The organism is Microbacterium sp. NPDC055442 (genome assembly GCF_053644215.1).
In genome coordinates this window covers 401,405-456,579 of the sequence record NZ_JBSHLF010000003.1, presented here as the reverse complement: position 1 = coordinate 456,579, position 55,175 = coordinate 401,405, and the positions used below count along the sequence as shown (strand labels likewise).

General features: G+C 70.8%; 56 protein-coding genes and 1 riboswitch (2 of these 57 running past the window's edge). Of the genes, 21 read left to right on the top strand and 35 right to left on the bottom strand.

All coding sequences use genetic code 11. The features are described from left to right. Both ACWIBS_RS09455 and ACWIBS_RS09450 read left to right on the top strand, forming a co-directional pair. Positions 1–74 carry the end of an acyl-CoA dehydrogenase family protein gene (locus ACWIBS_RS09455; RefSeq protein WP_376129129.1) on the top strand. Its footprint begins 1,093 nt before the window's first position, so only the last 74 of its 1,167 coding nucleotides appear in the window; the start codon falls outside the window, past its left edge; it ends in the stop codon at positions 72–74. Between the two features lie 207 nt (positions 75–281). Beyond that, entirely contained in the window at positions 282–1,307 is a 1,026-nt protein-coding gene (locus ACWIBS_RS09450; protein ID WP_376129131.1) for an LLM class flavin-dependent oxidoreductase, read from the top strand. A gap of 69 nt (positions 1,308–1,376) precedes the next feature. Here ACWIBS_RS09450 and ACWIBS_RS09445 read toward each other — a convergent pair whose 3' ends face one another. The 6 genes from ACWIBS_RS09445 to ACWIBS_RS09420 all read right to left on the bottom strand — a co-directional run bounded on the left by ACWIBS_RS09445 (position 1,377) and on the right by ACWIBS_RS09420 (position 8,490). Beyond that, positions 1,377–2,561 carry a thiolase family protein gene (locus ACWIBS_RS09445; protein WP_376129132.1) on the bottom strand — a complete coding sequence of 395 codons (1,185 nt, stop codon included), beginning with the start codon at positions 2,559–2,561 and terminating at the stop codon, positions 1,377–1,379. Further along, positions 2,558–3,742: a bifunctional 2-methylcitrate synthase/citrate synthase gene (locus ACWIBS_RS09440; protein ID WP_376129134.1), complete on the bottom strand. Its 1,185-nt coding sequence runs from the start codon at positions 3,740–3,742 to the stop codon at positions 2,558–2,560. The genes ACWIBS_RS09445 and ACWIBS_RS09440 overlap by 4 nt, the downstream gene beginning before the upstream one ends. Before the next feature lies 1 nt (position 3,743). Next, positions 3,744–4,646 carry a methylisocitrate lyase gene (gene prpB / locus ACWIBS_RS09435; protein WP_376129136.1) on the bottom strand — a complete coding sequence of 301 codons (903 nt, stop codon included), beginning with the start codon at positions 4,644–4,646 and terminating at the stop codon, positions 3,744–3,746. Between the two features lie 142 nt (positions 4,647–4,788). Then, a complete protein-coding gene (locus tag ACWIBS_RS09430) occupies positions 4,789–6,315 on the bottom strand; it encodes an MmgE/PrpD family protein (protein WP_376129138.1) in 1,527 nt (508 codons plus the stop codon). Between the two features lie 25 nt (positions 6,316–6,340). Beyond that, positions 6,341–7,015, bottom strand: a complete 675-nt coding sequence (locus ACWIBS_RS09425; RefSeq protein ID WP_376129139.1) for a GntR family transcriptional regulator — start codon at positions 7,013–7,015, stop codon at positions 6,341–6,343. Positions 7,016–7,104: 89 nt separating this feature from the next. Beyond that, positions 7,105–8,490 (bottom strand): MFS transporter, encoded by a 1,386-nt coding sequence (locus ACWIBS_RS09420; protein ID WP_376129141.1) that lies wholly within the window; start codon positions 8,488–8,490, stop codon positions 7,105–7,107. 83 nt (positions 8,491–8,573) lie between these two features. Here ACWIBS_RS09420 and ACWIBS_RS09415 point away from each other — a divergent pair, with 83 nt between their 5' ends. Next, complete coding sequence (locus ACWIBS_RS09415) at positions 8,574–9,104, top strand: ribonuclease H family protein (protein WP_376129143.1); 531 nt, start codon at positions 8,574–8,576, stop codon at positions 9,102–9,104. A 4-nt stretch (positions 9,105–9,108) separates the two neighbouring features. Here the strand turns inward: ACWIBS_RS09415 and ACWIBS_RS09410 are convergent, their stop codons facing one another. From ACWIBS_RS09410 to ACWIBS_RS09395, 4 genes are all read right to left on the bottom strand, one after another. Beyond that, positions 9,109–9,657 (bottom strand): TlpA family protein disulfide reductase, encoded by a 549-nt coding sequence (locus ACWIBS_RS09410; protein WP_376129144.1) that lies wholly within the window; start codon positions 9,655–9,657, stop codon positions 9,109–9,111. Then, positions 9,654–10,109 (bottom strand): hypothetical protein, encoded by a 456-nt coding sequence (locus ACWIBS_RS09405; RefSeq protein ID WP_376129146.1) that lies wholly within the window; start codon positions 10,107–10,109, stop codon positions 9,654–9,656. The genes ACWIBS_RS09410 and ACWIBS_RS09405 overlap by 4 nt, the downstream gene beginning before the upstream one ends. Before the next feature lie 94 nt (positions 10,110–10,203). Beyond that, positions 10,204–10,806 (bottom strand): hypothetical protein, encoded by a 603-nt coding sequence (locus tag ACWIBS_RS09400; protein WP_376129148.1) that lies wholly within the window; start codon positions 10,804–10,806, stop codon positions 10,204–10,206. A gap of 160 nt (positions 10,807–10,966) precedes the next feature. Beyond that, entirely contained in the window at positions 10,967–13,567 is a 2,601-nt protein-coding gene (locus ACWIBS_RS09395) for a M6 family metalloprotease domain-containing protein (protein ID WP_376131303.1), read from the bottom strand. A 443-nt stretch (positions 13,568–14,010) separates the two neighbouring features. Between ACWIBS_RS09395 and ACWIBS_RS09390 the strand changes: the two genes are divergently transcribed. The 4 genes from ACWIBS_RS09390 (at position 14,011) to ACWIBS_RS09375 (ending at position 19,607) form a co-directional block, all read left to right on the top strand. Further along, complete coding sequence (locus ACWIBS_RS09390) at positions 14,011–15,657, top strand: ABC transporter substrate-binding protein (protein WP_376131300.1); 1,647 nt, start codon at positions 14,011–14,013, stop codon at positions 15,655–15,657. A gap of 95 nt (positions 15,658–15,752) precedes the next feature. Beyond that, positions 15,753–16,850, top strand: coding sequence for an ABC transporter permease (locus ACWIBS_RS09385; RefSeq protein ID WP_376131297.1), 1,098 nt, complete (start codon positions 15,753–15,755; stop codon positions 16,848–16,850). 1 nt (position 16,851) lies between these two features. Next, positions 16,852–17,934: an ABC transporter permease gene (locus tag ACWIBS_RS09380; protein ID WP_376131294.1), complete on the top strand. Its 1,083-nt coding sequence runs from the start codon at positions 16,852–16,854 to the stop codon at positions 17,932–17,934. After that, on the top strand, positions 17,931–19,607 hold the full coding sequence (locus tag ACWIBS_RS09375; RefSeq protein ID WP_376131291.1) for an ABC transporter ATP-binding protein: 1,677 nt from the start codon (positions 17,931–17,933) through the stop codon (positions 19,605–19,607). Before ACWIBS_RS09380 ends, ACWIBS_RS09375 begins: the two co-directional genes overlap by 4 nt. 79 nt (positions 19,608–19,686) lie before the next feature. Here the strand turns inward: ACWIBS_RS09375 and rlmN are convergent, their stop codons facing one another. Then, positions 19,687–20,961: a 23S rRNA (adenine(2503)-C(2))-methyltransferase RlmN gene (gene rlmN / locus ACWIBS_RS09370; protein WP_376131288.1), complete on the bottom strand. Its 1,275-nt coding sequence runs from the start codon at positions 20,959–20,961 to the stop codon at positions 19,687–19,689. A gap of 213 nt (positions 20,962–21,174) precedes the next feature. Here rlmN and ACWIBS_RS09365 point away from each other — a divergent pair, with 213 nt between their 5' ends. Then, complete coding sequence (locus ACWIBS_RS09365) at positions 21,175–22,026, top strand: Cof-type HAD-IIB family hydrolase (RefSeq protein ID WP_376126834.1); 852 nt, start codon at positions 21,175–21,177, stop codon at positions 22,024–22,026. A 96-nt stretch (positions 22,027–22,122) separates the two neighbouring features. Here the strand turns inward: ACWIBS_RS09365 and ACWIBS_RS09360 are convergent, their stop codons facing one another. The 3 genes from ACWIBS_RS09360 to ACWIBS_RS09350 are packed head-to-tail and all read right to left on the bottom strand — an operon-like array spanning position 22,123 to position 24,523. Further along, on the bottom strand, positions 22,123–22,980 hold the full coding sequence (locus ACWIBS_RS09360; RefSeq protein WP_376126836.1) for an SDR family oxidoreductase: 858 nt from the start codon (positions 22,978–22,980) through the stop codon (positions 22,123–22,125). Further along, positions 22,977–23,765, bottom strand: coding sequence for an enoyl-CoA hydratase/isomerase family protein (locus tag ACWIBS_RS09355; protein ID WP_376126838.1), 789 nt, complete (start codon positions 23,763–23,765; stop codon positions 22,977–22,979). Before ACWIBS_RS09355 ends, ACWIBS_RS09360 begins: the two co-directional genes overlap by 4 nt. After that, the gene (locus tag ACWIBS_RS09350) at positions 23,762–24,523 is read right to left on the bottom strand and encodes an SDR family NAD(P)-dependent oxidoreductase (RefSeq protein ID WP_376126840.1); all 762 of its coding nucleotides are present in this window, start codon (positions 24,521–24,523) and stop codon (positions 23,762–23,764) included. Before ACWIBS_RS09350 ends, ACWIBS_RS09355 begins: the two co-directional genes overlap by 4 nt. Positions 24,524–24,622: 99 nt before the next feature. Here ACWIBS_RS09350 and ACWIBS_RS09345 point away from each other — a divergent pair, with 99 nt between their 5' ends. After that, entirely contained in the window at positions 24,623–24,970 is a 348-nt protein-coding gene (locus ACWIBS_RS09345; protein WP_376126842.1) for a DUF488 domain-containing protein, read from the top strand. On the opposite strand, the gene ACWIBS_RS09340 is transcribed toward ACWIBS_RS09345, so the two are convergent. From ACWIBS_RS09340 to ACWIBS_RS09330, 3 genes are all read right to left on the bottom strand, one after another. Next, positions 24,971–25,759 (bottom strand): energy-coupling factor transporter transmembrane component T family protein, encoded by a 789-nt coding sequence (locus ACWIBS_RS09340; protein WP_376126844.1) that lies wholly within the window; start codon positions 25,757–25,759, stop codon positions 24,971–24,973. Beyond that, on the bottom strand, positions 25,756–27,234 hold the full coding sequence (locus tag ACWIBS_RS09335) for an ABC transporter ATP-binding protein (RefSeq protein WP_376126846.1): 1,479 nt from the start codon (positions 27,232–27,234) through the stop codon (positions 25,756–25,758). Before ACWIBS_RS09335 ends, ACWIBS_RS09340 begins: the two co-directional genes overlap by 4 nt. A 5-nt stretch (positions 27,235–27,239) precedes the next feature. Further along, complete coding sequence (locus ACWIBS_RS09330) at positions 27,240–27,866, bottom strand: ECF transporter S component (protein WP_376126848.1); 627 nt, start codon at positions 27,864–27,866, stop codon at positions 27,240–27,242. Next, a riboswitch (TPP riboswitch) is annotated at positions 27,860–27,969 on the bottom strand. (Overlaps the previous gene by 7 nt.) Positions 27,970–28,008: 39 nt before the next feature. Between ACWIBS_RS09330 and ACWIBS_RS09325 the strand changes: the two genes are divergently transcribed. After that, positions 28,009–29,511 (top strand): D-alanyl-D-alanine carboxypeptidase, encoded by a 1,503-nt coding sequence (locus ACWIBS_RS09325; protein ID WP_376126850.1) that lies wholly within the window; start codon positions 28,009–28,011, stop codon positions 29,509–29,511. Positions 29,512–29,515: 4 nt separating this feature from the next. Here ACWIBS_RS09325 and ACWIBS_RS09320 read toward each other — a convergent pair whose 3' ends face one another. From ACWIBS_RS09320 to ACWIBS_RS09305, 4 genes are read right to left on the bottom strand one after another with little or no spacing between them, the layout of a single operon-like run. After that, complete coding sequence (locus ACWIBS_RS09320) at positions 29,516–30,454, bottom strand: DnaJ domain-containing protein (protein ID WP_376126852.1); 939 nt, start codon at positions 30,452–30,454, stop codon at positions 29,516–29,518. Between the two features lie 57 nt (positions 30,455–30,511). Next, on the bottom strand, positions 30,512–31,027 hold the full coding sequence (locus ACWIBS_RS09315; RefSeq protein ID WP_376126853.1) for a hypothetical protein: 516 nt from the start codon (positions 31,025–31,027) through the stop codon (positions 30,512–30,514). Beyond that, the gene (locus ACWIBS_RS09310) at positions 31,024–31,845 is read right to left on the bottom strand and encodes an LssY C-terminal domain-containing protein (RefSeq protein ID WP_376127055.1); all 822 of its coding nucleotides are present in this window, start codon (positions 31,843–31,845) and stop codon (positions 31,024–31,026) included. The genes ACWIBS_RS09315 and ACWIBS_RS09310 overlap by 4 nt, the downstream gene beginning before the upstream one ends. Further along, positions 31,842–32,903 carry an enoyl-CoA hydratase/isomerase family protein gene (locus ACWIBS_RS09305; RefSeq protein WP_376126855.1) on the bottom strand — a complete coding sequence of 354 codons (1,062 nt, stop codon included), beginning with the start codon at positions 32,901–32,903 and terminating at the stop codon, positions 31,842–31,844. Before ACWIBS_RS09305 ends, ACWIBS_RS09310 begins: the two co-directional genes overlap by 4 nt. A gap of 113 nt (positions 32,904–33,016) precedes the next feature. Here ACWIBS_RS09305 and ACWIBS_RS09300 point away from each other — a divergent pair, with 113 nt between their 5' ends. After that, entirely contained in the window at positions 33,017–34,396 is a 1,380-nt protein-coding gene (locus ACWIBS_RS09300; protein WP_376126857.1) for an ABC transporter ATP-binding protein, read from the top strand. Next, a complete protein-coding gene (locus ACWIBS_RS09295; protein ID WP_376126859.1) occupies positions 34,393–35,202 on the top strand; it encodes an ABC-2 transporter permease in 810 nt (269 codons plus the stop codon). The genes ACWIBS_RS09300 and ACWIBS_RS09295 overlap by 4 nt, the downstream gene beginning before the upstream one ends. Here the strand turns inward: ACWIBS_RS09295 and ACWIBS_RS09290 are convergent. After that, complete coding sequence (locus ACWIBS_RS09290) at positions 35,195–35,620, bottom strand: hypothetical protein (protein ID WP_376126861.1); 426 nt, start codon at positions 35,618–35,620, stop codon at positions 35,195–35,197. The genes ACWIBS_RS09295 and ACWIBS_RS09290 overlap by 8 nt on opposite strands. 103 nt (positions 35,621–35,723) lie before the next feature. Between ACWIBS_RS09290 and cofG the strand changes: the two genes are divergently transcribed. From cofG to cofC, 4 genes are read left to right on the top strand one after another with little or no spacing between them, the layout of a single operon-like run. After that, entirely contained in the window at positions 35,724–38,813 is a 3,090-nt protein-coding gene (cofG, locus tag ACWIBS_RS09285; RefSeq protein ID WP_376126863.1) for a 7,8-didemethyl-8-hydroxy-5-deazariboflavin synthase CofG, read from the top strand. After that, positions 38,810–40,273 carry a flavin-containing monooxygenase gene (locus ACWIBS_RS09280; protein ID WP_376126864.1) on the top strand — a complete coding sequence of 488 codons (1,464 nt, stop codon included), beginning with the start codon at positions 38,810–38,812 and terminating at the stop codon, positions 40,271–40,273. Before cofG ends, ACWIBS_RS09280 begins: the two co-directional genes overlap by 4 nt. After that, positions 40,270–41,307 carry a glucose-6-phosphate dehydrogenase (coenzyme-F420) gene (fgd, locus tag ACWIBS_RS09275; RefSeq protein ID WP_376126866.1) on the top strand — a complete coding sequence of 346 codons (1,038 nt, stop codon included), beginning with the start codon at positions 40,270–40,272 and terminating at the stop codon, positions 41,305–41,307. Before ACWIBS_RS09280 ends, fgd begins: the two co-directional genes overlap by 4 nt. Then, positions 41,304–41,915, top strand: a complete 612-nt coding sequence (gene cofC / locus ACWIBS_RS09270) for a 2-phospho-L-lactate guanylyltransferase (protein WP_376126868.1) — start codon at positions 41,304–41,306, stop codon at positions 41,913–41,915. The genes fgd and cofC overlap by 4 nt, the downstream gene beginning before the upstream one ends. A 16-nt stretch (positions 41,916–41,931) precedes the next feature. Here the strand turns inward: cofC and cofD are convergent, their stop codons facing one another. The 6 genes from cofD to ACWIBS_RS09240 form a co-directional block, all read right to left on the bottom strand. Next, entirely contained in the window at positions 41,932–42,903 is a 972-nt protein-coding gene (cofD, locus tag ACWIBS_RS09265; RefSeq protein ID WP_376126870.1) for a 2-phospho-L-lactate transferase, read from the bottom strand. A gap of 10 nt (positions 42,904–42,913) precedes the next feature. Next, the gene (locus ACWIBS_RS09260) at positions 42,914–43,756 is read right to left on the bottom strand and encodes a uroporphyrinogen-III synthase (RefSeq protein ID WP_376126872.1); all 843 of its coding nucleotides are present in this window, start codon (positions 43,754–43,756) and stop codon (positions 42,914–42,916) included. Positions 43,757–43,927: 171 nt separating this feature from the next. Continuing rightward, the gene (locus tag ACWIBS_RS09255) at positions 43,928–44,206 is read right to left on the bottom strand and encodes a hypothetical protein (RefSeq protein WP_376126874.1); all 279 of its coding nucleotides are present in this window, start codon (positions 44,204–44,206) and stop codon (positions 43,928–43,930) included. Further along, entirely contained in the window at positions 44,196–44,597 is a 402-nt protein-coding gene (locus ACWIBS_RS09250; protein WP_376126876.1) for a phage holin family protein, read from the bottom strand. The genes ACWIBS_RS09255 and ACWIBS_RS09250 overlap by 11 nt, the downstream gene beginning before the upstream one ends. Before the next feature lies 1 nt (position 44,598). Next, entirely contained in the window at positions 44,599–44,982 is a 384-nt protein-coding gene (locus tag ACWIBS_RS09245) for a hypothetical protein (RefSeq protein WP_376126878.1), read from the bottom strand. A 100-nt stretch (positions 44,983–45,082) separates the two neighbouring features. Beyond that, positions 45,083–46,498: a protoporphyrinogen/coproporphyrinogen oxidase gene (locus tag ACWIBS_RS09240; protein WP_376126880.1), complete on the bottom strand. Its 1,416-nt coding sequence runs from the start codon at positions 46,496–46,498 to the stop codon at positions 45,083–45,085. Positions 46,499–46,671: 173 nt separating this feature from the next. On the opposite strand from ACWIBS_RS09240, the gene ACWIBS_RS09235 reads away from it, so the two are divergent. The 3 genes from ACWIBS_RS09235 to ACWIBS_RS09225 all read left to right on the top strand — a co-directional run bounded on the left by ACWIBS_RS09235 (position 46,672) and on the right by ACWIBS_RS09225 (position 49,327). After that, positions 46,672–47,238, top strand: a complete 567-nt coding sequence (locus ACWIBS_RS09235; RefSeq protein ID WP_376126882.1) for an HhH-GPD-type base excision DNA repair protein — start codon at positions 46,672–46,674, stop codon at positions 47,236–47,238. A gap of 87 nt (positions 47,239–47,325) precedes the next feature. Continuing rightward, entirely contained in the window at positions 47,326–47,793 is a 468-nt protein-coding gene (locus ACWIBS_RS09230) for an NfeD family protein (protein WP_376126884.1), read from the top strand. Positions 47,794–47,839: 46 nt separating this feature from the next. Then, complete coding sequence (locus ACWIBS_RS09225; RefSeq protein ID WP_376126886.1) at positions 47,840–49,327, top strand: flotillin family protein; 1,488 nt, start codon at positions 47,840–47,842, stop codon at positions 49,325–49,327. Between the two features lie 56 nt (positions 49,328–49,383). On the opposite strand, the gene ACWIBS_RS09220 is transcribed toward ACWIBS_RS09225, so the two are convergent. The 3 genes from ACWIBS_RS09220 to ACWIBS_RS09210 form a co-directional block, all read right to left on the bottom strand. Further along, positions 49,384–50,772, bottom strand: coding sequence for a glycine--tRNA ligase (locus ACWIBS_RS09220; protein WP_376126887.1), 1,389 nt, complete (start codon positions 50,770–50,772; stop codon positions 49,384–49,386). Positions 50,773–50,869: 97 nt separating this feature from the next. Next, entirely contained in the window at positions 50,870–51,250 is a 381-nt protein-coding gene (locus ACWIBS_RS09215) for a DUF4870 domain-containing protein (RefSeq protein ID WP_376126889.1), read from the bottom strand. 10 nt (positions 51,251–51,260) lie between these two features. After that, the gene (locus ACWIBS_RS09210; RefSeq protein WP_376126891.1) at positions 51,261–52,580 is read right to left on the bottom strand and encodes an alpha-hydroxy-acid oxidizing protein; all 1,320 of its coding nucleotides are present in this window, start codon (positions 52,578–52,580) and stop codon (positions 51,261–51,263) included. A 33-nt stretch (positions 52,581–52,613) separates the two neighbouring features. Here ACWIBS_RS09210 and ACWIBS_RS09205 point away from each other — a divergent pair, with 33 nt between their 5' ends. After that, positions 52,614–52,937 carry a cupin domain-containing protein gene (locus ACWIBS_RS09205; protein ID WP_376126893.1) on the top strand — a complete coding sequence of 108 codons (324 nt, stop codon included), beginning with the start codon at positions 52,614–52,616 and terminating at the stop codon, positions 52,935–52,937. On the opposite strand, the gene ACWIBS_RS09200 is transcribed toward ACWIBS_RS09205, so the two are convergent. The 3 genes from ACWIBS_RS09200 to ACWIBS_RS09190 form a co-directional block, all read right to left on the bottom strand. After that, on the bottom strand, positions 52,915–53,748 hold the full coding sequence (locus ACWIBS_RS09200; protein WP_376126895.1) for a hypothetical protein: 834 nt from the start codon (positions 53,746–53,748) through the stop codon (positions 52,915–52,917). The genes ACWIBS_RS09205 and ACWIBS_RS09200 overlap by 23 nt on opposite strands. A 31-nt stretch (positions 53,749–53,779) precedes the next feature. Then, positions 53,780–53,941 (bottom strand): hypothetical protein, encoded by a 162-nt coding sequence (locus ACWIBS_RS09195; protein WP_376126897.1) that lies wholly within the window; start codon positions 53,939–53,941, stop codon positions 53,780–53,782. A gap of 115 nt (positions 53,942–54,056) precedes the next feature. Continuing rightward, the gene (locus ACWIBS_RS09190) at positions 54,057–54,458 is read right to left on the bottom strand and encodes a hypothetical protein (protein WP_376126899.1); all 402 of its coding nucleotides are present in this window, start codon (positions 54,456–54,458) and stop codon (positions 54,057–54,059) included. Between the two features lie 107 nt (positions 54,459–54,565). On the opposite strand from ACWIBS_RS09190, the gene ACWIBS_RS09185 reads away from it, so the two are divergent. Beyond that, positions 54,566–54,775, top strand: a complete 210-nt coding sequence (locus tag ACWIBS_RS09185; protein ID WP_376126901.1) for a hypothetical protein — start codon at positions 54,566–54,568, stop codon at positions 54,773–54,775. Here the strand turns inward: ACWIBS_RS09185 and ACWIBS_RS09180 are convergent. After that, on the bottom strand, positions 54,736–55,175 hold the 3' portion of the coding sequence (locus ACWIBS_RS09180; protein WP_376126903.1) for a GNAT family N-acetyltransferase. 274 nt of this gene lie beyond the right edge of the window; only the last 440 of its 714 coding nucleotides appear in the window; the start codon falls outside the window, past its right edge; it ends in the stop codon at positions 54,736–54,738. The two genes, ACWIBS_RS09185 and ACWIBS_RS09180, sit on opposite strands and share 40 nt — an antisense overlap.

Below are 55,175 nucleotides of genomic sequence, written 5' to 3'. Positions count from 1 at the left end.
TCGCTCCGATCAGCAACGAGCTGATCCTCGCCTTCCTTGGCGAGAAGGTGCTGGGTCTCCCCCGCTCCTATTGAACGAATGCATGCGTCCCTCGTCAGCGGCCTGTCCGGCTCCGACGGGAGCGTCGCATTTTCTGGCTGCCCGCGTCGTCGGGCGCTCATTGCTGCGGCGAAGCCCACACACATGAGGATGGCTCTTCATGTGAGCCACATGATTACCATTATTATCATTACCTACTGCTGGCATCGGTGCCGCAGTTGCTCCTGGAAGGACGCAATCCTATGCGCGCTGGCATCACCCTCTCCGATGTGCCGAAGTCACGGCCCCCCGCAGAGCAGTTCTCGGACGTGCAGCGCATCGTGGCCGCCGCGCAAGAAGCGGGTTTCCGCGACATCGCCCTCGGACAGCACTTCCTCTACGGGCAGATGCGCTGGCTGCAGCCCGTGCCACTCCTCGCCCGGCTGGCCGCCGAGGTCGACAGCGACGTCCGCCTCATCACGAACGTGATGATCGGCCCCATGTACCACCCCGTCCTGCTCGCCGAGGAGCTCGCAACCCTGGACATCGTCACGGAAGGCCGCTTCGTCTTCGGCGTGGGGATCGGCTACCGCCCCGAGGAGTTCGACGCCTTCGACGTCCCGTTCAAGGAGCGCGGTGCACGCCTGGACGAGATGCTCCAGCTCATGAAGATGCTGTGGACGCAGGATGTCGTCGACTTCGAGGGGCGCTTCTGGTCTCTTAGCGGAGCGACACCGCACATCCACCCCGTGCAGGACCCCCACCCGCCCATCTGGGTCGGCGGTACGGCGCCGGCGGGCGCCCGACGGGCGGGTCGCCTCGGCGACGGCTACATTCCCAACCCTGAAGCCACCGCCGATGAAGTCGAAGCACGCTATCGCCTCGTGCGCGAGCATCGTCTCGCGCGCGGACTGGAGATGCGCGCGATGCCGCTGCGCCGCAACATCATGCTCGGCTCGAGCATCGAGGACGCCACCTCGAAGTACGTCGCCCTCTCGCAGGAGCGCTACCTCGCCTATGCCTCCAGGGGCCTGGACCTGTACGACAACGCCGATCTCGAGGCTCAGTTCGCCGAAACGGTCCGCGCCCATGCCATCCTCGGGACCGCACAGGAGTGCGTCTCCCAGATCGCCGACCTCGCCGGGCGCATGCCGATCGAGACGCTCATGTTCCGTTCCCAGTGGACGGACGAGCCGACCCAGGGCGCACTGGACCTCGTGACCGAGCTGGGCGACGAGGTCGTCCCCGGGATCTCGGCCCTGCCGGTCCTCAGCGACTTCCCCGACTGAGTGCGGGAAGCGCCCGCACACGAAGGATGCCCCCGGACCGGGCGGTCCGGGGGCATCCTTCGTGTCAAATCAGTTCTCCCACCTCTTGATCAGCGCCGCGAGCGCCTGCCCGCCGCCGATGCACATCGTGACGACGGCGTACTCCAGATCGCGGCGGTGCAGATCCAGCGCCGCGCGCACCGTGAGGATCGCGCCGGTCGCACCCACGGGGTGCCCGAGCGCGATCGCGCCGCCATACGGATTCACCCGAGACGTATCCAGACCGCCGTCGCGGATCACCGCGACCGCCTGCGAGGCGAACGCCTCGTTGAGCTCGAACACGTCGACATCCGAAGGCGACAGGCCCGTCTGCTCCCACAAGCGAGCAAGCGCGAACACGGGCGCGTAGCCCATCAGCTCGGGCTCGTTCCCGGCCGTGACGACCGCCTCGATCGTCGCGAGACCCGACAGGCCCCGGGCACTGACGTCCGACGAACGCATCAGCACCGTCGCCGCGGCGCCGTCGTTGATGCCCGACGCGTTGCCGGCCGTGACCGACCCGCCCTCCTGGAACACGGGCTTGAGCCCCGCGAGCGTCTCGAGAGTCGTCTCCGGACGCGGGTGCTCGTCGACCGACACCTCGACCGGCCGCCGACCGCCGGAAGACACGGCGACGATCTCTTCCGCGAAGGCCGCGCGCGCAGCATCCGTCGATGCCCGTCGCTGGGATTCGAGCGCGAACTCGTCCTGCTCGGCCCGCGAGACGCCGTACTTGTCGGCGACGTTCTCGGCCGTGACGCCCATGTGCTTCTTACTGAACGGGTCGGTCAGGATCGCGATCGTGCCGTCGAGCAGCTTGCGGTCGCCCAAACGCGCGTTGCCGCGGGCGTTGAAGTCGAGGAACGGCGTGCGCGACATCGACTCGTCGCCACCGGCGACGACGACGTCGACCCCGCCCCACAACAGCTCCTGCGCGCCCGACCAGATCGCCTGCAGGCCCGAGCCGCACAGCCGATTGACGTTGAAGGCCGGCACCCGAGACGACAGCCCCGCCGCGAGCGCGACCCGGCGCGCGTTGTACGCGTCGGGCCCCACCTGCGAGATGTTGCCCATCACGACCTCGCCGACCTCGGACCCGTCGACGCCGGAGCGCGACAGCGCCTCGGTGACGGCGGCCGCACCGAGCTCGTACGCGTCGACGTCCTTCAGCGCACCGCCGAACGACCCGACGGGTGTTCGCGCGCCGCCGAGGATGACGACCTTGTCGCGCGTCATCCCGCGGACTCCTCGGCACGCTCGGCGGCAGCGAGCATCGCGTCATCCGGAACGTAGCCCTCGATGTGACGCTCCTCCGGGCCGTTGTACTCCGACAGCGGGCGGATGAGCGCGTTGGAGGCGAGCTGCTCGAGGACGTGCGCCGTCCAGCCCGTGACGCGCGCCGCGACGAACAGCGGCGTGAAGGTCAGCGTGTCGAAGCCCATCAGGTTGTAGGCCGGCCCCGACGGGTAGTCGAGGTTGGGGTAGATGCCCTTGCGCGAGACGAACTCGGATTCGAGCTCGTCGTAGAGCGCCTCGACGTCGGGGCGGTCGTAGTGCTCGACGAGCGTGTCCAGCGCCGCCTTCATCGTCGGCACGCGCGAGTCGCCGCGCTTGTAGACGCGGTGCCCGAAGCCCATGATCTTGCGCTTCTCGGCGAGTGCCGCATCGAGCCACGCGCCGACGTTGCCGGCCTCGCCGATCTCGTCGAAGATGTGCAGCACGGCCTCGTTCGCCCCGCCGTGCAGCGGTCCCTTGAGCGCGCCGATCGCACCGACGACGGCCGAATAGAGGTCGGACAGCGTCGAGGCGATGACGCGGCTCGTGAACGTCGAGGCGTTGAACGAGTGCTCGGCATACAGGATCATCGAGCGGTTGAACGCGTCGATCACGACGTCGTCGACGTCTTCGCCGAACGTCATCCACAGGAAGTTGGCGGCGTAATCCAGGTCATCGCGCGGGGGCACGGGCTCCTGCCCGCGCCGGCGGCGCTGACCGTAGGCCACGATGGCCGGAAGAGCCGCGAACAGACGGATGCTGCGGGCCAGGTTCTCGTCGGGATTGCCCGACGCGTCCAGCACCGATCCCGTGCCGGCGAGGTCGCGCGCACCGATCAGCGAGACCGCCGTGCGCAGCTCGTCCATGGGGTGGGCATCCAGCGGCACGCGGTCGATGACGGCACGCACGTCGGGGTGCAGCGCCCGGTACTCGCGCTCGACGGCCCGCAGCTGTGCCAGCTCGACGTCGGACGGCAGTTCGCCGTGCCACAGCAGGTACGCGACCGCCTCGAAGGGCTGCGTCGCGGCGAGCTCCTGGACGGGATACCCGCGGTACAGCAGGGAGTTCGTCTCGGGGTTGACCTTCGAGACCGCCGTGTAGTCGACGACGACTCCGGCAAGGCCCTTCTTGATGTCGGTCATTTCAGTCCTTACTGATCTGGAAGTTGAAGACGTTCGTGTCGAAATGGTTGTACTGCTCGTAGTCGATCAGCTCGTAGAGGTCGGCGCGGTGCTGCATCTCGCCGAGCTTCGACGTGAGATGCCCCTCGTCCGTGAGCGTATCGAGAGCACGGGATGCCGCACCCATCGCGATGCGCAGGAGTGACACGGGCCAGATCACGATGTTCACCCCGACATCGCGCAGCTGGTCGACCGAGAACAGGTCGCTCTTGCCGAACTCCGTCATGTTCGCGAGGATCGGCACGTCGACGGCGCCGCGGATCGCCGCGAACTCCTCGAGCGAGCGCATCGCCTCGGGGAAGATCGCATCGGCCCCCGCGTCGACGAGCGCCTTCGCGCGGTCGATCGCGGCATCCACCCCGTCGACCGCGGCGATGTCGGTGCGCGCCATGATGAGGAAGTTCGGGTCGCGCCGCGCGTCGGCGGCCGCGCGGATGCGCTTGATCGCGGTGTCCTCGTCGACGACGGACTTGCCGTCGAGGTGGCCGCACCGCTTGGGGTTGATCTGGTCTTCGATGTGCGTGCCCGCCAGGCCCGCGTCCTCGAGCGTCTGGATCGTGCGCGCGACGTTCATCGGCTCGCCGAAGCCCGTGTCGGCGTCGATGATCGCGGGCAGGTCGGTCATGCGCGCGATCTGCTGTCCGCGCGCGGCGACCTCGGTGAGCGTCGTCAGCCCGATGTCGGGCAGGCCGAGGTCGGCCGAGAGCACGGCGCCCGAGATGTAGACACCCTCGAAGCCCTTGCGCTCGATGAGCCGGGCGCTGAGCGGGTTGAACGCGCCGGGGAACCGCAGCAGCTCCCCCGTCGCGAGCCGCTCGCGGAACGCCCGCCGCTTCTCGGCGGCGTTCACGGTCGAGTACAGCATCAGCGCCCCCCTCCCGCCCGTTGACTTGCGCCCAATGCCGACGACACGCCGCGCGCGCCGGGCACAAGGCGCAAGTCAACAGACGGGGCGCGGTGCGCAGCGCGCGAGCCGGCGAGCGAGCCGGCGAGCGGGAGGACGCGCATCAGAAGAGGCCCTTGGGAGCGGGCGCCGAAGCCAGGATGCCGGGCTTCGCGACGATCGTGAGCTGCTGCACCTCGGCCGGCGTCAGCTCGGGCAGGCGCTCGGCGAGGTCGAGGAAGCGCTCGATCTCGGCCGCGTCGAGCACGGGCTCGGCGAGGATCCGGAACTTGCGCACGTAGTCGGCACGGGCGAACGGCCGGGCGCCGAGCGGGTGCGCGTCGGCGACGGCGATCTCGTCCTCGATCACGGTGCCGTCGGTCAGGGTGATGACGACGCGGCCGCCGAAGGCCTTCTCGTTCGGGTCGTCCGAGTGGTAGCGGCGCGTCCACTCGGCGTCCTCGGCCGTCGTGACCTTGTGCCACAGCGCCACGGTGTCCTCGCGGCCCGCGCGCTCGGGAGCGTACGAGTCGACGTGGTGCCAGCCGCCGTCCTGCAGTGCGACGGCGAAGATGTACGGGATCGAGTGGTCGAGCGTCTCGCGCGACGCCGTCGGGTCGTACTTCTGCGGGTCGTTCGCGCCCGAGCCGATGACGTAGTGCGTGTGGTGCGACGTGTGCAGCACGATCGACTCGACGTTCGCCGGGTCGGTCGCCTCGGGGTGCTCGCCGTTCAGCTTGCGCGCGAGGTCGATCCACGCCTGCGCCTGGTATTCGGCCGAGTGCTCCTTCGTGTACGAATCGAGGATGCCGCGCTTGGCCTCGCCCGCAGCGGGCAGCGGCACGTCGTATGACGCGTCGGGTCCGTCGAGCATCCACGCGACGACACCGTCTTCGCCTTCGTAGATGGGCGACGGCGAGGTCTCGCCGCGCATCGCGCGGTCGACCGCCTCGACGGCGAGCTTGCCGGCGAACGCGGGGGCGTGGGCCTTCCACGTCGAGATCTCGCCCTTGCGCGACTGGCGGGTCGCCGTCGTCGTGTGGAGCGCCTGGCCGACGGCCTGGTAGATCGTCTCGACGTCGAGGCCGAGGAGCGTGCCGATGCCGGCGGCGGCCGACGGGCCGAGGTGGGCGACATGGTCGATCTTGTGCTTGTGCAGGCAGATGGCGCGCACGAGGTCGATCTGGATCTCGTAGCCGGTCGCGAGGCCGCGCACGAGCGCGGCGCCGTCGGAGCCGACGTGCTGGGCGACGGCGACGATCGGCGGGATGTTGTCGCCGGGGTGCGAGTAGTCGGCCGCGAGGAAGGTGTCGTGGTAGTCGAGTTCGCGCACGGCCACGCCGTTGGCCCACGCCGCCCACTCGGGCGACGTGCGACGCTCGAGCGAGCAGCCGAAGATGGTCGCCCCGTCGCCCGAGACCGACACGGCGTGGTCGAGCGCCTGCTGGCGGGCCGCGCTCACGGGGCGGCGCGTGAGCGACGCGGCGGCGACCGCGGCGTTGTCGATGACGCGGTTGATGATCATGTCGACGACGTCGGCGTCGACCTCGACGGGGTCGGTGGCGACCTCGGCGATGTGCCAGGCCAGCTGGTCTTCGCGCGCGAGGTTCTCTTCGCTGCGGTGGACGCGGAGGTGGTGGGTGACGGTCATGATGTGCCTTTCGGGAACGCGATGCTCAGGCCGATTCGGCGACCGCGATGACGGGTATCCCCGCGGTCGTCGTGCCGATCGAGGCATCGAGGATGGTCGCGAGCGCATTGTGCAGGTGCACGTGCGTCGCATGCGCAGCGAGTTCGGCGTCGCCCGACGCGATGGCCGAGGCGATCAGGCGGTGCTCTTCGACGGATGCCGCGAGCCTCGCCGGGTTGTCCCGCGCAAGCCGTCGGACGCGCACGAGGTGGGTGCGGATCGTCCGGAGCGCGGAGGTCAGATAGTCGTTGGCGACCGAGGCGTCCAGCGTCTCGTCGAAACGGCGGATGAGCGCGTAATACGCGTCGCGGCCGTCCTCTGCGCGCAGGCTCGCGTGCGAGAACTCATCGGCGAGGGCGGCGAAGGCGGCGGCATCCCCCCGTCTCGCGGCGAGACGGGCGGCGGTCTCTTCCAGCGCGCGGCGGACCTCGAAGAGTTCGAGGATGTCGTCGGCGTCGATGTCGGTCACGACCGTGACGCGGGGCGACTGCTGCGCGACGAGCCCGTCGGCGGCGAGGCGCCCCAGCGCTTCGCGCAGCGGCGTGCGGCTGACACCGAGACGTGCAGCCTGATCGACCTCGCCGAGCACGGTGCCGGGGGCGAGCACGCCCGACTGGATCTCGTCGAGAAGGGTTGCGTACGCGCGGTCACTGGCTCGCATCGTCGCCCCCTTTCCTTCCGCCAGTGTATACAAACGGCACCCGGAAGACCAGTTGAGCCCCTCGCGCCGCGCAGAGCGTATACAAAAGCTCAGGATGCCGCGGCGCCGGCGGCCGCGTGGCGGGGGCGCACGAAGAGGTTCACCGCCGCGACACCCACTCCGCACACCGCGAGGAGGATCCACAGTTCCGAGCCGCTGCGCTCGAAGTGCGGTGCGAGGTCTCCCGCGGCCGAGCCCAGCACGATGCCCACGAGGGCGATGCCCAGCAACTGTCCGAACTGCTTTCCCGTCGAGAAGAGGGCCGACGCGAGCCCCGCCTCGGCCTCGGGGAGGGCCGACAGCGCCGAGACGCTCAACGGATCGCCCAGCAGGCCGTAGCCCGCGCCGAACGCGACCGACGCCGCGATGAGCGTCGGAAGCGACCCCGAGCCCAGGGCGATGCCGAGCGCGCCGAGCGCGAGCAGGCACCCGGCCAGCACGAGGTCGAAGCGGCTGCGCCCTCGATCGACGATCCACCCCGACACGATCGCGGCGATGAGCGCGGCGCCGGCCAGCGGCAGCATCGTGAACGCCGCGTCGACCGGCGACAGCCCGCGCACGGACTGCAGGTACAGCGGCAGCGCGAAGAACATCGCCCCCGCCGTGGCGAAGCCGAGGAGCGCGCTGGCCGATGCCGCCACGAAGGGCACGTTGGCGAAGAGGGCGGGCGGGATGATCGGGTTCGCGGCACGTCGCACGTGCAGCACGAGCGCCACGAGGGCGATCATCGCGACAGCGCCCGCGCCGACGACGATCGCGCTCCCCCACCCCTGCCGCGGACCCTCGATGAGCGCGACCGACACGGCGACGAGGAGCGTCGAGACGAGCACCTGTCCGACGACGTCGAAGCGACCCGGGGCGGTCGCGCGCGACTCGGCGAGCGTCGTGACGATGAGCACGGCCGCGACGGCGCACAGTCCGACCGACAGCCAGAAGACGGCACGCCAGCCCGCCGCGCCGACGATGACGCCGCCGAGCGCGGGACCGGCGACGAGGGCGACCGTGCCGACGCCGGCCCACCACGCGACGGCGGCGCCCCGCGCCTTGCGGTCGGTGTAGATCCCCGACGCCGCGGCCAGTCCCGCCGCCGACAGCGCCGCCGCTCCGACCGCCTGCACGACGCGCCCCGCGATGAGCATCAGGGCGTCGCCGCTCAGTGCGCACAGGATCGACCCCGCCGCGAGAACGGCGGCTCCCGCGAGCAGCGTCCGCCGGCGGCCCACCCGATCCGACAGCGATCCGAGTGCCGTGAGCAGCCCGGCGAGCGTCACGATGTAGGCGCTCACAACCCACTGCAGCGTCGTGAGTCCGACCGAGAAGTCGTGCTGGATGGCCGGCAGTGCACTGTTGACGATGGAGCCGTTGAGGTTCAGGACGAACTGCACGAGGCAGCATCCGATCAGCGCGATTCGGGAACGCGTCGCGGATGCCGGCATGTCGGCCGCCTCTCTGTCTCGTCGGCGTTCAGCCTAGAGCCCGCGTGCCGGAGGCGCCGCGAGGGCCGGGTAGCCTTGCCCGAGTGACCGACGCATCCCGCTACATCGTGGCCACCGACGGCGCCTGCAAGGGCAACCCCGGCCCCGCCGGCTGGGCGTGGGTCGGCGAGGACGGCCACTGGGCCGCCGGCTCGTTGCCGGTCGGCACGAACAACATCGGCGAGCTCTTGGGCCTGCTCAAGGCCATCGAGGATCATCGCGACGTCGCGAACCTCGTCGTGCAAGCCGACTCCCGCTACGCGATCGACACCTACTCGACCTGGATGGACGGGCACCGTCGCCGCGGCTGGAAGACGTCTAGCGGGGCTCCGACGAAGAACGTCGACCTGCTCGAGCGGCTCATCGTGGCGCGTGATGCGCGCCGCACGGCGGGCCTGCCCGACGTCGTCCTCGAGCACGTGCGCGGCCACTCCGGTCACGTGCTCAACGCGTGGGCCGACGAGCGCGCCGTGCGCGCGTCGGAGCACGCGGCGAAGGGCGTCACGAGCGAGTGGTCCTCGCTCGGCGCGCAGGAGCGCATCGACGTCTCGGCGGCGCCGAAGAACGGCCGCTGAGCCGCTACTTCAGGAGGGCGTCGAGCTCGTCGTCGAGCTGCTCGGCGGTCGCGCCGCCGGGCCACATGCGCACGATGCCGCCCGTCGAGTCGAGCACGGCCGTCACGGGCGGCTCGACGACGGCGTAGCGGTGGAAGAGCTGACCGTCCGCGTCCATGACGACGGGGACGTCGTCGGCATTGTCGCGCAGGAACTGCTGCAGCGCCTCGTCGTCCTTGTCGGACGACACGAAGACGACGTGCACGTCATCGCCGAGATCCGCGGCCGTCTCGGTGAGCAGCTCCGCCTGGCCGACGCACTGCGTGCACCAGCTCGCCATGAACTGCACGAGGGTGACTCGGCCCGTGAACAGGTCGGCGGAGTCGATTTCGGTGCCGTCGGCGAGGGCGGCCGTGAACGACGGTGCGGGAACCGCCTCGGGGGCCGTCGCCTGCGACGAGCCGGTGCCCGCCGGGAGCGCGTCGGCGCCGCCGAGCGTCGAGGTCGAGGTGCAGCCCGTCAGGGCGAGCGCGAGCGCCGCCCCGGCGGCGAGGAATGTCAGTCGCCGCTTCATGGCGTGCCCTTCGTGGCGGGTTCGGGAATGAGGATCGTGGGGATGCCCTCGGCCTCGGGGCGGTAGGTGAACGAGCCGTGTGCCTTGTCGCCGATCACGACATCGTAGGTCTCATCGCCGGCCAGATCGCCCGCATCGAGCGTGAAGACGCAGATCGTGGGGATGCGGGGAGTCTGCTCGAAGTCGATGTCGCTCGCCTCGCTCGCAGTGCCGGGCGCGAGCGTGGCTCGGAACGCCTCGTTGCCCGCGGCATCCGTCAGCACGACCTCTGCACCCGCGTGGATGTGCCGGTAGGGGGCCGTTCCGGCGCAATCGTCGCCGACGGCCCGCAGCGAGCCGTCGCCGACGGCGACCTGCAGCGGCCGGTCAGGGTCGCCGGAGCCGCCGGAGCATGCTGCCAGCAGCGGGAGCACCATGAGCGCCCCCACGATCGCGGCCGTCGTTCGCCTCATCACCATCGTTCCTTCGTGCCTCGGTCCTTCAGGATGTCATCGGATCCACGCGGAGAGGCCGCACCCGCGGGCACGGCCTCTCGCGTGAAACGGTTTACTCGAAGAGCGACAGCGTCATCACCGAGGTGTAGCTGCCGGTGGCGGCAGCAGACGCGGCGACCTTGAGGGTCAGGTCGGCGGTGGCCGACCATGCGCCCTGGTCGTAGGTCTCGCCCTGGTCGGTGTTGACGTAGAGCAGTTCGGCGTCGACGAGTCCCACGTCACCGTCGAGCACGCCATCGACGTCCCCACCGGGCTGGACGACACCATCGGTGTCACCGGTGACCTGAGGCGACCAGCCGAGGTGCTCCGAGCCGATCGTGTTCGTGCCGGAGGTGAACGCGCTGGCGGTGCCGAGCACGAACCACTCGGCGTCGGGCACGACGGCGCGGGTGTCGGTGACGGTCACGGTGGGCAGGGTGCCGGTGAACGAGCGGACCAGCGGGTCGCCGGAGTCCTGCTCGGTGAGCGAGGTCTCGTTCGCGGCGACGCTCATGGCGAGCACGCCCGAGGGGTAGCGGTCGGTGACCTCGACGTTGATGTTCACCGAGCCGTCATCGACGACCTCGTCAGCGGTGGCCACAGCAGCACCGGCCGAAGCCAGCAGCAGCGTGCCGAAAGCCATCGCGCCCACACGGGTGGCAGTCATCTTCTTCATTGCGGATTGTTTCCTCTTCTTTGAGCGGAATTCCGACCCTCGGGTGAGGGCCGGCTTCTTCGGATAGAGATCTGTTCCCGCGTTCGGCTATCGCGCCGAGCGGGTACCGCTCCGGGGTGGGGTGCGATCGCACCCCACCCCGAAGACGGCTAGCGGGTTATCAGCCCGCCGGGTACGCGGCGTACGGAGCCGTCGCCGTCTTGACGACGATCTGACCATCGAAGTCGAGGGTCGAGGTGACCGTCGCCTCTCCGGCCGGGACCGAGGCCAGGCGCGAGTTCACCGAGACCGACACCGTCTTGCCGGGCGCGACGTTGGTGAACGTCTTGCTGCCGTAAGCAGTGGTGATCTCGATGTCCGCAGGCACCGTCGCGTTGTTCGTCGCCGACACCGACAGGTAGACCTTGCCCGCGAGCGTGCGAGCGGTCGTCTCTGCCGTCACGGCTTCACCGATGGTGAAGGCGTAGTTCTTCGTCTCGGAGATGTTCCCCGCGATGTCGTGCGCGTTGTAACGGAGCGTGTAGGCGCCGTCGGGCAGGCTCACGGTCGACGTGTGCGTCGCCGAGGTGGCGCCGTCCACGTTCGTCTGCGTGCCCTTGACGATCCGACCGTCCTGGTAGACGTTCGCGACGATCGTCTTGAGGCCCGTGTCATCGGTCGCCTCGAGCTCGATGACGAGCTCGTCGTGCGGGCCGACGTACGACGGCGAGACGAGGTTCGTCTCGGGACGCTGCGTGTCAATGACGCACTCGACGGTCGACGTCGCGGCCGAGTTGTTCTCGGACGTGGCCGTGATCGAGATGCGAGCACCCTGCGTGCCTGCACCGTCGCGGTAGGCGTAGACGGGCACATCGACCGTCTCGCCGGCCGTCGCCGTCACGATGGCGCTCGGGGTGTGGACGTTCCAGCCCTCACCCGCGACCGTCGTCGAGATGCGGTAGATGTCGCTGTTGGCAGCGGCATCCTCGACAGCGGAGCCCGTGTTCGTCAGCGGAACGACGCACTGCGCGATCTGACCCTGCTCGACGGCTTCCTTGCCCGCCGTGAGCGCCGGCTGAGCGAGGCTCACGCCGCGCTGCTGCGGACCGGCGTTGCCGATCGAGCGGACGGCCACGTCGTACTCGAGGAGGCCGTCTTCGTCGCGACGCATCTCTTCGATGTAGAAGTGCAGGCCGTTGTACTCGTCGACGTACTCGTACTCCGAACCGGAGTTGACCCCGGCGTGGAAGAGGGCGTCGTTCAGCTGGCGCTGGTCACCGCGCGTGATCGGAATCGGCGTGCCGTCACCACGGATGTAGTCGAGCGTGTCGATGTCCTGCGGGTTGGCGTCGATCGTCCAGAGGAACGGGTTGCGGTCGGCGACCTTGGTCTTCGAGATCATGACGCCGGCGTCGGGCTGGTACGAGTCCGTGCCCATGCGGTCGATGACTTCGAGCGTGTAGTGGTTGAAGCCACCACCGTCGCAGTCCCACTGCGCGCGGCGCGTGCAGGTGCCGTTGGACTTGTCGCCACCGTCGAGCGCGAGGTTGATGCCCGTGAGGCGACCCTCGTGCGTGACGGCACGCGTCAGCAGGTTGGCCGTGATCGAGCCCTTGGCGGCGATCTCGGTCGTCGAGGTCTGCAGCACGTTGTCCTCGCCGATGATGCCGAGGTTCAGACGGTTGCGCAGCGCGACGCCGGCGGGGCCGGATCCACCCTGCACCGAGGGGATGTTCCACCGCGTGTGCGTGCCACCGGGGCCGTTGAACGAACCGCGGGCCATGATGTCGAACGGGCCGGAGGTGTCGCGGAGCGGGCCGCCGTCTGCAGCGTCCGTGCCGTACGGGTTTCCGTAGTTGTCCGAGATCTCGAGGATGTGCGCGAACTCGTGCGCGAACGTTCCCATGCCCGACGACTCAGCCTGCGTCGAGTTGCCGGCGCGCGTCGCGGTCGGGAAGTTGGCGTTCGGCCAGTGGCTGATCGCTGCCTTCCACGACGTCCACGGGATGTAGCGCGTCTTGGCCCAGTTGGCCATGTTGTTGCCGTTCTGGTCCGGCGCGAAGCCGTTCTCGTCACGCGGCGGGCCGAATGCGTCCGGCACGTCCTCGGGAGCGGCGAACATCATCTGACCGAACTCTTCCCACGTCGACGACTCGTCCTGGCCGGCCGTGATGTAGAAGACCTGGTCGAACTGCGTCAGCGGGTCGGCGATCTCGAGGTCGGCAGCCCACAGACGGTTCGCGTCGGTGCGGATGACCTTGTTACACGTGTCGCCCTGCGGGCAGAACGCCGCATTCGGACGGTTGAAGCTGTCGTTCAGACCGTACTCGTGGATCTTGCCGGGCATCTCGTAGGGGCCGAAGGCCTCCATCTGCACGCTCAGACGACCGCCGGACTGCTCCATCCAGTAGTCGTTGAGCGTCTGGCCGTTGTTGAGCTCGCTCGGCGTGTTCAGCAGGTCGAGATAGAACTGCGGCACGTCCTCGCGAGCGACGGGCTCGAAGCCGGCCGTCGGGTTCTTGAACGCGTCGGATTCCGGCTCCTGCGTCACGACGAAGGGCTGGTTCGGGAAGTCGAGCAGGACGATGGCACCGTTGAAGGTCTGCTGGCTGCCTTCGGTGTCGTTCGCCCAGTCGGTGTTGGGCACGGGGACGTAGTCCGCGTGCGTCATGTCGTCCATGTTGACCCAGTTCTGCGGGTCGACCGGCTCGAGCACCGACGGATCGATGATCGGGTCGGCGGGCGCTGCAGTGGCCGCCTGACCGGCGATGGCACCGGTCATGACGACACTCAGGGCAGCCGTGGCGGCAAGCCCTGTGCGCCAGCTGCGCGAACGCATTCGGCGTGGTGATGTCAAGAGATCACTCCTCTGATTCTTGTTGCATGCGCCTCGGCACCCGTGGGCAGCGTTACCCCCAGCAAGGCACACACCTGTGACTTGTAGCATGTCACGCACTCATAGCGCGTGGGGATCGGGAAAAGTGGCCTGTACTCTTCGGAAAGAGTGATGAGTGCGGGCGATGCCCGCGAATTCCGCGTCGTTACGCGGCAGACCGGCATTTACCCCCCCTTGTTCTGAGCGGGTGTCCGGAGAGGGCGATGTTACGGTTCCGCATACGTCCGAAACCGCGAGAAATCGCTGTGATAGGACTGATACGTCACACAGCGCGAGGCTGCTTCTGTGGTCTCGTCATTCAGCGCTGAACCCTTGCAGACAGGAGAAGCATGGCTACCGCTACGACTACTGGTCGTCGCATCGTCATCGGTCTCGGTGGAGCGGCGGCATTCGCCCTCGTTCTCGCCGGATGTGCCGGTGGCTCGACGTCCGACGGCACCGACGAGGGCACCACGGGCGGTGAGGCCATCATCATCGGTACGACCGAGCAGGTGACGGCCCTCGACCCCGCGAACGCCTACGACAACGGGTCCTTCACGGTCATGAACCAGATCTACCCGTTCCTCATGAACTCCGTCCCCGGCGACGCCGAGGTCAAGCCCGACATCGCAGAGTCGGCCGAGTTCACGGCGCCGAACGAGTACACGGTCACCCTCAAGGAGGGCCTGACCTTCGCCAACGGCAACGAGCTGACGTCGTCCGACGTCAAGTTCTCGTTCGACCGCCAGCTGGCGATCGCATCCGAGACCGGACCGTCGTACCTGCTCGGCGCGCTCGAGTCGGTCGAGGCTCCGGACGACCTGACGGTCGTCTTCACGCTGACGTCCGAGAACGACCAGACCTGGCCCCAGGTGCTCTCGAGCCCCGCCGGCCCGATCGTCGACGAAGAGGTCTTCCCGGCCGACGAGGCACTGTCGGACGACGACATCGTCGCGGCGCAGCCCTTCGCCGGTCAGTACGTCATCGAGAGCTACGACTTCAACAACCTGATCTCGTACAAGGCGAACGACAGCTACGACGGCCTCCTGGGCGCACCGCTCACCTCCGAGGTCAACGTCAAGTACTACACCGACGCGTCGAACCTCAAGCTCGACGTCCAGGAAGGCAACATCGACGTCGCGAACCGCACGCTGTCGGCTACCGACATCGATGACCTCCGCGGCAACGACAACGTCAAGGTCGTCGACGGCCCCGGTGGAGAGATCCGCTACCTCGTGTTCAACTTCAACACGATGCCCTACGGCGCCACGACGCCCGAGGCTGACCCGGCGAAGGCTCTCGCCGTCCGTCAGGCCATCGCCGACGTGATCGACCGCGAGGCCATCGCCGAGCAGGTCTACAAGGGCACGGTCGAGCCCCTGTACTCGTACCTGCCCGAGGGTGTTCCCGGCGCCACCGTGTCGCTGCGCGACGCGTACGGCGACGGCAACGGTGGACCCGACGTCGACAAGGCCACGGCAGCCCTCGAGGCCGCCGGTGTCGCGACGCCCGTCGAGCTCAACATCCAGTACGTCGCTGAGCGCTACGGCCCCTCGTCGGGTGACGAGTACGCCGTCATCAAGGACAGCCTGGACTCGAGCGGTCTGTTCACGACGAACATCCAGTCCACCGAGTGGGTCACCTACTCGAAGGACCGCGTCGCGGACGCGTACCCGATCTACCAGCTCGGCTGGTTCCCGGACTACGCCGACTCGGACAACTACCTGACGCCGTTCTTCGCGACGGACAACTTCCTCGCGAACCACTACTCCAACGCCGAGGTCGACGCACTGCTCAAGCAGCAGGGCTCGACGGTCGACACCGACGAGCGCGTCGCGCTCATCGAGGAGATCCAGGGAGTCGTCGCGGGCGACCTGTCCACGCTCCCGTACATCGCGTTCAGCCAGAACGCGGTCACGGGCACGGACGTCTCGGGCGTCGAGAACACGCTCGACCCGACGTTCAAGTTCCGCTACGGCGTCATCACCAAGGGCTGATCGCTCCGCGTTCAGTCTGAGAGGAGGTGGTCCGACCACGTCGGACCACCTCCTCATTTTCTTGCCAGCCCCATCCGACCCGAGGATCCGACCCCATGACCACGACGGCAACCCCGCAAGAGGCGCCGGCGTCTCCACGGAGCACACGCCAGAAGAAGACTCGTTCCTCCGGTGGCAGCCTGTGGCGCTACATCCTGATCCGCTTCCTGCTGATCTTCCCCACGATCTTCATCCTCGTCACCCTCGTCTTCGTGCTCATGCGCACGACCGGTGACCCCATCACGGCAGCTCAGGGCGGACGCCTCCCCCCGGACAAACTCGCTGAACTCATCGCGGCTGCCGGCTACGACCGTCCGCTGTGGCAGCAGTACATCGACTACCTCGCTCAGCTGCTGCGTTTCGATCTCGGAACGACGCTGACCACGAACCGCCCCGTCGCCGAGGTTCTCATCACCTACGGTCCCGCGACGTTCGAACTCGTCTTCTTCTCCGTCATCGTGGCCCTGATCGTCGGCATCCCGCTCGGCGCGGTCGCTGCCTACTACCGTGACCGCGGCCAGGACGCCATCCTGCGAGTATCGGCGATCCTCTTCTACGCCACCCCCGTCTTCTTCTCCGGTCTCCTGCTCAAGCTCGTCTTCGCCGTGTGGCTGAAGTGGCTCCCGGTCGCCGGCCGGGCCTCCACGGGGGCGGAGCTGCAGATGATGCGCCTGGACAACTCCTCGGGCTTCTACACGATCGACGCCTTCCGCACCGGCAACCCCGCCGTCATCATGGACGTGCTCTCGCACGCCGTGCTGCCGGCGATCGCCCTCGGTCTGCTCACGGCCGGCGTCTTCCTCCGGCTCGTGCGCACCAACATGATCGGCACGCTGTCCACCGACTACGTGGATGCTGCCCGCTCGCGCGGCGTGAGCGAGTTCCGCCTCGTGCGCAAACATGCCTTCCGGCCGGCGCTCATCCCGATCATCACCGTCATCGGCATGCAGATCGCGCTCCTGCTGGGTGGCGCCGTCCTCACCGAGACGACGTTCGAGTGGAAGGGGCTCGGGTTCATGCTCGCCCAGTTCCTCCAGTCGCGTGACTTCGTCGCCGTGCAGGGCATCGTCGTGCTGCTCGCGGTGATCGTCGCCCTGACCAACTTCCTCGTCGACATCGTCGCGGCGATCATCGACCCGCGAGTGAGGTACTGACATGACGACCACCACCACCGTCACCCTCCCGCCCATCCAGAAGCAGTCGTGGCTGAGCCGGCTACCCGTCGTGCACCAGCTGCGGCAGTCGGTCGGACTGCAGCGCGGCATGCTCATCGCGGGCCTCGTCATCACGTTCGTCTTCATCCTGACGGCGCTGCTGGCCCCGTACATCTCGCCGTTCAGCTTCAACCAGCGCCGCGGTGAAGACGGCGTCTTCGGTGCGCAGCAGCCGCCGTCCGGCGAACACCTGCTCGGAACGACCGTCGGCGGCTACGACGTGCTGTCGCGCGTCATCTGGGGTGCCCAGACCGCGCTCCTGGTGATCGTCGTCGCCGTCGCACTGTCGATCTTCGTCGGCGTGCTCCTCGGGCTCGTCTCCGGCTACCTCGGCGGCTGGGTCGACCGCGTCCTGGTCGTCGTCTGCGACGCCATCTACGCGTTCCCCTCGCTCCTGCTCGCCATCGTCATGTCGATCGTGATCTCCGGTGGGCAGTCGAGCCTCATCGGCGGCGTGCTGGCGGCGGCGATCTCGATCACGGTCGTCTTCATCCCGCAGTACTTCCGGGTCATCCGCGCAGAAACCGTCCGGATCAAGGCCGAGGCGTACGTCGAGTCGGCCAAGATGCTCGGGGCTTCGAACCGTCGCATCATGTTCCGGCACGTCCTGCGCAACGCGACCCGCACGCTGCCGCTGATCATCACGCTGAACTCGTCCGAGGCGATCCTTACCCTCGCGGGCCTCGGCTTCCTCGGCTTCGGCATCGAGCCGACGGCAGCTTCGGAGTGGGGATACGACCTCAACAAGGCGATGTCCGACGTCACGAGCGGCATCTGGTGGACGGCCCTCTTCCCGGGTCTCGCCATCGTGCTCGTCGTCCTCGGCATCACGCTGGTCGGTGAGAGCCTCAACGACCTGGCCGACCCGCGTCTGCGCGGACGCCGCCGCGTCGCGAAGGCCGCCGGCCTCGTCGCCGAGACCTCGGTCGTCCCCGGTGGCGAGCTCACCGCGGGCCCCGGTGGACTCAAGGGCCTGGAAGACGGCGAATCGTTCGAAAACCACGGAATCGGAGAACGCTCGTGAGCAACAGCGTCGTCGACATCACCAACCTGGGCGTCTCGTTCGCCACGGACTCCGGTGCCGTCAAGGCCGTCAACGACGTCTCGCTGACGGTCGAGCGCGGCGAAGTCGTCGCCATCGTCGGCGAGTCGGGCTCGGGCAAGTCGGTCACGGCCAAGACGATCCTGGGGCTGCTGCCCGAGACGGCGACGGCTCACGGCACCGTCGTGCTCACGAGCAAGGACGGGTCGTCGAACACCGAGATCCTCGGCGCCGACAAGCAGACGCTGCGCAGCGTCCGCGGCACCGATGTGGCGATGGTCTTCCAGGAGCCCTCGACCGCACTCAACCCGGTCTACACGGTGGGATGGCAGATCATCGAGGGCCTGCGCGCGCACACGCGCATGAGCTCGAAGGAAGCGCGCCGTCAGGCGATCGACATCCTGCGCCGCGTCGGCATCCCCGATCCCGACACCCGCGTCGACTACTACCCGCACCAGTTCTCGGGCGGACAGAAGCAGCGCGTCGTGATCGCGATGGCGCTCGTGCTCGACCCCGGCCTCATCGTCGCCGACGAGCCCACGACGGCGCTCGATGTGACCGTGCAGGCGGAGATCCTCGATCTGCTGCGTCGCTGCCGCGACGAGTTCAACACGGGGATCGTGCTCATCACGCACAACATGGGCGTCGTCGCCGACCTCGCCGATCGCGTCGTGGTGATGTACCAGGGCGATGTCGTCGAGCAGGCCACGGTCCACGAGCTGTTCACGGCGCCGAAGGCCGACTACACCAAGAAGCTCCTGGCCGCGGTCCCCCGCATCCGTCCCGCCGAGGTCAGCGAGCGCGAGCGCTTCGTGCCCGACCCTGCCGCCGAACCGGTCGTCGTGGCCGAGGACATGCGGATCGAATTCCCCGGACGCATGGGCAAGCCCCCGTTCGTCGCCGTGGACGGCATCTCGTTCGAGATCCGTCCCGGTGAGGTGCTCGGTCTCGTCGGCGAATCGGGTTCGGGCAAGACGACGACCGGTCGCGCGATCGGCGGGCTCACCAAGATCACGGGCGGCTCGCTCAAGGTGCTCGGCACCGAGATGTACCGTGTCCGCGAGCGGACGTTCAAGCCGCTGCGCAGCCGGATCGGGTTCGTCTTCCAGGACCCGGCGTCCAGCTTCAACCCGCTGCTGACGATCGCCGAGTGCGTCGCCGAGCCGCTCGTCATCCACGGCCGCGCACGCAACCCCGAGGCCGCGCGGGCACGTGTGGACGAACTCCTCGAGGCCGTGCAGCTGCCGCGTTCGTACGGCGACCGCTACCCGCACGAGCTGTCCGGAGGACAGCGTCAGCGTGCGAGCCTGGCCCGCGGACTCGCGCTCGAGCCCGAGCTGCTGATCGCCGACGAGCCGACCTCGGCCCTGGACGTGTCGGTGCAGGCCCGCGTGCTGGACCTGTTCACCGACCTGCAGCGGGAGTACAAGTTCGCGGCGCTGTTCATCAGCCACGACCTCGCCGTCGTCGACCTGCTCGCCGATCGCATCGGGGTGCTCCACCGCGGCAAGCTCGTCGACGTGGGACCGAACGCGCAGATCCTGCACGCACCGAAGGCTGCCTACACGCAGCGACTGCTGGCATCCCTTCCCGTTCCCGACCCCGACGAGCAGCGCGAGCGCCGCGAACTGCTCGCCTCGCTCACGTCGTCCTAGCGCGACGCGAAGCCCCCGGCACCGTGAGGTGGCCGGGGGCTTCGCCGTTGACGGAGCGGATGCCGCGGCATCCGGATCGTCACGCTTCAGCGGGCGTCGCCGCAGCGATCGTCTGGTCCTCCTCGGTCGCGACGAGCTGCCCGCAGGCGCCGTCGATCTCTTTGCCGCGGGTGTCGCGCAGCGTCGTGGGGATGCCCTTCGCCTCGAGACGGCGGACGAACTCCTCTTGCGCGGCGCGGGTCGACGACGTCCACACTGAGCCGGGCGTCGGGTTGAGGGGAATCGGGTTGACGTGCACCCAGCCGCGACCGCGCTCGTTGAGCTTGTCGCCGAGCAGGTCGGCGCGCCAGCCGTGGTCGTTCATGTCCTTGATGAGGGCGTACTCGATCGACACCCGGCGTCCGGTCCGGTCGAAGTAGGCGCGGGCGGCGTCGAGGGCTTCGTCGACCTTCCAGCGCGAGTTCACCGGGATGAGCTCGTCGCGCAGCTCATCGTCGGGGGCGTGCAGCGACAGCGCGAACGTCACGGGGATGTTCTCGTCGGCGAGCTTGCGGATGGCCGGCACGAGGCCGACGGTCGAGATCGTGATGCCGCGCGCGCTCATGCCCAGGCCGTGCTTCTTGTCGACCATGACGCGCACGGCCTGCATGACGCGTGCGTAGTTGGCGAGGGGCTCGCCCATGCCCATGAAGACGATGTTGGTGACCCGCTCGTCGGCATGCTCGCGCGGGCCCAGGCGGCCGTCTCGGATGAGCCGGTTCGCGCGGATGATCTGCTCGATGATCTCGGCGGCGGACATGTTGCGGGTGAGCCCGGCCTGACCCGTCGCGCAGAAGGGGCAGTTCATGCCGCAGCCGGCCTGGCTCGACACGCACAGCGTGATGCGGCCCGGATAGCGCATGAGCACCGACTCGACGAGCGCGCCGTCGTGCAGCTTCCACAGGAACTTGACCGTGTCGCCGCGGTCGGTCTGCAGACGCCGCACTTCGGTGAGCAGCGGGGGCAGCATCCCGTGCACGAGCTCTTCGCGACCGGATGCCGGCAGGTCGGTCATCTCGGCGGGGTCGTGCGTGCCGTGGGTGAAGTAGTGCTTCTCGAGCTGCTTGGCGCGGAAGCCGGGCAGGCCGAGCTCGACGACCTTCTCGACGCGCTGCTCGGGAGTGAGGTCGGCGAGGTGCACGGGCGGCTTGCCGCGCTTCGGAGAGGCGAACTGCAGCAGGGGCCGGCCCGCGGCATCCTTCTTCTGCGTCCACCCCTCGGTGCGCGGTCGCACCTGCGTCGTGTCGCGCGGGGTCGTCGAGCGCACGGGGGTGTCCCGCGGTGTCGTCGAGCGCACGGGGGGCTGAGTCGTCATCCCTCGAGCGTAGGCGACGCACCTGGACGCCCGTCGACCGTCGCCGGTCGCACGGGTCGCCGCCGGTCGCCGCCGGTCCCCCTCGGCCGCCCTCGATTGACCGCGAGACTGCAACGGCGCGCCGAGACTGCGGGTAGACCCCACGGTCTCGGCGCGCCGTTGCAGTCTCGCGGTAAGAGGGGGATGCAGGGTGGGCGGGGGAGAATGGGGGGCGTGACCCCTCACCGCACCGGCCGCATCGTGTTCATCGACGTCGACGGGACGATCATCGACCACGACGAATACGTCGCTCCGTCGACCGTCGCCGCAATCCGCGGGGCCCGCGAGGCCGGACACCTCGTCTACCTGTGCACCGGACGCGCGCGCGGCGACCTGCACCCCGCCGTCCGGGCGATCGGCTTCGACGGCGCGATCACCAACGGCGGCGCGACGGCCCACGTCGCCGACGAGCAGATCGTGTCACGGCTCATGCCCGCGGCATCCGTCTCACGGCTCGTCGGGTCGTTCGAGGCACGCGGCATCCACTACTTCCTGCAGACCGACGACGAGGTGTTCGCGAGCCCCGGCATGCTGGCGCTCGTGCGCGAACGCGTGCGCGCGGCGCGGACCGCCGCCGTCGAGGGGCCCGAGGACTCGCTCGCCGGCATCGGGCACCGCACCTACCGCGACGTGTCCGATGCGCCCCGCGACACCGTCGCCAAGGCCGTGTTCGTGAGCCTCGCCGACGACGCCGTCGAGGTGCTCGACCGCGAGCTGGGCGACGAGTTCCATGTCGTGAACGGCAGCATGCCGCTGCCGGGCGGCACGAGCGGCGAGATCTGCATGCTCGGCACGAACAAGGGATCGGCGATCGAGCTCGTGCTCGAGCACCTCGGACTCGAAGCGAGCGACGCGGTGGGCGTGGGCGACAGCTGGAACGACGTCGAGATGTTCGAGGTGTGCGGCACGGCGGTCGCGATGGGCAACGCCGAACCGACCCTCAAGGCGCTCGCCGACCACATCACGACGACCGTGCGCGACAACGGCGTGTGGAACGCCTTTCGCGCGCTCGACCTGGTCGGCTGAGCGGCCGAACTCACCGAACCCGACCATCCCCGTCAAACCGCACGTCGACGACGTCGGGTTCGACGCGATCGGTACGGTTCGGCGGCGAGCGGGCGGCTACAGGAAGATGTCGGGGAAGAGCGCCGAATCGGGCGTGCCCGGCACCGCGGCGTAGCCCGAGAAGTCCGTCACGCCGGCCGCCTCGAGCACGTCCTCGACGATGAGCGTCTGGCCCGTGTACGCGCGGGCGGGCTGCAGCATGACCTCGAACGCCGCGTCGGCGTAGATCTCGGGCGTGCGGCTGACCCGCATCATCTCGTCGCCGCCGAGCGCGAACTGCACGGCCGCCGTCGCGATCGTCGTGCGCGGCCACAGCGTGTTCGCCGCGATGCCGAACTCGGCGAACTCCGCCGCGATGCCCAGCGTCGCCATCGTCATGCCGTACTTCGCGAGCGTGTAGCCCGTGTGCGCACCGAGCCACTGCGGCGTGAGGTTCAGCGGCGGCGAGAGCGAGATGATGTGCGGGTTCGCGGCCTCCTTCAGGATCGGCACCGCTGCCCGCGAGAGCATGAAGGTGCCGCGCACGTTGACGTCCTGCATGAGGTCGTACTTCTTCGCCGACAGGTCGAGCGATCGCGACAGGTCGATGACGGAGGCGTTGTTGACCACGATGTCGATGCCGCCGAACTCGCCCTGCGTCGTGAACACGGCCTCGGTGACGTCGCCGTCGTTGCGCACGTCGCCGACGATCGGCAGCGCCTGCCCTCCGGCCGCACGGATCGCCTCGGCCGCCGTGTGCACCGTGCCCGCGAGCTTCGGATGCGGCGTGTCGGTCTTCGCCATGAGCGCGATGTTCGCGCCCTCACGCGCCGCACGCAGCGCGATCGCGAGCCCGATGCCGCGGCTGCCGCCCGACATCAGGATCGTCTTTTCGGCGAGTCGTCCGCCCTCGGGGGCGGCGGGCGTGGGGGTCATGGGGTCTCCTTCGACGAGGTCTTGGGCCGTGATCGCGCCGCGAACGCCGCGACACGGGCCTGCGCTTCGGCGGTGTCCAGCGCCGCACCGATCGTGCGGGCCTCTTCGGCGAGCTGCTCGGCGACGGTGCGGCCGGGCTGCGAGCGGATCAGGCGCTTCGCCTCGCCGTACGCGCCCGCGGCGCCCGCGAGCCAGAACCGCGCGATCTCCTCGGCCCGCGCCCCGACGCGTTCGGGGTCGACGACCTCGGCCACGAGGCCCCACTCGAGCGCCTCCTGCGCCGTCAGCAGCCGGTCCTGCAGCACGAGCTGCAGCGCCCGCCGCTCGCCGACAGCGCGCGCGAGCTTCGTCGTGACGGACAGGTCGGGCGTCAGGCCGATGTTGGCATACAGGCTGCCGAGCTTCGAGTCGGCGCCCACGACCGCGTAGTCGCTCGTCAGCAGGATCCCCAGGCCCCCGCCCGCCGTCGTGCCCTGCGCCGCGGCGACGACGGGAACCGAGGATTCGAGAAGAGCCAGGATGCCGCGATTGATGACGCCCGCGAGCTCGACGATGTCTGCGCCGGCGTACGCGTCCTGCGCCATCGCGAGCACGTCGCCGCCCGCGCAGAAGGCGCGTCCGGCCGCGTCGAGCAGGATCGCTCCGACATCGGAGCGCGACGTCGCCTCGGTCGTGGCATCCACCCACGCGTGCGCCATATCGGCGTCGAAGGCGTTCAGCCGGTCGGGGCGGTTCAGGGTGATCCGCGCGAGGCCCTCGTCGACCCGCAGCAGGACGCCGCTCACTTGGGCGCCATCCGGATCGCCCCGTCGAGGCGGATCGTCTCACCGTTGAGGTACTCGTTGTCGACGATCGCCATCACCAGGCGCGCGTACTCGTCGGGGCGGCCGAGTCGCGACGGGTACGGAACCTGCTGGCCGAGGGAGTCCTGTGCGGCCTGGGGCAGGCCCAGCAGCATCGGCGTCTCCATGATGCCGGGCGCGATCGTCACGACGCGGATGCCGTGGCGGGCGAGCTCGCGTGCGATCGGCAGCGTCATGGCGTGCACGCCGCCCTTGGATGCGGCGTATCCCGGCTGACCGATCTGCCCGTCGAACGCCGCGACGGATGCCGTGTTGACGATGACGCCGCGATCGCCCTCTTCGGTCGGCTCGGTGCGAGCGATCGCGGCCGAGGCCTGCGCGATGACGTTGTACGTGCCGACGAGGTTGACGCGCACGATCTTCTCGAAGGCGTCCAGTCCCGTCGGGTTGCCCTCGCGGTCGAGCACCTTCGCCGGCGGCGCGATGCCGGCGCAGTTGACGACGACGCGCAGCGGACCGGCCGCCGACGCGGTCTCGACGGCGGCGGCGACCTGCTCGGGCGAGGTGACGTCGGCGGCCGCGAACGACCCTTCGAGCTCGGCCGCGATGTCGGCTCCGACCGACCCGGGAAGGTCGACGATCGTGACGGCAGCCCCCTCGGCCGCGAGCCGACGGGCCGTGGCCAGACCCAATCCGCTGGCACCGCCGGTCACGAGTGCCGAAGCTCCGGTCAGATTCATGTGCTCTCCTTCGAACCGATTGCGGCCTGCGCCGCGACGTCGCGTCCAGCATATGGGCGACGCCGTGCCCTCTCTCCGCGAAAGGTGTTGGATGGGGGCATGCAGCTGCAGCTCAAGCGGATCTACGACGACGCGGAACCCGGCGACGGCTTCCGCGTGCTCGTGGACCGGCTGTGGCCGCGCGGCGTCTCGAAGGAGCGCGCGGCGCTGGACGAATGGGCGAAGGATGTCGCGCCCTCCGCCGCCCTGCGCGAGGCGTTCCACCACGGCGGCCTGCCGTGGGAGGACTTCGTGTCGGCCTACCGCACCGAGCTCGCCGGAAACCCCGCCGTCCGCGCGCTGCGGGCGGAACTGGCGCAGCATCCCGTGTGCACGCTGCTGTTCGGAGCCCACGACCCGCAGTACAACCAGGCCGTCATCCTGCGCGAGGTTCTCCTCGCCGAGTGATCACGAGGGGCCGAGGATGAAGTTCCACGTGCCCGCCCACAGCGCCGCGCCGATCGCGATGAGGGCGATCGCGAGACCAATGCCCATGAGCGCCCATTCGCGCGCCCCGAAGCGGGATTCGCGCGCCCACGTGCGCCGTGTCGGCGCCCCGAACCCGCGGGCCTCCATCGCCGTCGCGAGCTTCGTCCCTCGGCGGATCGAGAGCACGAGCAGCGCGAAGGCCATGCCGAGGAAGCGCCGGATGCGGCCGCGATCGGCGACGCCACGGGCCCGGCGGGCGAGCTCGAGCGCCCGCCAGTCGTCGAGGAAGAGCCCGACCATCCGCAGGCCCGCGAGCGCTCCGAGCACGAACCGGGCGGGGAGCCGCGCGATCTGCGCGAGCCCGTCGGCGAGATCGGTGGGGTCGACCGTGACGAAGAGCACGACCGACGGCAGCGCGATCGCCAGCACGCGCAGCAGCGTCGCGAGGGCGAGTTCGAGCGAGCCGTCGCTGATCCGCACGACGAACCACTCGACGTAGATCTCACCCGATGTCTCGCCGTAGAGCGCGATCGTGACGGCCGTGAGGGGCGCGGCGAGCCACACGGGCCACGTCCGCATCCAGAACTCCCGCCAGCGCAGCCCCGCGAAGGGCAGCAGCAGGCACTCGAGCAGCAGCGCGACCGCCGCCGAGACGGGGTCGAGCGTCAGCACGAGCGGGATCGCGATGAGCGCGCTCGCGCCGAGCTTCGCGACGGGGTTGATGCGGGCGACGGCGCCCGTGCGCGCGTGCGTGTCGAGCAGGGTCATGGCAGCGACCCTGCGGCATCCGGATCGGGGCGCGGCATCCGGAACTGCTCGGCGCGCAGCGCCTCGACGACATCGAGATCGTGCGTGATCGTGACGATCGCCGAGCCCTCGTCGCGGAGCCGGGCCAGCAACGCCACGAGCTCGGCCCACGTGCGGGCGTCCTGACCGAATGTGGGCTCATCGAGCACGAGCACGCGCGGCGCCGTCGCGAGCGCCGCTGCGACCGTGAGCCGCCGCTTCTCGCCGCCGGACAGCGTGTACGGATTCGCCCCCGCGAGCCGGACCAGGCGCAGCCGCTCGAGCAGCTCGTCGACGCGGCGGGAGATCTCGTCCTCGGGCAGGCGCAGCGCTCGCGGTCCGATCTCGAGCTCGCCGCGCACGGTGCGTCCGAGGAGCTGGTGCTCGGGGTCCTGGAAGACGGTGCCGATGCGGGTCAGCAGCTGCCGCGACGCCCAGCCGATCGGCGAGTCGCCCGCGCCGTCAGCGAGCAGCGGGTGCGCCCGCAGGGATCCGGATGCCGGTGGCAGCAGGCCCGCGAGCGTGAGGCCGAGCGTGGACTTCCCCGCGCCGTTGGGGCCCGTCACGGCGAGGGCCGCGCCGGCGCGCACGTCGACCTCCAGGCCCGTCGCGACGGCGCGTCCGCGCACGCGCTCGACGGCGAGGTCGCGCGCTTCGAGCAGCACGGCACCGGCGGGTCGCGGCGGCGCGGGCGGGTGCGCGGGCGGATGCCCGGGAACCCACACGCCGCCTGCCGCGAGCTCGACGGCGCGACCGCGCAGCACGTCGTCGACGGGTCCGTCGGCCACGACGCCGCCCGCACCCAGCACGATGACGCGGGTCACCAGCGGCAGCCACACCTGGACGCGGTGCTCGACGACGACGAGGGTCGCGTCGTGCGCGTCGAGCATCGCGGCGACGGCGGCGCGCACTTCTCCGACCCCGTCGGGGTCGAGGTTGGCCGTGGGCTCGTCGAGCAGCACGAGCCCGGGGCGCATCGCGAGCGCGCCGGCGAGCGCGAGGCGCTGCTTCTGGCCGCCGGACAGCTGCTTCGTCGGCCGGTCGAGCGGCACATCGAGGCCGACGGCGTCGAGCGAGCTCGCGACGCGCCGCCAGATCTCCTCGCGCGGGATGCCGAAGTTCTCGCAGCCGAACGCGACGTCGTCGCCGACGCGGGCGAGGATCACCTGCGAGTCGGGGTCCTGCAGCACAAGTCCCGCCCGGCCTCGTACTGCCGCGGCCGGCACGCCGTCGATGAGCAGCTCGCCCTCGGACTCGCCCTCCTCCTCGCCGCCGAGCACGCCCGCCAGGCCGTGCAGGAGCGTCGACTTGCCCGATCCCGACGCCCCGAGCAGCAGCACGCGCTCGCCGGGCTCGATGCGGAAGGTCGCCTCGCGCACGGCCCAGGCGTGACGCGACGCGTGGCGCCACCCCCACCCGCGCGCCTCGACGACGGCGGGGCCGGAGACGGTGCTCATCACGGCTAGACGCGCACGCGTGCCGCGCGCCCCGACGCGAACCGGTCGAGCGCCCCCGTCGCGGCGAGCCCGCGGGCGAGCACCCACGACAGCGCGCCCGCGATCACGGCACCCGAGAGGAGCGTGCTGATCATGTAGATGACCGTGAAGGTCACATCTGCTCCGGGGTACCACAGGAGCAGGTTGTTGATCCCGCCGGTCAGCGCCGCACCCGCGCCCGCCAGCACGGCAACGGGGAACGACCAGCGCTTGTAGAGGAAGAGCAGGAAGATCAGCTCGGCGCCGAGGCCCTGCACGAGACCGGCCTCGATCGTGAGGAACCCGCCCCACGTGTTGCCGACGAGCGCCGAGACGACGGCGGCGAGCGTCTCGGTGTAGATCGCGGCGCCGGGCTTTCGGATGATGAGCGCGCCCAGCACGCCGGCGAAGAGCCAGGGGCCGTCGAGCAGACCCTGGATGCCCGGCGCGAGCGGTTCGAGCAGCGTCTTGGGCCCGAGATAGCCGATGTTCCACAGCAGGAAGATGAGTCCCGACGCGACGCCGATGACGCTCGCGACGACGATGTCGACGACTCTCCAGCGCAGCCTGCGGACGTTCGTGGACCGGGTGGATGCGGACGTGACGGTGTGCATCGGATGCTCCTCCCTGCGCCGGCATGATCCGGATCAGGTTCGACGGTCGAAGCGTGGGTCGCTTCCTCTCAGCCCGGCTCACCGGACTCCCGTGGTTGTGCCGATGAGTATAGCCGCCCGCCGCGCGTTGTACCGTAGGCGGGTGGCCCCCGACATCACCCCACCGCCCTCGCGCCGTGCCCTGCGCAATCAGGCGGCCATGCGCGCGGTGACGGCGACCCTCGAGGCCGATGAGGCGCCGACGGCGTCGGCGACGACGACCGACGTGACGCTCCCCTCTCCTGATCTGCCGCGCACGAGCACGGACGCGCCCGCCATCACCGCCGGCGCACTGTCGGGTCGGCGAGCCCTCGCGTGGGTCGACTCCGCTCGGGTGGGGATGTCGCCGGTGCCCGCCGAGCCCGGCCCCGATCTGCTCGGACGGGGTCCGCGCCGGTCGCCGCTGCGCGCGGGTGTGCTCGTCCCCGCCTCGCTCGTCGCGCTCGTCGTGGGGGCGTATGCCGCCACCACGCTGCTGTGGCCCCTGCACGCCGTCGCGCCGACGATCGAGGCGATCGGCGTGCAGCCCGTCGCCGCGGCGGAGGCCGCTCTGCCCTGGCCCGACGTCGGCGCCGCCGCCGTCGCGGTCGACGGCTTCGACACGCAGCTCGCGTCGATGCCCGAACCGCTCAGCATCGCGAGCATCACGAAGGTCGTCACGGCACTCGCGGTGCTCGAGGAGATGCCGCTCGAACTCGGCGAGGCGGGGCCCGAGTACCGGTTCACGGGGTACGACCGAACGCGATACTGGCAGTACCGCGCCAACGGCGAATCGGCGCTCGATGTTCCCGTCGGCGGGGCCCTGACGCAGTACCAGATGCTCGAAGGCATGCTCATCGCCTCGGGCAACAACTACGCCGACCGCCTCGCAACGACGCTCTGGCCGACCGACGAGATCTTCGCGGAGGCGGCGAACGGATGGCTCCGCACGCACGGCGTCGAGGGCATCGAGGTCGTCGAGCCCACGGGACTGGACCCGCGCAACATCGCGACCCCCGCCGCCCTGCTGACCCTCGCGCAGAAGGCCCTCGCCCACCCCGTCATCGCCGAGATCGTCGCCAAGCGCTCCGTCGACCTTCCGGGCGTGGGCGTCATCGAGAACACGAACCGGCTGCTCGAGGATGCCGGCGTCATCGGCGTCAAGACGGGCACCCTGGACACCTGGAACGTGCTGACGGCGAAAGACGTCATGGTGGGCGAGACCCCCGTGCGCGTGTACGCGTCGGTGCTGGGACAGCCCGACGGCGACGCCCGGGTCGCCGTCTCACGCGCCCTCTATGCCCAGATCGAGACCGAGCTGCAGCCGCGGCCCTCGGTCGAAGCGGGCACGACGGTGGGCCGGGCGACGACCGCGTGGGGCGCGAACGTGCCGATCGTCACCGCCGAGGATGCCGCCGTCGTGCTGTGGAACGGCAGCGCCGCCGCCGTGTCGACCGCGTTCGACCTCGGTGACGCACGCGCGAAGGGCGCCACGGTCGGCGAACTCTCGGCCGTCGGCCCGCTCGATCGCGCCGCCGTGCCGCTGCGTCTTTCCGACGACATCGCAGATCCGGATGCCTGGTGGCGACTGACGCACCCGCTCGAACTGTTCGGGCTGACCAGCTGACCGATCAGGCGAAGCGCACGGTCTGCTGAAGGCGGGTGCGCAGGTCGAAGACCTCGGTCCCGCCGATCGACCGCGCGCCGGCCACGCCGCGGCGCAGGATCGTCGACAGGGCGCTGCGCGACACGATCGCGACGGGAGTGCCGCGCACCTTCCCGAGCTCGTCGATGGGGTGCGCGACGTCGTCGTCGGGAAGCACGACGATCGCTCCGCCGAACCGCACCCCCGCGGCGCGCGCGAGGGCGCGTGTGCGGCCGACCAGGGTCGCCAGGGGCGCACCCGTCACCCCCTCGCCGATGAGCTCGCCCCGGCGCACGCGCACGGGGCCGCCCGTGTCGGCCGACTGCACGGCATACAGTCCACTCGGCCCCAGCACGATGTGGTCGATCTTGGCGTCGGGCCCGTCTCCGCGAGCGGCCGCACGCACGTCGTGCCACACGGTGTAGCCCATCCCGAGATCGGCCACGATGCGGGCCGTCGCCTCTTCGGCGAGCGCGTCGGCGAGGAGTCCGCGCAGGTGGTGGGGCGCGGAGCGCACGAGGGCGGGATCGTAGGGGTCGTCGAGGTCGACGCCCCGGCCGACCCATTCCCGCATGAGTCGCAGATAGCGCTCGCGGTTCCAGCCCCCGGGATGACCGTGCGACCGGGCCCGCGGCCGCGTGTCGGCCGCGGGGCGCGGCGGACGCCAGCCCGCGGCATCCTGAGCGAAGCTCGGCGCGGCGTGCGCCCCGAACCCGTGTCCGCGGTCGTAGGCGGCGCGCGCCTGGATCGTGCCGACGAGCTCCCACGCGCGCTGCACCTGCACGAAGACGGCGGCCTCCCCGCCCGTGTCGGGGTGGGTCTGCCGCAGGCGCAGACGATAGGCGCGGCGCAGCGTCTCGTCGTCGACATCGGGGGCGACGCCGAGCACGTCGTAGGCCGACGCCGAGAGCGGACTGTCGAACACGCACCCTCCCGATCGGCGCCGCGGCCGCGGCGGCTTACAGGTTATGCCACGTCGCCCTCAGCGTCGTTCGTGACGCCGCGCGTAGGCGGCGGCGCCGCGGCTGGACAGCGCCAGCAGGATCAGGATGTCCAGGCTCAGCGACACGAAGGTCGTGCGCAGGGTGATGTCCTGCCCCTGCGCCCACCACGCGACGAACGACGACGTGATCGAGACGACCGAGACGAGCATGACGATGACGCGGGCGATGTTGCGGCCGCGGAAGACCAGCACGCCGAACGTCAGATCGAGCAGCAGCGTGATCGAGCCCACGACGACGATGAGCGCGATCGCCACGGGACCGGTCACGGTGTCCTCTCGCAGCGACGCGAGCTCGTCGCCGTCGGGCAGGATGAGCCAGTCCCATCCGAACGCGACACCCAGCAGCATGACCGCGCCGGCGAGCACGCGCAGCATCACGAGCACGAAGCCCGCCACGATGGGGGCGGGCCGGCGCATGCCCGGGTCGTACCCGGTCGGCACGAGCAGCCGCGAGGCCGGCTCGAAGGCGGGGCGCTTGCGCGGCATCCCGGTCATGTCGTCACCTCGGCGATCGCGCGCACGTCGACGATCGGCAGGTCGCCGTCGGTGCGGATGCTGTCGCCTCCGCCGTTTCGCGAGTGATACCCCGTCGAGAAGTCGCGGATGACGTCGACCGTCACGCGGGGATCGGCGCCCGTCACGGTCTTCACGATGTGGTCCCGCTCGACGTCGGTGTCGGCGTCGATGCGGTGCGTGACCTGCAGCGTGAACAGCGACAGCCCCACGCTCGTGTCGAACGTCCCGGCCGCGAGCCAGTCCACGCGACGGCCGCCCGGCAGGAGCCAGCCGTCGGGGCACCGCCAGAACCGCACGTGGTGGCGCTGCGCGGGATTGCCGTCGACCTCCTGCTGGTACGCGAAGTCCTGCTGACGCCCGAACAGGAACAGCGGGCTGACGGGCGCCTCGTGATAGCTGCGCCGCCGCAGCGTCGACGTGACGATGGTCACCGACGACGCGAGCGTGACGGGGTCGGCCTTCGTCCAGCCCGCCGCGCGCATCGCCCGTTCGATCTGGCCTCCCTCGCCGAGGAACGCGAGGTTGAAGGGGTCGCCCAGCAGGCCGTCGCTCGTGCGCGCGCGTCCGATGAAGTAGTCGGGGACGTAGATCGTCGTGAGGATGCGATGCAGCCGAGGCAGCACGAGATAGGCCAGCAGCAGCCAGAACAGCACGGCGAACAGCACGCCCCACCAGCCGACCTGGAAGGTCTCGGTCAGGCTGAGGTAGGCGAGCCACACCGCTGCGAGGCCCGCGAAGACGAAGAAGAACCCGTCGATCGCGATTCCGATCGACGCTGTGCGACGCCGGGGCGTCAGGCCCACAAAGGCGTGCCCGGTTCGAAGCCGAGGGCGTTCTCGGCGAGATCGGGGGCGATCTCGGCCAGGCTCGGCGGGTTCCAGCGCGGCGAGCGGTCCTTGTCGACCAGCTGCGCGCGGATGCCCTCGAGCAGGTCGGGCTGCGTGTGGGCGAACCACATGACCAGGCCGTACTCCTGCGCGAGCACGTCGCGCAGGCCCGCGGCCTCGCGCGCGGCGCGCACCGAGGCGAGGGTCACGGCGAGCCCCGTCGGCGACAGCTCGGCCAGCACGTCGGCGGCCGCGTGCGCGTCGGGCTCTGCGCGGGCGTGCAGACGGTCGACGATCTCGGCGACGGTGTCGGCCGAGAAGGCGTCGTCGATCCATTCGCGGGACGCCTCGAGGCGCGACGGCCCGGGCGTCTCATCGAACAGCATGACGAGCTCGGTCGGGGTCTCGGGATCGGCCCGCGTCTGGAGGGCGTGGCGCACATCATCCAGGCGGTCGCTCGCGACGACATGATCGGCGAAGCCGGCGTACACCGCATCGGCGGCATCCATCGTGGCCCCCGTGAGCGCGAGGTACTCCCCCGTGCGGCCCGGCGCGCGTGCCAGCAGCCACGTGCCGCCGACGTCCGGGGTGAAGCCGATCCGCGTCTCGGGCATGGCCAGCTTCGAGCGTTCGGTCACGATGCGCACCGCCGCGTGACCTGCCAGTCCGATCCCGCCGCCCATCGTGACGCCGTCGGCGAAGACGACGACGGGTTTGGGGTACTCGGCGATGCGCGCGTTGAGGGCGTACTCGTCGCGGAAGAAGACGGCGGCCTCTTCGGCGTCGCCCTGAGAGATCTGCGCCGCGAGACCCCGGACGTCGCCGCCCGCGCACAGGCCGCGCTCGCCCGCGCCGTCGATCAGCACGATGTCGACGTCGTGATCGTCCTGCCAGGCGTCGAGGGCCGCAGCGAGGTCTCGGATCATGCCGAGATCGAGGGCGTTGATGGCGCGCGGCCGGTTGAGCGTGAGGCGGCCGAGGCCCGCTTCGGCGCGGACGAGGACCTGGGATTCGGAGGCATCGGTCACGATCGCAAGGCTACCGCCCGCCGCCGGATGGACCAGGGCGCACGCGGAATGCGGCGATCGGAGCGGATTTCCGCAAGGATAGGGGCACGGTTCACCACGACGAGGGGTTCGGCATGCCCGAAGGACACGTGCTTGAGTTCGACCGTGTCACGAAGCGGTTCGGCGCGATCACGGCGGTCGCCGGGCTGACGGCACAGGTCGAACCCGGGCGGGTCACCGGATTCCTCGGCCCGAACGGCGCCGGCAAGACGACGACGCTGCGGATCCTCCTGGGTCTCGTGCGCGCGACCGACGGCGTCGCCACGATCGGCGGCACCCCGTATGCCAAGCTCGACCACCCGCTGCAGACGGTCGGCGCCGTCCTCGAAGCGTCGAGCTTCCACCCCGGACGCACGGCCGCGAACCACCTTCGCGTGTACGCGCGTGCCGCGGGCCTGGGCGACGCGCGTGTGGACGAAGTGCTGGGACTCGTGGGACTCGCGGATGCCGCGGGGCGCAAGGTCGGCGGATACTCGCTCGGCATGCGCCAGCGCCTGGGACTCGCCACCGCGCTGCTCGGAGACCCGGGCGTGCTCGTGCTCGACGAGCCGACGAACGGCCTCGACCCCGAGGGGATCCGCTGGATCCGCGGGTTCCTGCAGCAGCTCGCCGGCGAAGGACGCACCGTGCTCGTCTCGTCGCACCTGCTCAGCGAAGTGCAGCAGACCGTCGACGCGCTGCTCGTCATCTCGCAGGGTCGCCTCGTGTTCCAAGGCCGACTCGAAGACCTCGCCGACGCGACGGAGTACGCCACGGTCGTCGACGCGCCCGATCGCGCGGGGCTGACGGCCGCCCTCGACGCCGCGGGCGTGGGATACGACGTGCTCCGCTCGGGCCTGACGGTGCGCGGGCTCGAGCCCGCGGGCGTCGGCCGCATCGCTGCCGAGGCGGACATCGCGCTGTCGTCGCTGCAGCGCCGGGGCCCCGCACTCGAAGAGGTCTTCCTCGAGCTCGTGAGCGGGCAGCGCGTGCACGCGAGCGCGACGGATCACGACGTCGCACCGGATCAGCCCGGCGCCGCTCCCGCTGAGCCGGACGTTGTTCCCGCTGAACCGGACGTTGTTCCCGCTGAGCCGGACGTTGTTCCCGCTGAGCCGGCGCCCGCTGAACCGGCCCCCGCTGAGCCGGACGCCGTCGACGAACCGTCCGACGACGTCGCGGCGGGCGCGGCACCGGCCGATGAGCCGGATCCGCTCGCCGTCTTCGAGCCCGTCGCCGCGTCCGTCGCCGCGCCCGTGCCGTCCTCGGCCGCCTTCAGCGTCGCGCAGACCGGTGTCATCGACATCGTGCCGCCCCGAGACGCCGAGATCGACTCCGAAGACACCGACGTCGCCCCCGAAGACGCCGATCCCGACATCGAGGCGATCGGCGAGATCGACGACGAGCTCAGCGCGCCCGACGAGCGGGTCGATGCCGTCGACGCGCCGGCCGACGAGGGAGGTGACCCGCGATGAGCCTCGCCGCCGCGACCCGGTCCGAGACCACGAAGCAGTTCACGACGTCGATGTGGTGGATCCTCGCGATCATCCTCGTCGTGTACGTCGCCTTCACGGCCTCCGTGCTCGGCGGCGTGTTCGCCGGCACCTCGACCGGTGCGCTGGGCGGTGAGGCGATGCTGCCGTCCGAGGGCTTGTCCGCGACGCTCTACAGCACGGCGACGACGGTCGGATACGTCTTCCCGCTCCTCATCGGAACACTCATCGTGACGGCGGAGTTCCGCCACAAGACGCTCACCCCCACCTTCCTCGCCACGCCGCAGCGCGGCACGGTGCTGTCGGCCAAGGTCGTCGCGGGGGTCATCCTGGGCGTGCTGTACGGCGCGCTCGGCATCATCGCCTCCGTCGGCCCCGCGGCGGGATTCCTCGCCGCCTTCGGGCTCGACACCGACCTCGGCAGCTCCGACACCTGGGCGATGCTGGGGCGGATGCTGCTGGCCTATGTGCTCTGGGTGATCATCGGCATCGGGGTCGGCGCGCTCGTGCGCAATCAGGTCGGAGCGATCGTCGGCGTCCTGGTGTTCACCCAGTTCCTCGAGCCCGTCGGCCGGGCTGCGGCATCCTTCGTCGAGGGCTTGTCGGATGTGACGCAGTTCCTGCCCGGCGCCGCGAGCGACATCCTCGTCGGCGCGAGCGTCTTCTCGATCGGCCCGGCCGCCGACGGCGGACTGCCGTGGTGGGGCGGCGGTCTCGTGCTCGTCGGCTACGCCGTCGTGCTGCTCGTGCTGGCGTACGTCACGAGCTGGCGACGCGACGTCAGCTGACCGAGGACTCGGCGATCGGGATCGCGCCGGTCGCGATGTCGACGACGTCGGCGGGCACCGCGGACACGTCGTCGAGCTGCAGAGCCTGCACGAGCGCGAGCCCGTGACGCGTCGTCAGGATGATGCGGGCGAACTCCGGGTGACCCTCGAGATCGATGACGACGCTGGGCCGTCGGCGGCGCACGATGACGAAGTCCGATCCGCCCGCCGACTTCCACGACCCCATCGCGATCACGCCCCGCACGTGCGTGCCGGGCGCCGGAACGCCGCGCAGCCACGTCCACGCGTCGTCGGTGAGCTGCACCTTCGCGATCTCGGTGCGTTCGACGAACACGTTCGTCTTGCGGAACGACAGCGCCCGCTCGGTTCCCGACAGGGCGATTTCGAGCCGCGTCGAGTCGAGCAGAAGCGTCACCATAGGCCCAGTCTGCCAGCGTCGGGCGCTGGAGCCGGGATCGTTTGCTTACGGTGAAGCAACGATCGGCGACGCCGGGCCTCTCGGGCGGTGCCAGACTGGGACGGTGACCCTGCTCGATCCGGCGCCCGCCAGGCGGGCCGACGCGGCCGCGGTTCTCGACCGCGTCGCTGCGGGCGCGCGCGTCGACGCCGACGCCGCCGAGACGCTGCTCGGCGCGACGGGCGACGACTTCGAGCGGCTGCTCGCCCTCGCCGGCGCGATGCGCGACGCGGGAGGCGCCGCAGCCGGGCGCCCCGGGGTCATCACGTACTCGCGCAAGGTCTTCATCCCGCTCACGACCCTGTGCCGCGACCGGTGCCACTACTGCGTCTTCGTCGACACGCCGGGCCAGCTGCTGAAGAAGAACAAGCCCGCCTACATGTCGCCCGAGCAGGTGCTCGCCGTTGCTCGGCAGGGCGCCGCCCTCGGGTGCAAGGAAGCGCTTCTGACCCTCGGCGACCGGCCCGAGGACCGCTGGCCCGAAGCGCGCGCCTGGCTCGATGAGCACGGCTACGCCTCGACGATCGACTACGTCGCCGCCATGGCGCGGCTCGTCACGGCCGAGACGGGACTGCTCGCGCACGCCAACCCGGGCGTCATGACGCACGACGAGCTCGTGACGCTGCGCGCCGTGTCCCCCTCGATGGGCATGATGCTCGAGACGACCTCTCGACGACTGTTCGAAGAGCCCGGCCAGGTGCACTACGGCTCCCCCGACAAGGACCCCGCGCTGCGCCTCACCGTCATCGACGACGCCGGCCGCGCGCGCGTGCCCTTCACGACCGGCATCCTCGTCGGGATCGGCGAGACGCTGCGCGACCGTGCCGAATCGCTCATCGAGCTGCGCGATGCGCACGAGCGGCACGGGCACGTGCAAGAGGTCATCGTGCAGAACTTCCGCGCGAAGCCGCGCACCGCGATGCAGGGGGCCGCGGATGCCGCTCTGCTCGAGTACGTCGCGGCGGTCGCCGTCGCCCGGCTCGTGATGGGCCCCGACATGCGCGTGCAGGTGCCGCCGAACCTGTCCGACAGCCAGGAGTTCGCCCTGCTCGTGCGCGCCGGCGCCGACGATTGGGGCGGCGTGTCGCCGCTCACGGCCGACCACGTGAACCCCGAGCGCCCGTGGCCGCACATCGACGAGCTCGCCGAGCACACGGCGACGCTCGGCTTCGAGCTGCGCGAGCGCCTCACGGCGCATCCCGAGTACGTGCTCGCCCCCGAGACGTGGCTCGCCCCCGAGATGCGGGATGCCGTCGCGGTGCTCGCGGACCCCGAGACGGGCCTCGCGCGCGACGCGAAGGAACGATCGGTGGGCGCGGAGCCCCGGTCGGTGGGCGCGGAGCACCGGTCGCTGGACGCGAACCCCCGGTCGGTGGACGCGCAGCACCGGTCGCAGGCCGCGGACCCCCGGTCGCTGGACGCGAACCCCCGGTCGCTGAGCTTGTCGAAGCGTCGTAACTCGGCAGACGACCCTTCGACAAGCTCAGGGATCGAGGCCAGCGCAGGCGACGACCCCTCGACGGGCTCGGGGACCGAGACCGGAACCGCCGACGACCCTTCGACAAGCTCAGGGGCCGGGGGCAGGGCAGGCGACGACCCCTCGACAGGCTCAGTGACCGAGACGAGGACCGACGACGACCCTTCGACAGGCTCAGGGACCGGGGGCAGCGCAGGCGACGACCCTTCGACAAGCTCAGGGACCGTGGGTAGGACCGGCCACGACCCCTCGACAGGCTCAGGGACCGAGACCAGGACAGGCGACGACCCCTCGACGAGCTCAGGGACCGGGGACAGGACCGACGACGACCCTTCGACAAGCTCAGGGACCGGGGGCAGGGCAGGCGACGACCCCTCGACGGGCTCAGGGACCGGGGACAGGACCGGCGACGGCCCTTCGACGGGCTCAGGGACCGGGGGCAGGGCAGGCGACGACCCTTCGACGGGGTCAGGGAGCGGGGCGGGAGTAGCGCGGCGGCTCGCGGAGGCCGCGGCATCCGATCCCCTCGCACTCGACGACGACGACTGGACCCTGCTGCTCGAGGCCACGGGAGACGGACTCGACGCCCTCGCGGCGACGGCCGACGACGTGCGGCGATACACCGTCGGCGAGGCCGTCACGCTCGTCGCGAACCGCAACCTGACCTCGTCGGGCTTCCGACGCGGCGGCTCGGACGCGCCCGACGAGTTCGACCTCGCCGAGGCCGCCGCGATCGCCGCGGACGCGTGGGACCTCGGCGCGACCGAGATCTGCGTGCAGGGGCTCGTCCCGCCCGGTGAAGACCCCGGCGCCTACCTCGACCTCGCGCGCGCCATCGTCGGCGCCGCCCCCGGCCTGCACCTGCACGCCTATCGGCCGCAGGATGTGCGCGACCTCGCCGATCGCACGGGGCTCGGGCTCGACCGTGCGCTCGCCGCGATGCGCGAGGCGGGCGTCGGCACCGTGCCGGGCACGGGCGTCAAGGTGCTGAGCGAGCGTGTGCGAGACCTCATCGCCCCCGGCGACCTCGAGATCGACGCGTGGACCGAGGCCATCACGGCCGCGCACCGGGCGGGCTTCCGCTCGACGAGCGTGCTCTTCTACGGGCACGTCGAGACGGCCGCCGAGCGCATCGCGCACCTGCGCACGCTGCGCCGCCTGCAGCAGACGGCCGCGACGGCCGGTGCGGGCGGAGGCTTCAGCGAATTCGTGCCGATCCCCCTGCCCGGCCACGCCGGAGGCGTGCCGCTCGTCGCCGATCGCGCCCCCCTCGACGAGCACCGCGCAATGGTCGCCGTGTCGCGGCTTCTCCTGAGCGGCAGCATCCCGCACGTGCAGATCCCCTGGACCCGCGTCGGTCTCGACGTCGCCGCCCAACTGCTGCGCGCCGGCGGCGACGACCTGGGCGGCACACTCTTCGACGGGCGGATCAAGCCGGCCGCGGGGATCGAGTTCGGGCTCGAGCTGCCCGTGGCCGACGCCACGCGCGTCGCGGCGCGGCTGTTCCGGCCGTTCCGGCTGCGCACGACCGAGTACGGAACCCCCACTCCCGTCGCGCTACCGAAAGCTGCATCCGCCATCAAACGTCCGGTAGCGCGTGCAGGTTTCAGTAGCGCCACCGATCAGATCGGTCGGGCTCAGGGACCGGGGAGCGAAGCTCCGGGGGCGGAAGCGTGACGACGCGCGTCGAGGTCGCGATCGTCGGAGCGGGCTTCGCCGGGCTCGCGATGGCGATGGAGCTGCGCCGCAGCGGCATCGATTCGTTCGTCGTGCTCGAGCGGGCGGCATCCCTCGGCGGAACGTGGCGCGACAACACCTACCCCGGCGTCGCGTGCGACGTGCCGAGCCACCTGTACGGCTTCGCGGCGCACCCCAACCCCGGCTGGTCGGGGCTGTATGCGCGCGGCGACGAGATCCGCGAATACCTCGCCCGCGTCGCCGAGATCGAAGGCATCGCGCCGCGTTTCGAGTCGCCGCTGCTGGGCGCGACGTGGCACGCCGACTCCGAGACCTGGCACCTCGAGGTGGGCGGGTCGGATCCCGCCCTGATCGAAGCCGACGCGCTCGTGCTGGCCTGCGGCCGGCTCACCGAGCCGAAGATCCCCGAGATCCCCGGGCTCGAATCGTTCCCCGGCCCCCTCTTCCACTCTTCGCGCTGGGACCACTCGGCCGATCTGGCGGGGCGCCGCGTCGCGGTCGTCGGCACGGGCGCATCCGCCGTACAGGTCGTGCCCGAACTGGCCAGGATCGCCGACGTGACGCTCTTCCAGCGCACCCCCGCGTGGATCGTGCCGCGCGGAGCGCGCCCGTACACCGAAGCCGAGCGCGTCCGCTTCGCGGCGCACCCCGAAGAGCTCGCCCAGCTGCGCGCCGAGCTCGATGCCGAGGGCGAGGCGCGCTTCGCGTCGCGGTCGGGTGATCCGGATGCCGCCACCGCGGCCGTCGCCGTCGCTCTCGCGCACCTCGAGGCGCAGGTGCACGACCCCGCGCTGCGCGACGCGCTCACTCCGCGGTACGCGTTCGGCTGCAAGCGGGTGCTGCTCTCGGACGAGTACTACCCCGCCGTCGCCTCGGACCGCGTCCGTCTCGAGGCGTCGGCGCTCACCTCGGTGCGCGATTCGACGCTCGTCGCGGCGAGCGGCGCGCGCCACGAGGTCGACGCGATCGTGCTCGCGACCGGCTTCGCCTCGACCCGCCAGCCGTACGCCGAGTTCGTACGGGGCGAGACGGGCACCCTCGCCGAGCACTGGTCCGGCGGCATGACCTCGTTCGGGTCGACGGTGGTCAGCGGCTTCCCGAACCTGTTCGTGCTCAACGGGCCCAACGCATCGCTCGGGCACTCGTCATCGGTCCTCATGGTCGAGGAGCAGGCCGCCTACGCGGCGCGCGTCCTGGCATCGCGTGACGGCGTGCTTCGCGTCGATCCCGACGCCGAACGCGCCTACAGCGCCGAGATCGATCGGCGCGCGGCATCCACCCCCTGGATCGCGGGGGGCTGCCGCAACTGGTACGTCGACGAACGCTCCGGCCGGCTCACGCTGCTGTGGCCCGGGACCGTCGCCGCCTTCCGTGAGCGGCTCGCCGCCGCGGACGGCTCGGAGTTCCTTCCCGCCCCCGTCAAGAGAGGCCACATATGACCCTTCGCACCGCCCAGGACGTCCCCCTGCGATTCGGATACAAAGCGTCCGCCGAGCAGTTCGGACCCTCCGAGCTCGTCGATCTCGCCGTCCTCGCCGAAGAGGTCGGCTTCGACTCGGTCTTCGTCTCGGACCACTTCCAGCCGTGGATGCACGAGGGCGGCCACGCCCCCGCCGTTCTTCCCGTGCTGGGGGCGATGGGCGCGAAGACGTCGCGCGTGCTCCTGGGCACGTCGGTGCTGACGCCGACCTTCCGCTATCACCCCGCCGTCATCGCGCAGGCCTTCGCGAGCCTCGGCGTCATGTATCCGGGCCGCATCATCCTCGGCGTCGGCACGGGCGAAGCGCTCAACGAGGTGACGCTGGGCATGGAGTGGCCCGACTCCCCCGAGCGCTTCCAGCGTCTGAAGGAAGCCATCGCGCTCATCGAGGCGCTGTGGGCCGACGAGCGCGTCACGTTCGACGGGACGTACTACTCGGTCAAGGACGCGACCGTCTACGACCGCCCCGCGCCCGACCAGGCCGTGCCGATCTACATCGGCGCTGCCGGCCCCGCCGCCACGCGCCTGGCCGGCCGCATCGCGGACGGGTTCATCACGACGAGCGGCAAGGACCCCGCGCTGTATGCGGACAAGCTCATGCCGGCGCTGCGCGAGGGACTCGAGAAGGAGGGCCGCTCGCCCGACTCGATCGACACGCTCATGGAGGTCAAGGTCTCGTACCACCCCGACCGGCAGACGGCGCTCGAGAAGACCCGGTTCTGGGCGCCCCTCGCGCTGTCACCCGAAGAGAAGATGGGCATCCACGACCCGGTCGAGATGCAGCGGCGCGGCGACGCGCTGCCGATCGAGCGCGCGGCATCCCGGTTCATCGTGTCGACCGATCCCGACGAGCACGTCGAGCAGATCCTGAAGTATCACGACCTGGGCTTCCGTCACCTCGTCTTCCACGACCCGGGCCACGACCAGCAGGAGTTCCTGCGCACGTACGGCGCCGAGATCCTGCCGCGGCTGCGCGCCCGCCTCGGAGCGTGACGACCGGCTGGACCGTCGTCATCCCGGTCAAAGACCCCGCGCGCGGCAAGTCCCGGCTGGCCGTCATGGGGGTCGACCGGGTGGCGCTGGCGCGTGCGATCGCGCTCGACACGATCGCCGCGGCGGCGGCCTGCCCGGCCGTCGCGCGCGTCGTCGTCGTCGGCGACGACGGGGGCCTGGTGCTGGGCGCCCTCGATGTGCCGCACCTGCGGTTCGTGCCCGAGGGCGACCCGCAGGGGCTCGACGCCGCCGTCGCGACGGGCATGGCTTCTTTCGAACGGATGCCGCGGGCAGCTCTCCTGGGCGACCTGCCGGCCCTGCGCCCCGACGACCTCGCGACGGCGCTCGCTCTGGCGGCGTCCGTGGATCGCGGCGTCGTGGCCGATGCCGAGGGAACGGGGTCGACGCTCGTGACCGCGGCGGCGGAGGTGCCGTGGAGCTCGGCCTTCGGCGACGGCTCGTTCGCGCGCCACGTCGCCCTCGGGTGCACCCCGCTCGACGTCGATGGATCGTCGACGCTGCGCCGCGACGTCGACACGGCCGAGCAGCTGCGCGCCGCGCGGACGCTCGGACTCGGACCTCGCACCGCCGCGCTCGTCGGGCCGTGACGCCGCGGACGGCGCGTCAGAGACCGGCGGCGGCGAGGGCTGCGTCGACGATGTCGGCCGAGGCCGCGGCATCCGTCATCCACAGGGGCGCGACGACGGCGGCGATCCCGAGGGCGTCGACCTCCGCCGCGTGCGCGGCGTCCTCTTCGGCGAGGAGCCACGCATCCAGGATGCCGGCGGCCGAACGCGCGCCGTAATGCTCCGCGACGGCGGCGGCCGAGGTCTCGACGCCGATCGCCGTGAGGCAGACGTCGGCCATGCCGCGCACGACGCGTCCGCCGATGATGGGCGAGACGCCGACGACGGGCGCCCGCGCCGCACGCAGGGCCTCGCGGATCCCGGGCACGGCGAGGATCGGGCCGAGCGAGACGACGGGGTTCGAGGGGGCGAGCAGCACGATGTCGGCTTCGTCGATCGCCGCGACGACGCCGGGCGCCGGGCGGGCCTGGTCGATGCCGGGGTTCTCGAAGGCGAGGGGGGTCAGCGCCGCGCGATGGCGGGTCCACCACTCCTGGAAGTGCAGGGTGTCGCCACCGTCCAGCACGACGCGCGTATCGACCTCGGCGTCGGTCATCGGCAGCAGCGTCGCCCCGAGATCCCACCGCGCCGACATCCGCTCGAGCACCTCGGTGGGCGTGAGACCGTCGCGCAGCCATCCCGTCCGAGCGAGGTGCGTGCCGAGATCGAGGTCGCCCAGCGTGAACCACGGCCAGCCGGCGCCCCACTCCTGCAGCTCGCGGTTGACCCGTTCGGTGTCGCCCGCACGGCCCCACCCGCGCACCGTGTCGTTGACGCCCGCGAGCGCGTAGACGATCGAGTCGATGTCGGGTTGCAGCCGCACCCCCGAGAGCCACAGGTCGTCGCCCGTGTTGACGACGACGGTCGCGGGGGACGCTCCGCGACGTTGCAGGGCCGAGCGCACGCCGAGGGCGAAGCGCGCGCCGCCCACGCCGCCGGCGAGGACGACGACGCGCGGGCTTCCGCTCATCTGCGCGGCCTCAGTCGCGTCGTTCGCGGCCGATGGCGGGGAACAGTCCCGTGCGCGGAGCGACCTCATCGGCGGCGTGCGGAAGCGGGAAGCGCGCGACCGCATCGATCAGCGCGTCGACGGTCTGCGTGTCGGCGACGACGTCGACGGCGAGCCCGGCCCGGCGGGCGTCCTTCGCCGTGCGGGGGCCGATCGCGGCGATCACGGTCGTGTCGGGGATGTCGGGGAACTGCTCGTGCACCTGCTCGGCGACCGAGCCGCTCGTCACGAGGATCGCGTTGATGCGCCCGGAATGCACATCGTGCGCGATGCGCTCGGTGACGGGGACCCCCACCGTGCGGTAGGCCACGACGCTGCGCACATCGTGCCCCGCGTCGGTCAGCATGCGCGTGAGCATGGGCTTGGCCAGTTCGCTGCGCAGGGCGAGGATCTTGCGGGGCTCGGGCTCCATCGCGATGAGCTGTTCGGCCAGTCCCGCGGCGGAGTTGTCGTCGTCGGGGACGAGATCCACGCCGTAGCCGACCGCGAGCATCGCCGCAGCGGTGGTCTCGCCGACGGCGGCGACCTTCGTCGTCGACGGGATCGTGGCACGGAACGCGTAGAGCACATCGACGGTCGTCGCACTCGTGACGGTCAGCCAGTCGAACCGGCCGGCCGCGAGGTCGGCGAGCGCCTGATCGAGCCCCTCGGGGTCGTTCGTCGGTGCGAAGTTGATGAGCGGCGCGATGACGGGCGTCGCGCCCTGTCGCCGCAGCGTCGCCGCGACGCCGTCGCCCCACGGACCGCCGCGCGGAACGAGCACGCGCCAGCCCGCGAGGGGCTTGTCCTGGATGGACGATGTGGGTGTGTTCATGGGGTGGGTGGACTCTCGTGGGACTCAGTCGGCCACCCAGTCGTCGAGGCAGCCGACGCGCGATTCAGTCGGGTTCGCGCCGTCGGCAGCATCCGCACCATTGCACTGCCTGACCCTGAGCATACCCCCCGAACCACATGGAGGGCTCCGCGGGGCGCCCGGCAAGCTCGATCAGCGGGTGTACAGACGCACCAGACCCCACACCGCGGCGCCGACCAGTGCGGCTCCCGCCGCGACCGCCGCCGTCGCCGCGCCGGGGCTGCGACGCGCGAACGCGCGGCTCCGAGCGACGGTCCGTTCGGTCGCCTCGCTCACGCGGCGCGGCAGGTTCGCCTTGATCTCGATGGCCGCCAGCGCGGCCTTCAACTCGGCGCGTGCCTTCTCGACCGGGTCGTCGATGCCGATCGGAACGCCGGTGCGCGGCACCGGCACGGGCGAGCTAGAGCTCATCGCGCACCTCCTTGATGTCTTCGCCGATGGACTGCACGGGGTTCTTCGACGCCGAGATCTTCTTGAAGCGCAGGATGCCCAGAAGCGCGAAGAAGATCGCGATCAGGAGCATCGCGCCGAAGACGACGAGGGCCGACAGCCACGCGGGCCACCACGACGACAAGCCGATGATGACGAATGCGGCGAGCGCCGGGATCGTCCAGAACAGGAAGAACAGTGCGGCGGCGAGCCAGCCCGCGCCGATTCCCGCATCCTTCGCGGTGCGCCGCACCCACGCCTTGCCGGCGTCGATCTCGGCGACCACCAGGTTGCGGATGAGCTCGGGGATCTCGCCGAGCAGCGTCAGAAGGCTGTCGTCGGCACGGTCCCGGAATCCTCGGGGTGTCGTCATCTCAGGCCCCGCCGCGCCCCGACGTCTCATCGACGGCGTCATCGGCGGCCTTCTTCGCGGTCTTGGCGGAGGCCTTGACCGTCTTGGCGACGTCCTCGGCGCTTTCCTTTCCGGCGGCGACGGCCTTGTCGGCCTTTTCGCGCGGCGTGCCTTCGGAGGAGGCGGCCTTGGTCACCTTGACGGCGGAATTCCACAGCGTGCTGGGCAGCGCCATGGCGGCTTCCTTCGCGAACGTGGTCACCTTCTCGACCTGCTTCTGCACGGGGTCGGTGTGCCACACCTTGAGCCACTGCGTCTTGATCTGCTCGTATCGCTCGCGACCCGCGCGTGTTCCGAGCACGTAGCCCACGGCGAGTCCGACGACGAGTCCTGCCTTGCCCCTCATGGGGTCTCCTCACGTTCGGTGGTGCGCCAGCTGACGTCACCAGGGTAGTCCCGTATTCCATTCCGGGCATCCACCCTTGACAAGCGGGCTCGGGTCGCGCTCACTGCAGCGGTTCGTTGCCGAAGAGGGCGCGACGGCGCACGCGTTCAGCCTCGGCGACGACATCGGGCACGACCTGGGCGAGGCCGCTGCCCGAGACCCACGCGCCCACGACGGCGAGCCCGTCGACGGCGTGCACGACCGTGCGCACGCGCTGCGTCTGGTCCATCCGGCCCCGCGCCGAACGGGGTGGGGCGGTATCGAACCGCTCGCGTCGCGCGGCACGCACGCGCGGCTCGGTCAGATCGAGCAGAGCGGATGCCGCGTGGACAGCCGCCGCGACGGCGTCGTCGTCGCCCGCGGGCGGGGCGGCCAGGGTGACGCGCACGACGCGCGCATCGGGCCCGACGGCGCCCGCGAGCGACGGCCAGCGGGCGGTGACGTCGACGACCGATGACGCGGCGTGGGAGCCCGGAAGCGGATAGACGGCGGCGCGCGCGGAGTCGGGGACACCGTCGAGCACGAGCGTGACGACGTCCGTGGTCCTTGCTTCGGCCTCGTCGACACCCTCGACGTGCCGCGCCAGCAGGAGACGCGCGGTGTGCTCGGGGGTGGCGACGACGACCGCGTCCGCCGCGATCCGGGTCTCCTCCTCGCCGGCGCACACGACGTCCCAGCCGCCGCCGGATACGCGATCGATCCGCACGACCTCGGCCGCGGTGCGCACGTCGGCGCCGAGCTCGACGAGCCGCTGCGCGAGGGCGTCGACGAGCACACGCATCCCGCCGTCGATCGTCTCGTAGCCGGGTCCTGCCGGCGCCGCACCGCGCAGCTGCGCGACAGCGCCCGAGAGCGAGCCCGTGCGCGTGAGCGCCGTGTTGAGGCCCGGAGCGGCCAGCTCGACGTCGACGTCGGCGGGGGCGAGCCCGTGCCGGCCGACGCTCAGCGGCGCGACGAGCCGCTCGACGACGCGCGGACCCATGCGGCCGCGCACGAGGGTGCCGAGATTGCGCTGCTGGCCGATCGTGAGCGGCGGGCGCAGCCGGTCGAGATAAGCCCGCCATGCGCCGCGCCAGCCGATGATGCGGCGGACGGCGGGATCCCACGCGTTGGCGGGGATGCCGAGCACGTTGTCGGGCGGCAGGGGCGCAGCGCCCGCGGGAAGCCCGGCGACCCACGCTGTCGTCGGCGCCTCGGAGCGCACACGGTCGGCGAGGCCCAGTTCGTCGACGAGTGCGCGCACGTGGCCTCCGGTCGGCGCGTAGCCATCGGCGCCGAGATCGAGCTCGGTCTCGCCCACCGCACCGGAGCGCACAGCGCCGCCGGGCGCCTCACGCGCCTCGAGCACCGTGACGGCGAGGCCGACTTTGGCGCACTCGTAGGCGGCGACGAGCCCCGCGATCCCGCCGCCGATGACGACGACGTGCGTGTCACGCGCGTGCGCGGCGAGGTTCTCGAGGGGCGCGGCGTCGTTCACGCCGTCCATCCTCGCACTCCGGCTCGCCCCGATCCCGGTCGCACCCGACCCCACCCCGTGTCGAACCGTACCGAACCCGTCGAACCCGACGTCGTCGCGGTCGGGTTCGACGGGAGCCGTACGGTTCGACGGCAGGCCACGAGCGGGCGGGGCGGGGTGGGAGACTGAGGGGCATGACGCTGCACATCACCGGAGACGTCGCGGCCGACGAACTCCTCACCGACAACTCGCTCGCTCTTCTGATCGGGATGCTGCTGGACCAGCAGATCGCGATGGAGACGGCGTTCGCGGGTCCGCTCAAGATCCAGGAGCGCGCCGGCACGGTCGAGGCGGGTGCCCTCGCGGCATACGATCCCGAGGCGTTCGTCGAGCTGTTCCGCCAGACTCCGGCCGTGCACCGGTTCCCGGGCTCCATGGCCGCGCGCGTGCAGTCGCTGTGCGCCGCCCTCGAGGCGGACTGGGGCGGGGATGCCGCGGCCATCTGGACGCGCGACGCGCCGGACGGCGCGACGGTCCTGAAGCGTCTCAAGGCCCTCCCGGGCTTCGGCGAGCAGAAGGCGAAGATCTTCCTCGCACTGCTGGGCAAGCAGTACGGGTATACGGGCGACGGCTGGCGCGAGGCGTCGGCCCCCTACGGCGAAGACGGCGCGTTCCGCAGCGTCGCCGATATCGTCTCTCCCGAATCGCTCACGAAGGTCCGCGAGACGAAGCGTGCGGCGAAAGCGGCGGCGAAGAAGTAGCCCGGATCTGTCCACAGGCTCCCCGCGCCGCGACGCGGCGTCGGTAGGGTGGGTCAGGCCACGCACACCGCACCGGGAGAGTCCGCCATGCTGCCCTTCTTGATCGTCGGCGGAGTCGGACTCGTCGTCCTGCTCATCTCGCTCATCCTCGGCGACATCTTCGACCACTTCGACATCGGCGACGGTGCGATCTCGGGCACGGCGCTCGGCGTCGCCGCGGTCGTCTTCGGCGCATCGGGCGTGCTCACGACGACGAGCGGGCTCGAGCAGGTGTGGGCTTACGCGCTCGCGGCGGTGCTCGCGATCGCCGCGTACGCGCTCGCCGTCTTCTCCATCCGCCGACTCACGAAGAGCTCCGACGGCGCGCCCGCATCGGCCATCGGCCTCACGGGCGTCAGCCGGTCGCCCATCTCACCCGCGGGCGGCGAAGTGAGCCTCGACGGTCCGCACGAGATCGAGCGCCGCCTCGCGTACGCCGATCAGCAGATCCCCGAGGGCGTGCGGATCCGCGTCATCGAACACTCCGGCACCCGCGTCAAGGTCGTCGCGGACTAGCCACAGCTTCGCTGCCCGACTGCGGTGCAGCATCAGAAAGGACATCATGCCCGCTGATCTCATCCAGGTCGTCGCGATCATCGCCCTCATCGTGGCGCTGCTCGGGCTTCTCGCCTTCATCGCGCGGCGCATCCGGCGCGTACCCCCCAACGAGGCGCTCGTCATCGTCGGACGAGGTGCCGGCCGACCGGCGCCCGGCGAGAGCGGTGTCGGGCAGCGCGTCGTGATCGGCGGCCGCACGTTCGTGTGGCCGATCCTGCAGCAGGGGTTCTCGATCTCGCTCGAGCAGCGCCAGATCGGCATCACGGTCGAGGGCGTCGACAAGAACCGCATCAAGATCGCGATCAAGGCGTCGATCAATTTCAAGGTGTCCGGCACGGAAGAGGGAGTGCGTCGTGCGGCGCAGCGCTTCCTGTCGCAGCAGGACGCGCTGACCGAGATCATCAAGGAGTCGCTCGAGGGGTCGCTGCGCTCGATCATCGGCGACATGACGATCGAGCAGATCATCTCGGACCGCAAGGGTCTGTCGGACCGCGTCGTGGCCGAGACGAAGGCGGATCTCGTCGAGCAGGGCCTGCAGGTCGACCTGCTCAACATCAGCGACATCTCGACGCCGGGCAGCGACTACCTCGCGAACCTCGGCCGCGCCGAAGCGGCGCGCGCCCGCCAGGTCGCCGAAGTGAGCGAGGCCGAGGCATCGCGCGCGAGCGAGTTCGCCCGCATCGAGGCCGCCGAGCAGATCGCCGAACGCCAGAAGGCCCTGAGCCTGCGCCAGGCCTCGATCAAGGCCGAGACCGACCGCGCCAACGCCGAGGCGCAGGCCTCGGGACAGCTCGCGACCGCCGAGCAGGATCGCCTCGTCGCCGTGCAGGAGCGCGAAGCGCTCACCGAGCAGGCCCTCGTGACGCAGGAGCGCCTGGACATCGAGGTGCGAAAGCCCGCCGAGGCCGAGGCGTACGCCGAAGTGCAGCGCGCGACCGCTCAGCGCGACGCGGCCAACGCCGCGACCGAGGCCGACGCGTACAAGCGCACCAAGATCGCCGAGGCGAACAAGGTCGCCGCCGTGCAGGACGCCGAGGCCTCGGCCACCGCCGTCCGGTTCGCCGGTGAAGCCGAGCGCGACAAGCAGGTCGCGCTCGCGGCGGGTGTCCGCGCCGAGGGCGACGCGCGTGCGTCGGCCATCCAGGCCGAGGGTCTCGCCGAGGCCGCCTCGACCGACGCGAAGGCGCTCGCCCTGCAGAAGTACGGCGAAGCCGCGCTCGCACAGGAGATCATCATGCGCCTGCCCGAGATCGTTCGGGCCGCCGCCGAGCCGATCGCGTCGATCGACAAGCTCACGGTCGTCTCGACCGACGGGGCGTCCGAGCTCACCAAGACGGTCGGCAAGGTGCTCGGCGAGGGCACCGAGGTCGTCAAGGGCCTCACGGGACTCGACCTGAACAGCCTGCTGCAGGCGTTCTCGCTCAAGGCGGCCGGGGTGCCGGTCGAGAACGTCGTCTCGGCAGCGGAGTCCGCCGTCGGCAAGAAGGCCTGACCTACGCGAAAACGCCGGGTGCCTCACGCGAGGCACCCGGCGTTCGTGGTCTCGGGTCAGGCGCCCTTCAGGCGCTCCGCGAGGAACGCTGCGAGCCCGTCGACCGGCAGTCGCTCCTGCGACATCGTGTCGCGGTCGCGCACCGTCACGGCGTTGTCGTCGAGCGAGTCGAAGTCGACCGTGACGCAGAACGGCGTGCCGATCTCGTCCTGACGGCGGTAGCGGCGGCCGATCGCTCCGGCGTCGTCGAAGTCGATGTTCCAGCCGTGCGCGCGCAGTTCGTCGGCGAGGCCGCGGGCCAGCGGCGACAGCTTCTCGTTGCGCGAGAGCGGCAGCACGGCGACCTTGACGGGGGCGAGACGCGGGTCGAGCTTGAGCACGGTGCGGCTGTCGGTGCCGCCCTTAGCGTTCGGCACCTCCTCCTCGTGGTACGCGTCGACGAGGAACGCCATCATGGCGCGAGTGAGGCCGAACGACGGCTCGATGACGTACGGCGTGTACCGCTCGCCCGACGCCTGGTCGAAGTAGGTCAGGCTCTGCCCCGACGCCTCGGTGTGGCTCTTCAGGTCGTAGTCGGTGCGGTTGGCGATGCCCATGAGCTCGCCCCACTCCTTGCCGGTGAACCCGAAGCGGTATTCGACGTCGATCGTGCCGGCCGAGTAGTGCGCGCGGTCCTCATCGGGAACGTCGAAGCGGCGCATGTTGTCGCCGTCGATGCCGAGGTCGATGAACCAGTTCCAGCACGCCTCGACCCAGTGGTCGAACCACTCGCCGGCCTCGGCGGGCGGTGTGAAGAACTCGATCTCCATCTGCTCGAACTCACGCGTGCGGAAGATGAAGTTGCCGGGGGTGATCTCGTTGCGGAAGGCCTTTCCGACCTGGCCGACGCCGAACGGGGGCTTCTTGCGGCTCGCCGTCAGGACATTGCCGAAGTTGACGAAGATGCCCTGGGCGGTCTCGGGGCGCAGGTAGTGCAGGCCCGTCTCATCGTCGACGACGCCGAGGTACGACTTCACCAGGCCCGAGAACGCCTTCGGCTCCGTCCACTGGCCCTTCGTGCCGCAGTGCGGGCACGGCACGTCGGCGAGGCCGTTCTCGGCGGGGCGACCCTTGCGCTCCTCGAAGTCCTCGACGAGGTTGTCGGCGCGGAAGCGCTTGTGGCACTGCAGGCACTCGACGAGCGGGTCGGTGAACGTCGCGACGTGACCCGACGCCTCCCACACGCGCTTGGGGAGGATGATCGAGGAATCCAGGCCCACCATGTCGCCGCGGCCGCGGACGAACGTCTGCCACCACTGGCGGCGCACGTTCTCCTTCAGTTCGGTGCCGAGGGGGCCGTAATCCCATGCCGACCGGGACCCGCCGTAGATCTCACCCGCTTGGAACACGAACCCGCGGTGACGGGCGAGGGCGATGACTTTGTCGAGACGGGACTGCTCGGCCACGGTGGCTCCAATGGTCGGGTGGGGAGAGGGCGCGAAGAGGGCGCGGATGCCGCACCGCGCGGCATCCGTCGAGTCTAGCCGCGCAGCGGCAGGCCTCTCAGCTGACGAAGCGGATCGCGATCGGGTACTGGTACCACTCCCCGCGGCCCGCCTTCACGGCCGCGATGATCGCGAACACGATGTTCACGATGGCCGCGGCGATGAGGATGAAGATCCCGATGATGACGAGGGTGAGGACGGCGCCGGCGATGTAGGCGATGAGCAGCGTGAGCTGGAAGTTGAGCGCCGTCGCGGTCTGCGAGCGCACGAAGGGTCCGCGGTCCTTCAGCACGAGGTAGCCGATGAGCGGCACGAGGATGCTCACGAGCGCGCCGCCGAGGTGCACGAGCACGGCCCACATCTTCTCGTCGGAAGGGTTCATCGGCTGCGGTCCGGCACCGTATGCGGGCGGGGGCGGGGGCTGCGGAGGAAGCGTCACGGGTCCGAGCCTAGCGTCCGGCGGGTCGCAGCGATCCGGGGCCCAGCGCGCCGATCGAGGTGTGGCCTGCCAGGCCCAGGGTGATGTCCAGTTCGGCGATGACGTTGCGCACGACCTCGCGCACGCCCGCTTCGCCGGCCAGCCCCAGTCCGTACGCGTAGGGGCGACCGAGAGCGACGGCGGTCGCCCCGAGGGCGAGCGCGATCACGACGTCGGCCCCCTGCCGCACGCCCGAGTCGAACACGATCGGCACGCGGCCGGCGACGCGCTCGGCGATGTCCGGCAGCACGGCGAGGGTCGGCACGGACTGGTCGATCTGCCGACCGCCGTGGTTCGAGACCCAGACGCCGTCGATGCCCGCGTCGATCGCGCGCTCGGCGTCGTCGGGATGCACGATGCCCTTCAGGATGATCGGCAGCGTCGTCCACTCCCGGGCCTTCGCGAGGTCGTCCCAGGTCAGCGCCGGCGTCGAGAACACCTCGAGGAAGGTCTCGACGGCGGCACGCGGAAGCGGCGAGCGCAGGTTCTCGCGCACCCCCGTCCCCGTGAGCGCCCGCCCCTTCCGGGCGATCGTGAGGCCCGCGGCGACCGCCGTCGGTGTGAGCCTGACCGCCGGCGCGTCCGTCGCGGCGCTCCGCCGGGCACGATCGCGCACGAGCTGCTGGAAGACGGGGTCGCTCGTGTACTGCGCGATGCCCATGGCCCGCGTGAACGGCAGGTAGGCGAGGTCGAGGTCACGCGTGCGCCAGCCGAGCAGGTGGGTGTCCAGCGTCACGACGATCGCTTCGCATCCGGATGCCTCGGCGCGCCGCAGCAGCGACGCGTTGAGTTCGTCCGAGGCCGACCAGTACAGCTGGAACAGCCGGGCGCTCCGGGGTGCGGCATCCCGGATCTGCTCCATCGGGAACGAAGCCTGGTTCGAGACCGTGTACGGCACGTCGATGGATGCCGCCGCCCGCGCGACCGCGAGGTCGGCCTCGTCGTGGGCCAGCTCCATGACGCCCAAGGGTGCGAGCAGGAGCGGTGTCGCGCGGCGGCGGCCGAGGAAGTCGATCGACAGGTCGCGCTCGGACACGTCGCGCAACGGCCGGGGCCAGACCTGCCACCGCTCGAACGCCGCGCGGTTGGCGGACATCGTGCGCTCGGCCCCCGCCGCGCCGGCGATGTAGGCGAAGGCCTCGGGACTCAGCGCCTTGCGCGCGCGACGCTCGAGTTCAGCGGCGTCGACGGGCACGAGCGGGCGGGTTCCGCTGATCCCCGCGCGGTAGATGTCGGACTGGGCCCGGCGGCCCGCGCCGGACGACGAGGGAGCGGCGATGCTCTCGGACATGCGGTCAGCCTAACGAGCGGTCACAATGGCGGCATGGACATGACTGCGATCGACGACCTCGGCGCCCTCGTCACGGTCGAACCCGGAACCCGCGTCTCGCACGCCGCGCTGGCCGCCGACGGTGTGCGCGTCGTCGTCTTCGCGTTCGACGCGGGCACGGAGATGACCGAGCACACCGCCCCCGGGCCCATCCTGCTGCAGGTGCAGAGCGGGCACCTGCGGATCACGACGCGGGACGAGACGGTCGATCTGCGGCCGGGCGGTCTCGTGCACATCGCGGCGCGCGTGCCGCACGCCGTCGTCGCGGTCGAGCCGTCGGTCATGCAACTGACGCTCATCCGCCGCACCACCGGCTGACCCACGTCAGAAGGCGCGCGCGCAGGTCGGCCGGCGCCGCGAGCTCGACCTCGCCCGGCTCGCCGTCGAGCTGCACCTCGAGCGTGAAGACCGTGCCGCGCTTGTCCTCCTGCACCGCGTGCGGGTCGCAGCGCGACGGCACGAGCGGCAGCGGAACGAGGACCGGGCCGGTGCCGACGAGGACGTCGAGGGGCAGGGTGTCGCTGGATGCGCGCGTGCCGTCGAACCGCAGCAGGTTCGTCGGCTGGATGCCGACGATGACCGCACGGGCGCGGCCGGTCGGCACGATCTCGAGGCCGAGCACGGCGGGAGCCGGGTGCGCCGAAGGCTGGAACGACGCGAACGAGACGTCGGCCGAGTCCGCGAGGCGCTCGGCACGGCACTCGCGCTCGTGCAGGGGCGTGATGACGTCGAGCGGATCGGCGGCGGGCGTCTCGACCAGGGGCCCGGATGCCGCGAGCTCGAGCCGCACGCGCGGTTCCCCGTCGGACGACGCGCAGTCCACGGCGGGCAGCGCGACGCGGATGTCGACCGTCGCTCCGGGCCGGACCGATGTGATGCGCTCCGGATCGGTGCGCTCGGCGGGCGCCGCGAAGCGGGCGTCGACGACCTCGACGGCGCCGATCTCGACCGTCGCGCCGGTGTCGTTGCGCACCCGCACCTGTGCGTGGCGGTCGGCGACGTCGGAGCGCGACTGCACGACCGTGATCTCGAGCCCCTCGACGGACGGCGGCTCCGGCTCGTTCGGCGCGCACCCGGCGAGCAGCACGGCGCAGGCCGTGACGGCCAGCATCCCGCGCGCGGTGCGCATGCGATCAGGGTAGACCCGGGACGGCCGGGATTCAGGTCGTCATGTGGCGGATGACCTCGATGTCGGTCACGGGGCGGTAGGTCGACCGGGCCGCGTGCGGGCGCAGGGCGCGCGGCAGCCGCGGCGTCTTCGTCCGGTCGGTCGACCGGTTGCTCGTGAATGCCTGCACGAGCTGTTCGAATGCGTCTCGCACGGTGGACTCCCTCATCGCCTTCTTCCCTCGCTCGATCAAGAGACCGCGGGGGCCGCGTTCCATGACGCGGGTTTCAGAAAGAGAGAGCGCCGACATCGACGCCTGATACCTCGGGTCAGCGGGTCGGTGCGAACTCCGATGCCTCGCCGGGGCGTTTCGGGCGCAGCTCGGGCGGGGCGGGCCAGGGCAGCTCGATGCGGGTGAAGGGCACGTCGATCGCCCCGAAGTCGTCGGTGTGCACGACGACGCAGCCCGCCTCGCCGGCCGTCGTGGGTGGCATGACCTCGGCGATGCGCACGCGCACAGCCTCGGCGTCGGGCTTGTCGAGCATCCAGACGTCGGCGAGCCAGGCCAGGCCGCCGGCTTCGAGCCGCTCTTCGGCATCGAGCCACTCGACGGCGGCCGACACGTCGCGCCCCAGCAGATCGACGGCGACCCAGCTCTGACCTTCGGGGCGGATCCATCCGAGCAGCTCGCGGTCTTCGCGGCGGTGCGGCGTCCAGTCGGCGTTGATCACGTCCGCCAGGTTAGTCGCGGGGCTACCTCACGCGCCGCTCGCGGGCAACCCCGTCCGCGTGGACGCCGAGCGCCCGTAGCCTCGATGCAGCGGCGGAAGGAGCGGACATGGCAGCCGACGGGATTGGAATGACCGACGAAGAGAAGCGGCGCGATCAGCTGCTCTCGGCTCCCGATGCGGTCGAGGAAGACGCGGCTCCGCGGATCGATGTGACCCACCGCGAGGGCGTCACGAGGATCGATGTCCGCGACGACGCGCCCGTGCGGCCGGGCAATCCCTACGACGATCCTGAGGATGACGCGGACACCAGCAGGTAGCCGCGTTCGTCGAAGCCCGCGATGACGAGGCCGTCGGCGAGGTGTGCCACGAGCTCCTCGCGCACGCGCAGGCGCCAGGAGGCGGCATCCGTCGGTGAGGTGCGGCGGACGGCGGCGATGTCGGCCGGCACCTCGACCGTCGCGGCGACCCGGTCGTCGGGCGGGGTCGGCGCGGGCGGAGCGGCGAGCGCCCACGACACCATGATCCGGTCGGACTGGTCGCCGCGGTTGACGCCGTCGTCCATCGCGCCGTAGTGCTGCACGAGGTACTCGGTGGCGCGCGCACCGAGCACGCTGAGGTTGAAGCGGGCGTTCCGGGCGACGAGCGGGTCGAAGGTCCACGTGATGTGCCCGACCCCGCGGGCGAGTGCCCACTGGCGCTGATGCTGCTTGAGCAGGC

Excerpts from the sequence above, each read along its gene's own strand:
- cofD (WP_376126870.1), bottom strand. The coding sequence starts at position 42,903 with ATGAGCGGAAGCCCGCGCGTCGTCGTCCTCGCCGGCGGCGTGGGCGGC.
- ACWIBS_RS09330 (WP_376126848.1), bottom strand. The coding sequence starts at position 27,866 with ATGCACACCGTCACGTCCGCATCCACCCGGTCCACGAACGTCCGCAGG.
- ACWIBS_RS09200 (WP_376126895.1), bottom strand. The coding sequence starts at position 53,748 with ATGCGCACCGCGCGCGGGATGCTGGCCGTCACGGCCTGCGCCGTGCTG.
- ACWIBS_RS09295 (WP_376126859.1), top strand. The coding sequence starts at position 34,393 with ATGAGCCTCGCCGCCGCGACCCGGTCCGAGACCACGAAGCAGTTCACG.
- ACWIBS_RS09290 (WP_376126861.1), bottom strand. The coding sequence starts at position 35,620 with ATGGTGACGCTTCTGCTCGACTCGACGCGGCTCGAAATCGCCCTGTCG.
- ACWIBS_RS09440 (WP_376129134.1), bottom strand. The coding sequence starts at position 3,742 with ATGACCGACATCAAGAAGGGCCTTGCCGGAGTCGTCGTCGACTACACG.
- ACWIBS_RS09230 (WP_376126884.1), top strand. The coding sequence starts at position 47,326 with ATGCTGCCCTTCTTGATCGTCGGCGGAGTCGGACTCGTCGTCCTGCTC.
- ACWIBS_RS09420 (WP_376129141.1), bottom strand. The coding sequence starts at position 8,490 with ATGCCGGCATCCGCGACGCGTTCCCGAATCGCGCTGATCGGATGCTGC.
- ACWIBS_RS09395 (WP_376131303.1), bottom strand. The coding sequence starts at position 13,567 with ATGACCGGTGCCATCGCCGGTCAGGCGGCCACTGCAGCGCCCGCCGAC.
- ACWIBS_RS09345 (WP_376126842.1), top strand. The coding sequence starts at position 24,623 with ATGCAGCTGCAGCTCAAGCGGATCTACGACGACGCGGAACCCGGCGAC.
- ACWIBS_RS09210 (WP_376126891.1), bottom strand. The coding sequence starts at position 52,580 with ATGTCCGAGAGCATCGCCGCTCCCTCGTCGTCCGGCGCGGGCCGCCGG.
- ACWIBS_RS09380 (WP_376131294.1), top strand. The coding sequence starts at position 16,852 with ATGACGACCACCACCACCGTCACCCTCCCGCCCATCCAGAAGCAGTCG.
- ACWIBS_RS09430 (WP_376129138.1), bottom strand. The coding sequence starts at position 6,315 with ATGACCGTCACCCACCACCTCCGCGTCCACCGCAGCGAAGAGAACCTC.
- ACWIBS_RS09250 (WP_376126876.1), bottom strand. The coding sequence starts at position 44,597 with ATGACGACACCCCGAGGATTCCGGGACCGTGCCGACGACAGCCTTCTG.
- ACWIBS_RS09410 (WP_376129144.1), bottom strand. The coding sequence starts at position 9,657 with ATGAAGCGGCGACTGACATTCCTCGCCGCCGGGGCGGCGCTCGCGCTC.
- ACWIBS_RS09350 (WP_376126840.1), bottom strand. The coding sequence starts at position 24,523 with ATGAATCTGACCGGAGCTTCGGCACTCGTGACCGGCGGTGCCAGCGGA.
- ACWIBS_RS09405 (WP_376129146.1), bottom strand. The coding sequence starts at position 10,109 with ATGAGGCGAACGACGGCCGCGATCGTGGGGGCGCTCATGGTGCTCCCG.
- ACWIBS_RS09260 (WP_376126872.1), bottom strand. The coding sequence starts at position 43,756 with ATGAACACACCCACATCGTCCATCCAGGACAAGCCCCTCGCGGGCTGG.
- ACWIBS_RS09315 (WP_376126853.1), bottom strand. The coding sequence starts at position 31,027 with ATGACCGGGATGCCGCGCAAGCGCCCCGCCTTCGAGCCGGCCTCGCGG.
- ACWIBS_RS09255 (WP_376126874.1), bottom strand. The coding sequence starts at position 44,206 with ATGAGCTCTAGCTCGCCCGTGCCGGTGCCGCGCACCGGCGTTCCGATC.
- ACWIBS_RS09385 (WP_376131297.1), top strand. The coding sequence starts at position 15,753 with ATGACCACGACGGCAACCCCGCAAGAGGCGCCGGCGTCTCCACGGAGC.
- ACWIBS_RS09425 (WP_376129139.1), bottom strand. The coding sequence starts at position 7,015 with ATGCGAGCCAGTGACCGCGCGTACGCAACCCTTCTCGACGAGATCCAG.
- ACWIBS_RS09340 (WP_376126844.1), bottom strand. The coding sequence starts at position 25,759 with ATGACCCTGCTCGACACGCACGCGCGCACGGGCGCCGTCGCCCGCATC.
- ACWIBS_RS09205 (WP_376126893.1), top strand. The coding sequence starts at position 52,614 with ATGGACATGACTGCGATCGACGACCTCGGCGCCCTCGTCACGGTCGAA.
- ACWIBS_RS09335 (WP_376126846.1), bottom strand. The coding sequence starts at position 27,234 with ATGAGCACCGTCTCCGGCCCCGCCGTCGTCGAGGCGCGCGGGTGGGGG.
- ACWIBS_RS09300 (WP_376126857.1), top strand. The coding sequence starts at position 33,017 with ATGCCCGAAGGACACGTGCTTGAGTTCGACCGTGTCACGAAGCGGTTC.
- ACWIBS_RS09450 (WP_376129131.1), top strand. The coding sequence starts at position 282 with ATGCGCGCTGGCATCACCCTCTCCGATGTGCCGAAGTCACGGCCCCCC.
- ACWIBS_RS09245 (WP_376126878.1), bottom strand. The coding sequence starts at position 44,982 with ATGAGGGGCAAGGCAGGACTCGTCGTCGGACTCGCCGTGGGCTACGTG.
- ACWIBS_RS09225 (WP_376126886.1), top strand. The coding sequence starts at position 47,840 with ATGCCCGCTGATCTCATCCAGGTCGTCGCGATCATCGCCCTCATCGTG.
- ACWIBS_RS09360 (WP_376126836.1), bottom strand. The coding sequence starts at position 22,980 with ATGACCCCCACGCCCGCCGCCCCCGAGGGCGGACGACTCGCCGAAAAG.
- prpB (WP_376129136.1), bottom strand. The coding sequence starts at position 4,646 with ATGCTGTACTCGACCGTGAACGCCGCCGAGAAGCGGCGGGCGTTCCGC.
- fgd (WP_376126866.1), top strand. The coding sequence starts at position 40,270 with ATGACCCTTCGCACCGCCCAGGACGTCCCCCTGCGATTCGGATACAAA.
- rlmN (WP_376131288.1), bottom strand. The coding sequence starts at position 20,961 with ATGACGACTCAGCCCCCCGTGCGCTCGACGACACCGCGGGACACCCCC.
- ACWIBS_RS09235 (WP_376126882.1), top strand. The coding sequence starts at position 46,672 with ATGACGCTGCACATCACCGGAGACGTCGCGGCCGACGAACTCCTCACC.
- ACWIBS_RS09445 (WP_376129132.1), bottom strand. The coding sequence starts at position 2,561 with ATGACGCGCGACAAGGTCGTCATCCTCGGCGGCGCGCGAACACCCGTC.
- ACWIBS_RS09400 (WP_376129148.1), bottom strand. The coding sequence starts at position 10,806 with ATGAAGAAGATGACTGCCACCCGTGTGGGCGCGATGGCTTTCGGCACG.
- ACWIBS_RS09390 (WP_376131300.1), top strand. The coding sequence starts at position 14,011 with ATGGCTACCGCTACGACTACTGGTCGTCGCATCGTCATCGGTCTCGGT.
- ACWIBS_RS09185 (WP_376126901.1), top strand. The coding sequence starts at position 54,566 with ATGGCAGCCGACGGGATTGGAATGACCGACGAAGAGAAGCGGCGCGAT.